Raw genomic sequence first — 54,919 nt, 5'->3', positions numbered from 1 at the left:
GCATGCGCTGGGTCAAGTTGGGCTCTACGGCTGCATGAACCACGCCACCCGCGCTACGAGTGGCAGGCTCATTTCAGCCACTGATTGAATCCATGAGGAAAACTGACAACCAGCTGGACATCAGCAATAGCAAGCTGGTCACGCAGGCGAGCTTGGTTGCGCTGGGCGTCGGATAATACCTTGGTGTGTTGTAGGTCCTGGGTTGTGAGCTGCTTTTGCTGGGCATGCGCTTGTGCTGTTCGGAGCGAGCCTGGGGGCATCGGCATTACTGATCGCGGCCAGGTCATCACTGTACAGCCCCTCGTGTTCGGCCAGCTTTTCGCACATGCGCAAGTCCAGCACCTGCCATGCGCCGGCGGCGCTTATCACCATCGCCAGCAGGATCGCGCCCAGTATCTGACTGGGCATCATCACGACACAGCCCTGAAGAAGTTGTTGTGGTGACCTAGGCGTAGCGCCTGGTTTGCCGCAGTGCCACGTCCTTGATCGATCCGGACGTTCCGCTCTAATAGAGCCACACCAGCGCGCAGTTAGCCTCCCGCTCCGACTGCTCGCCCAGATGGCCCTCTCACCATACCCTTGTGTACTGCAAGTCGGCCCGGCTGAAACATAAGCAGGCACAGACAAAGGACACTGGACGCAGATTGAGGAGCGGTATTTGACGCGAGTGCTGAAGGAAACCGGGAAGGATGGGCAGACGATCGCATGCCATGCGAGTGAGGGCATGACCAAAAACTACCAGCGAGATCACGAGGAAATCATCTGGTCCGAGGCGATGCCGGACGTGAATATTAGCGAAATCACCGGATAGTTTGCGCGGGTTTTGCGCAGGCACAAAAAAGCCGATCTAGCTGATCGGCTCAAGTGTCTGATTTTACTCAGGAATAATGGTCGGGACGGAGTGATTCGAACACTCGACCCCTAGCACCCCATCTCCTTTTTCATACTTCTTGAAAGCTTCCAAAATTTTACTCTGGATTTTTCCAAGCTAGTATTTACTTGAGCTCCAGCGGTGTTCCGCTCTACAAGAGTCCAGTAACGTCCATCAAGAGCCGACGTTTTTGTGGGGGTAAAAGTAGGGGGAACCCATTTTATGGCAAAAATCACCATCAAAGAACTCGAGTCGCTGACCGCCAACGATGCAGGCCGAATCCTCCGGGAAGATGGCAATCTCGCGGGTCGAATTTCCCTGCGTAAGGACGGCGTGTCGGTCAGCTTTTTCTATCGCTATCGGTGGGGCGATCAGAACAAAGAATACGCCTGCGGGTCCTGGCCACGCAAATCCCTGACGGACATCCGCAAAGCGCGCAACCAGGCTAGGGCGCTCATCGATGAGCAGATCAATCCCAACGAGCAGAAGAAAACCGCCAAGGCACAGGCATACGCCGCAGCTAACGTAGAGGCCGAACATGCAATAACGACGACGGTGCAAACGCTGACCGTCCAGGACCTGGCCAGCGCCTGGCTGTTGGATGGCGTCGCGCGCAAAGACGGCAATGCCGAGTTGCAGCGCCGTTTTAACAAGGACCTATTCCCGGCACTTGGCAGCACCGCGGTGAACAATGTTTCCGAACACGATGTTCGGGCGCTGATCCGAACCGTGGTCAACCGCGGCGCTCACCGTCAAGCTATCAGCTTCTTCGCCGACCTCACCCAGATGTTCAGCTGGGCCAGAAAGCGCCAGCCCTGGCGGGCCTTATTGGTCGAGGGCGACCCGACTGAACTGGTCGACATCTCCCCCCTGATCCCTGCTGACTACGAAGCGGAAAGAAGCCGGATCCTTTCCCCGGCGGAGCTGTTGGAACTGCACACCCGCTTCCAGCAAATGACTGCCGATTACGACGCCCTCCCCGCGGGCCAAAAATACGACGGCATTCGACCGCTAAAGAAGGAAACACAGCTTGCGCTCTGGATCAGCCTGGGCACGCTGTGCCGGATTGGCGAGTTGCTGCAGGCCGAATGGAAAAATGTCGATCTGGAGCGGCAAACATGGTTCCTCCCCAGTGAAAACGTCAAAGGCTTCCGGGGTAAGAAACAGGATCACCACGTCTTCCTCTCGCCCTTCGCCTTGCATTTCTTTCAGGAACTCAAAACCCTGACTGGAGACTCGCAATGGTGCTTTCCGAACAAGCTGGATGATGGGCATGTGGACGTAAAAGTGGTGAGCAAACAGGTCGGCGATCGCCAAGCCCGGTTCAAAAACCGCAAGGCCCTCTCCAGACGATGCCATGACGATACACTGGTCCTTGCCGACGGCCAAAACGGCGACTGGACGCCGCATGACCTGCGCCGTACGGGCGCGACCATGATGCAGGCCTTAGGCGTTAGCCTGGATGTCATCGATCGCTGCCAAAATCATGTACTGGCCGGTTCACGAGTGAGACGCCATTACTTGCACCACGACTATGCCGACGAGAAGAAAAACGCCTGGAACCTCTTAAGCGATCGACTCAGTGCCGTTCTGTCTTCAACTTACGAGGATCCGACAAACGAGAAGATTTTGTCTTTTCCAGTGTACGCGCTGCCATAGAAACGAGCAGTCTCATAGGCAGCACACCCAGCGTTTCTAGGGAAATCCTGAAGAAGACTTCCAAATCTGGTGAAATACGCTGATCCCGTTGCCCGAGTTTCCCGATGAAGCAGATGACCTTCGCCGACGCCGAATACGCTGGCAAGCGCAAGCAGCCCAACAAGGAGTTGTTCCTGATCGAAATGGATCAGGTGGTGCCTTGGCAGGGTTTGACCTCCCTGATCGAACCGCACTACCCGAAGGGCGAAGGTGGCCGTCCGGCGTATCCATTGATGGCGATGCTGCACGTGCAACTGATGCAGAACTGGTTCGGTTACAGCGACCCGGCGATGGAAGAGGCGCTTTACGAGACGACGATCTTGCGCCAGTTTTCCGGCCTGAGCCTGGAGCGGATCCCGGACGAAACCACCATTCTCAACTTCCGCCGCCTGCTGGAAAAGCGCGAGTTAGCCACTGGCATTCTGGGCGTGATCAATGGCTATCTGGGCGACCGTGACTTGTCGCTGTGACAAGGCACCATCGTCGATGCCACGCTGATTCACGCGCCCAGTTCGACCAAGAACAGAGACGTTAAACGCGACCCGCAAATGCACCAGCCGAAGAAGGGCAACCAGTATTACTTCGGTGCCAAAGCACACATTGGTGTCGACGATGACTCTGGACTGGTGCACAGCGTGGCGGTCACGGCAGCCAACGTCGCTGATGTAACCCAAGTCGCCAAACTGTTACACGGTGCTGAGAACGTGGTCTGCGCTGATGCGGGCTATACCGGTGCCGAGAAGCGCGAAGAACATGCGGGACGCCAGGTCATCTGGCAGGTTGCCGCTCGGCGCAGCACCTACAAAAAACATGGTAAACGCAGCGCGCTGTACAAAGCGATACGCAAGATCGAGAGAGCCAAGGCTCAGGTTCGCTCCAAGGTTGAGCATCCATTTCGAATAATCACACGCGAGTTTGGCTATACGAAAGTGCGCTTTCGAGGCCTGGTGAAAAACACGGCTCAGATGGTGACGCTGTTCGCCCTGTCGAACCTGTGGATGGCCCGCCGACATTTGCTGGCAAGTGCAGGCGAGGTGCGTCTGTAATGTGGGAAATTGCTGCTGCGAAGCGCTCGCAGCGGCAAAAATGGAGGAATAGGCGGAAAAGTTGCCCGGATTATGAACGACTGCCGTTTTTGAAAGCGTCTATGGCTCGGGTGTCGAAACATTGTGGCCTACTTTAGACCATCCCTAGGTATTTAACTTCGCGCCCCCGTGTTAAGACCTCAAATTTGCGATGAGCAAAGGTGACAGCATGTACACATTCGGGAGCTTCACCGTCGTGGAAGAGTTCGAAAAAGTATGGCGAACACCCATGGCCAAACTGGCACACGACATTGGTGTTTCCTACGTCGCCGCCATCAAAGTTTGCCGCAAAGCCGCCATCGCTCTCCCTCGCTGTTGCCACGGGTTTAGGTCGAAAAATCACCGAGAACCAAACCCGACCCTACTCATGTTCCAGGTTCTCGACCGTTAGGTGATCGTGGTCTTTGTTGTGAGTGCTGCCGGTGTCAGCAAGGATCTCGGCCTGGCCCTACTCCCAGACCTTGGGTGCCGGAGTCAGACTGATACCGAAGTCTGAAAGATCATACAGTTCAACCATTCCCGATGGCGGGAATGGTTCACCCATGCAGCCCTAAAGGCCTCGTCGTTGCGACAGAAGACCGAATAACCTGTGAACGTCCCAAAACAAGTGGACGAGCGGCAGTATTTATAATACGAACTTTTTTTCAGCTTAGGGCTCAATCCATTTCAAGATATCCAAAACGGAGTAAGAAAATGGCAAGACAGACAGCAGAAGACGGGGAAATTTCTCAGATTGAGGACATTGGTTACGACCAGCTTCAGAAGCTTTTGAGCGTAGCAAACGATTTACTCTCCGATGGACAGTCATTTGTAGGGGATAAGGCTGACGCTGCACGCAAGAAGCTTGAACATATTCTAAATAAATCTAATAGCATCGTACTGGAAGATGCTGAGTAAGCCGCTGAGGAAGGTAAAGAAGCCCTAACTACAGCCGCAGACTACGCACGAGATAAACCTTGGCACACTGCAGCAATCATCGGTGGCCTGGGCATTGCAGTTTGGCTTTTTTTTCGAAAATAAAGTGATCCTATTAAATGCTGACGACCTCAGTGCCAAACTATGAATCTAACAGGCCTACATGAGCAAGGAAATAACACATGAACATATTTGAAGCGCTGAGAGAGAGCCATGATCGGCAACGGGAGATGGCAGACGCTGTAATTCAAACCAGTGGTAATTCACTAGATCGTGTTACTCGGTTCAAAGCGCTTAAGGATGAGCTATACGCTCATTCGGTAGCAGAAGAAAGGCACTTCTATATTCCACTAATGAGTGACGATAATGGTGTGGATCTGAGCCGACATGCCATCGCTGAGCATCACGAAATGGATGAGCTCATTGGGAAGCTGGAGAAATCTGACTTTTCCAGTCCAGGATGGCTTCCGTTAGCTAAATCGCTCAAGGAAACAGTACTGCATCATCTGAAAGAAGAAGAACAAAAGTTTTTTCAAATGGCGGGGAAGCTTTTATCCGAGAAAGATAAGACATCGCTAGCCAAGAAATATAAGGCGGAATACGAAAAACTTTTAGCAGATGCTAGTTAACGATTTTCAATTGGCGAATTGACGCATTGTGCCGCACTGACCTGCGGCACACATTGAGATACCAATTCTTCCCAAGCACTGGCCATGCCGTGAAGGCGCATATCTTTGAGCGCAGTCATCAGGTCACGCATTGCGATTCTCCTCATCGGTCGTACGGAGCCGGTCGTAGTGCGCCGTATTGGCAACAGGCGCAACCTTGAGTTGCAGGCTGATTTCTACACCGGGAGGTGGTGCGCTGGAGTTCAGACAGGCAAGGACATTGAGGATGTGATCGGCGCTCAGACATCCCGATTCAAGTACCAACTCCACCGCCATTAGCACAGGTTCGAGACCCGCAATCGACACAACAGCCAGTACCTGCATCATGATTCGATCACCGATGGTGTGACGCCTAAGTCCTCGCTTGAAAGCCGTAACGGTTCTGGAAGATCAGCAAATGGGGCGCCATTGCGCAGTGCACCAGGCTTGTTCGATGAGTAGGATGTAGCACTGCTTGTCAAAACTGACCTGATCTCGATCAAAGAGGTGCTCATGGCTGGCGATCACCGTTTCGTCGGCAATGACCACGATCCGCGAAGGGTACAAACGACTGCCGACCCACTGACCAACAGGCTCGCAAGGCACCGTATAACGATTGCGCGTCACGCTGATCAGGCAGGTGTAGAGACACGGACAGTGCGTTCCACGTAGCCATCAAAGGCTGTCGGCATCGGCATCATTTCAGCCTGCTCCAACTCCAGGACTTCTGCCACCGTCAAACCGTTGTACTGCGGATGTACAAGTTCGGCCCAGAGCGTACGACAGCGTTGGCCGATCCAGACGTTCAGCTCCTCGAAGGTATGGAACACGCAGTTTTGAGCATCGAGCCAGATTCGTCTCCGGCTGTCCTGCAGGTTCTTTTCGACGATGCCTTTCTCCCAGCCAGAGGCCACGTTGCAGAGTCCGAGTCAAACAGATAGTGCGCGCACATCATGGAAAATCGGGCGTTGAAAGGGCTGAGTTTGTTGAAGGTTGCGCATCGTTGGTACACCGGCTGAGTGGCTTCGGGCGCTCTGAACCGTTTTCGGATGGTATTCCTAGAAAGTCCAGTACGCTTGGTTATCTGATGCAGCGAGAGCTTGTCGCGGAAGTACATTCGCCGGATCTTCCCCAACATTTCCATACGGATCACCCTGTGTTCTCCTGCTAAAAAGGTGAGCAGAAGCAGTTGAACACCTGGGTCAATTTTCGGTCAGCGGCAACAACCTAAGAGGGACAGGGTGGCGATTCACTATGACTCCGTATGAGTTCATCGAAAAGAACGTACACGACGAGTTGCGCAAGCGGAGATTCAAGGATGGCGTGTGCTTCTCCGAATCGCGTGATGCCGGGACCTACTACTGTCAGCGCAGCATATCTAGAAAAAGCGTGGTGCTGGATGTAATAGACTGTTCGCAGAAGCACGCCGAAGAGCTATCGCTAAATCTCCCCAACTCCGCCGCCCGGGCACGGCCCGGAAGGGACTCCCCGTAAAACAGATTTAGCTCGGCGAGCCAATGACCGGCTTACCCATCTAAACATCCCCGCCTAAGCTTAAATCAGTCGACTTGTCAGGTGATGATCGATGGTGGGCACAAATCCAGAACGCTTTTGATGCACAAGCCATGTTCTGGCCAGCTCTTCATCAAAGCGCCAATCGCGAGCTTTCATCAGCATGAGCGCCCTGGTGGTGATTCGATAGCGACCGCATTTTCTACAGGATCTTTCTTCATAACAATCACCGACATCAGCTGCGATCGCCGGCTCGCCGCAGATAAAGCAAGTCATGAAATTCTCCTGATGAATGATCATCGAACTGTAGCTGACTTCTTGAAAACACTCCAACGCCCAGGCATGGCCTGGCAAGGACTCCCCGTGAAACGGATTTACCTCAACGGCCCCATGACTTGCTCACCTTACTAAACTTCCCCGCTTGAGCGTGCATCAGTCGACTTGACAGGTGATAATCGATGGTGGGCACAAATCCAGAACACTTTTGACGCACAAACCATGTTATGACCGACTCTTCATCAAAGCGCCAATCGCGAGCTTCCATCAGCATGAGTGCCGTGATGGTGATTCGATAGCGACTGCATTTTCTACAGGATCTTTCTTCGTAACAATCACCAACAGTTGCAATTGCTGGCTGGCCGCAGATAGAGCAAGACATGAAATTCTCCTGATGGATTATAATCGAACCGTAGCTGATTCCTTGAAAACACCCAAACCCAGGCATGACACGGCAGGACTCCCCGTAAAACGGATTAACTTGAGCGCCCCCATAGAGTCCTACAGCATCATGAGGCGCATGGTCGGCGTCGCGGCGATTACTATCACCCAAGAATTCTTAGAACAAGTCCGTTGAAGTGCTGAAATACACCCGTCCCCTGATCCGAGCTACCCATGAGCCAGATGAGCTTTCCCAATTTCGAATACGCCTGTAAACGCAAGCAGACACGCCGCGAACGCTCCCTCTCCGAGATGCATCAGGTCGTGCCCTGGGCAGATCTGCTGGCTCTGATCGAACCGTACTACCCCTAGGCCGGCGCTGGCAGAAGGCCCCATCCTCTCGAAACCATGCTGCGCACTCATCGGCTACAGAACTGGTTCTCCCTGAGTGATCCGGCCATGGAAGAAGCGCTCTACGGAATCTGGCCCATGCGCCAGTTCGCGAGTTTGACTCTGAGTGTGCCAATTCCTGAAGACGCCACGATCCTGAACTTCCGGCACTTGCTGGAGAAACATAAGCTCACGCCTACAATCCTCGCTCTCATCAATGAATATTTGCAGGAAAAGGCCTGTGGCTTTAAGGTTAGTATCCGCGGAAACTTACGAATAAGCCTAAAACTCGTTCAAATCAGAGGCGGCCGGTTCAAACGCGGTCCTGATACTCATACAGTAGCGAGAATGAAGATTCGCTTAAACGGAAACAACGTTCGCCCATCTCCCTCAGGCGGGTAATACTCATGAACCAGCTTCAGGAAGTGATCTAGGAAACACTGCCGCTCGAACTCATCCAGCGCCAAGAGCACCGGCCGTAGCGCCGAAACCTTGACCCAATCGAAAATCGGCGACTGACCTTCCACCACCTGTAGGTGTTCGGTCTCCCAGATATCCAAATCCTTGGTCAATGGTGCCAGCAGACGGTAATAACGATCCAGCGATAACACCGGGCGCTCAGCCATGAACCGACGTAACTCGGCTGTACCCAATGGGCCGCCATCGAGTCCTGCGTGATCAAGGGTTTCTAGCATCAATTGATACCACAGCGAGTCACGCCAATTAGGCATGTGTGCTGCCAGACAACCTCCAGGGTTGAGTTGTCGCAGCAGGCGTGGCAGCAACACGTCGTGACCACTGATGAAATGCAGTACTGCAGCAGCAAACAGTAGGTCAGCAGGTTGCCCGGCCTGCCAACTCTGTAAGTCGCTTTTATGCCAAAGGGCCTTGATCGGCAGATAGCTGGCCTCACCAAGCATCTCTGCCGAGCTATCGACTCCCGTCAGATCGGCGTGCGGCCAGCGCTTGGCCAGGAGGTGAGTGGCAATGCCAGTACCGCATCCCAAGTCATAGATTCGCTTTGGGTTTTCCAAGCAAATATGGTCCAGTAACTCAACCACCGGACGCTCCCGTAATCGAGCAAATTTCAGATAGGCCTGAGGGTCCCATTGAGTATTACTAGGCCTTGCCGTGGACGGCTGAGGCTTAATGTCCATACGTGATTCCTTTCGATCAGAGTTGTCTTCCGATGACATTCAAAGTTCTAAGGAGCAGTGCAACGCCACGGCGGGTGTCCGTTTCGCGGAGGAGCGACAGCAACCCATAGAGGTTGGGAGGCGCCGCCTCTGCGGCAGTCTCGGCCGTGGCCATGCGTAGCGCATTTCCAAAACCCCAGGTGACGGCGGTGGTGCTCTCGAACAACCTAGCGAGTTTTTCCACAGTGGCGAGGTCAAGCAGGTCTATGGTGTCGGATATCAGTGACAGCAGGTCAACCAGGTTGTCCAGACGTCCACCATCCAGAAGCGGTTTCAGCTTGTCCAGTAATGCCTCTATCCCAGCATTCTGGCCTAGCGAGTCGGTATTACCATCTGCGCTCTTTGCGAGTGACTCATTGAAGACATCCATGTGAATTTACTCCTCCCTGTGCGTGGTCAAAGCATTCCTCGAGCCACGGCCCAGTAAAGGCCGCGGTTGAATCCATTGCGCAGAAGGCCGCCCAGTTTACTTGGCGGGGTCGGCATCACGTCGTGGGCATAGTCGTACCAAAGTGGCATCCCAGCATTTAGGCCCATCTGCGCCACAGCTTGGACTCGCCCGTCGTACACTGCGTTAGGGCTACCCAAACGGATTTCAGCAGCAATATTGTTGGCGATCACCGGCGCCTGGTTGTGGCAAGCCCCACCTGCCTTACTGACTGGTAGATCGACCGTATCACCGATCACATAAACGCCTTCAAGCCCATAAACCTGTAGCGTCTCATGATGAGTTGGCAGCCAGCCTTCATTGTTCTGAGCCTGTGAAACGCCCGACTCAAGCACCACGTCAACTGCACGAATCGGAGGGGTCGCCATCAGAATGTCGAACGGCTGTGCATCTCCCTCTTCCGAGTAAGCTATTCGTTGTTCCGGGTCGACTCTGCTCAGTGTGAAACCCCGTTGAAAGCGAATATTCTTCTGTTCGAAGATTCCCGGCAAAATCTCGCCGGTGGGTCGTTGTAGGAATAAGCAATTGCGCAACAACTGGGCGGTGGTGGGATAGGTGTAAATGATTTCTACCTTGTCCCGGACGCCGCGACGACGAAGGAAGTCATCAAGCATCAACGTGGTTTCGATGGGAGCGATGCCGCACTGATGCGGTACATTGGGGGTCTGGGGAAAAGAAACCGTGACAAAAATTCGACCCTTTTCAATGGTGCTTAGACGGTGAGCCAGTTGTCGCGCTGGTTCGTATTGGTAGAAGTGGTCACCGGCCTCCTTGAGGCCTTCGATACGTTCCGGAGCAGGAACGCAACCGGTGGCGATCACCAGAAAATCATAGCCATGACGCTTGCCACTAAGTGTTCTCAGCTCTTGTCTGGCGAAGTCAAAACGAATTACCTCGTCGACTTGAAAATCTATTTCCGGACGTAACAATGAGCGCTCTGGACGTTTGAGCTCTTCCTGAAAAAACAGATTGAATGCAACGTACATGAAGGCGGGTTTGTAGAAGTGGTCCTCAGAGTTAGAGAGCAGGACTATCTCCAGTTCCCCTCGCAGAATCTCAGGATAGAGCTTGGTGACCAGTTGATTTGCAAACATCGTGCCACCCAATCCGCCACCAACGATGATTATTCGTTTTTTTCGCATCGTCCACCCTCCATAGTTTCTGAATATACTGGTGGTTGTACGATAGCTCAAATTCAAATTTCGGAAGGAATAAAAGGCGATAAGTCCCCCTAATCGCCAAGAAAATATTTTGGAGGGCGAATTTTTCTAGCCAGTTGTTGATCGCGAGCGTTGGATGCTTGCCTTAGGATCCGTACTGAATCACACGATTATGTAAGACACGAGAAAACGACTCTGTTTACAGCATTAGACTATCTTCAATATCGTTTGATTAGCAATCTTAAACGTCTCACCAACGGCACCAGGAAAGACTTGAATTTCTCGAGAAAATAATCGAGAAAAGCCTACGCACTTTCAGTCGCGCCTGATCACCGACGACTACGCAACCCACAAGTACGTGAAAGTTAAAGCTCGGCTGGAAAAAAAACGTTCCCATACGCATTCCCACCATCCAGCTCATAGATGAAGATGGTCGAAAGTTTTTGCGACACTGTGAATCGCCCCGGATTCTCTAGACACCTTGCAAGCTCAGAATACTTCTCGTACAGAACTTAAGGCCAGTCACACACTCAATGGCCATCTGAAATCGGAATCGGTGCCAACACTAGTAGGCACCCTCCCTGGCCAGAGCTATACGATATTAAACGGGTTTTACCGCCGGTCCGCGCTGGGCATCTCCGATGCTCCGCAGACCTTCGAAGCCTCCCCCAAGCGGTGGTAAGCACGATTGAAATAAACCAGTCCCTCGCCCACGCCGCTTTGGCGAATAGTTTGGACCTCACAGTAAAAAATACTGTGGGAGCCCACTTCATGGACCTGTACGATCCGGCAGTCGAAATTGACCAGCGCTTGCAGCATTACCGGCGCACCACTTTCAAGCGTGGTCCAGTCTGTGACGGTAAAGCGCTCATCCATGCTCAATGCGCGGTCGGAAAAGGCACCGGATAAATGCTGATGATCGCCGCATAGCGTGTTCACGCACACTGTGCCGTTACGCTTGAAATGCTCGTTGGAATGAGAGGAACGGTTCATGCATACCAACAGGGTAGGCGGTGAATCGGTCACGCTGCAGACCGCCGAGGCAGTAAAACCGAACCGGCCTGCCACGCCATCGGTGGTAATGACCGACACGGCACCGCCTAACATGGCCATTGCATTACGAAAACTGCCTACGTCTACCATGATTGTTCCCCTTAGATATCTAGCACAAGTTTCTTGGATTTGGCTCGTGAACAACACACTAGAATTTGGTCATTGCTGGCTTTTTCATCGTCCGTGAGGTACACGTCCCGATGGTCCGGCTCGCCTTCTAGCACATCGCACAGGCACGTACCGCACACACCTAGCTCGCACGAAATCTCTATCTTGATACCGACCTGCGCCAGTGCGGCGAAAATACTCTGCCCTTCTGCCACCTGCACGGTCTTGCCGCTGCGGGCCGCTACCACTTCGAAGCAGCCCCCCGAGCTGTCCACTTCCACCTGGAAATATTCCTTGTGGATGTGCGCCTCGCTGTAGCCTTGGTCGCGGGCGCCGTGAATTACCCAATCCATGAAACCCGCGGGACCGCAGGTATACATGTGCACACCGACCATGCCCTTGCCCAACACCTTGGGCAGGTCGAGCTTCTGATCGGCCCCCTCATCATCGAAGTGGGTGAACACGTGCGCGGCGAACGGTGCACTCGCCAGTTCCGCCAGGAACGCACTGCGTCTACGCTCACGCCCGCAGTAATGCAGCTCGAAGGTTTTGCCGGCGGCGTGTAGCGCATAGGCCATGGCGATCATCGGCGTGACGCCAATTCCGCCACCCAGCAGCACCGAATGCCGGGCCTCGGTCGCCAGCGGGAATAGATTGCGCGGCACGCTAATCTGCAACTCGCGCCCTTCGAGCAGAGTGTCGTGCACGCCGACCGATCCGCCACGCGAGGCCGGGTCCCGAAGCACGCCCAGGCGGTACAGGCTGGAGTCGGCAGGATTGCTGCACAGCGAGTACTGGCGCACCAGCCCAGGCCCGATATGAATATCCACGTGCGCACCGGCGTCGAACACCGGCAACGGCGCGCCGTCGCGACGTGTCAGGTCCAAGACAACAACGCCGTCCCCTTGCATCTCGCGCTTGCGCACGACTACGTCCAACAGTTCTTCAGTCATAGCCGTTATTCCATGTAATGGGCAAAGGCCGCCGTGACGGTCGCTATCAGTCAGCGCATGAACAGGCCGCCATTCACATCCCACGTCGCCCCGGTAGTGAAATAGGCGTCGGGCCGGGCCAACTGCACAATTAGGTCACCGAGAAAATCTGCATCTCCCAGGCGCTGCACCGGGATATTGGCGAGCAGTCCCGGCAGGCGTTCGACCGGTATGGCTGCGCGCACCGCCGCCGACTCGATAGGGCCAGGGGCAATGGCATTGACCGTCACCCCGCGGGCGGCAAACTCCTTGGCGAAGATCTTGGTCAGCGTCACGATGCCGCCCTTGCTCGCGGCATAGTGTGCGCCGGTCGCAGTACCGCCGTTCTGGCCGGCCAGGGACGCCATGTTGATGATCCGCCCATAGCCGGTTTCGGCCATGTACGCGCCCAGCACCTGGCAGCCGAGGAACACGCTGCGCAGGTTCAGACCCACCACGGCGTCGAATTCCTCGGGGCTGATCTGCATCAGCGGTGTGGTCTTGGTGACGGCAGCGTTATTGACCACCACGTGCAGCGCGCCGAAGCGCACCAGCACCTGGTCCAGGCCCGCTTCGAAATCGGCTTTGCTCCCGGCGTCCAGTTGCAGCGCAAACGTGCGCTCGCCGCCCGGGTCCAACTGGTGGGCGCACGCCTGTGCGGCTTCAAGGTTGAGGTCGGTGATCGCCACCGAGTACCCGGCCCGCAGGAGGCTGGCGCAGAAATGCTGCCCCAGCCCCTGCCCCGCGCCCGTCACCAATGCGATATGGCTCATTTCGGCGCGCCTCAAAGGATGTAGCCGATACCGGCAAGGGCATCGTCACTGTTGATCAGGCTGACCACTTTGCGCTGGATCTTGAAACCACCCTCGCTGCGGATCAGTTGGTAGGTAAGGTCGGCGCTGTAGAACTTCAGGTTTTCCTTGCGGAACTCACGGATGTTCTGCGCGCAGCGCACAGTCACCTGCACGCCGTCATCGGCCAACACCCGGAACCGCGACTGCATGCGCACCGTTCGCGGTTGCGGGCTGGTGGAGATCGATTCGCCGCCGGTCAGGCGCTGCACCCGCAGTTCACGCATATGATGGTCGTCGTAGGCGTAGTTGAGGGTGTTCTCGAAGTCGGTTTCCTTGGGGTCGATGGGAATGATGTAGGTGCCCTTCTCGGTCCACATCTTCAACCAGCCGTCGTATTCTCCGTGGTCGAGCATGTCGCCTTCCTGCCAGATGAAAGCGGTCACTTCTTGCAGTAATTGCAGGTTCATAAGGTTCTCCACGGATCAGGCCGACATCATCTTGTTCCACTGCTGATAGGCGGCGCGCATACCGGTTTCGGCACTCACGTCGGATACCAGCCCGTCTGCGCTGGCCTGCTCGCCGGGCAAGCCGCGGTTGAGCATGATCCATAGATCTTCACCAGCGTTGGCGCCCTTCTGTACCCGCTCCCAGGCCTCGGAATCGTCCGGCGTGCCGAAGCCCATCGGCCCCTGGAAGTGCTCATGCAGGCGCAGTCGATAGCGGTTGGCCACGGCCGGCCCGCCGTCCATGGTGATCACCGAGTGGTGGATTTCGGTCTCGGTCACCGAGATCGGCTGCAGCACCCGGAAAAACGCCATCGAGCATGCAACGTTGGGGAACAGGTTGAGGTTGAAGCCGGTGCCGCCGACCGCACGCACGATCCGGCGCACCTGCTGCTCCTCGATGCCCTCGTCACGCAGCTCGGCGGCCAGCCCTTCGAAGCGCTCGGGAATCGGCTTTTCCAGGTCGGCTTCGAGGTCGATCAAGTCGGGAATCATCACCATCACGCTGTGGCCGTTGCCCAGGTCCTCGACGTAGCCAGGTCCTTTGACGAAGTCGAACAGCGCCAGGGTCTGCTCATCCACCGACGACAGAAAACTCTTGTGCACCAACGGGAAGTGGTAAGCGTCGGTGGTGTTTTCCAGCTGGATCTTCCAGTTGCCGGGGAAGCGGAAACGGTGCTCGCCCGGCACCTTGATGCCATAACCGGCGCCCTGCTTCATGAACAGGTCCATCCATTTTTTCGCCGCACCGAGGTAGTCTTCCAGCGGCTCAATGTCGTCCTTGAAGGTGGCGAAGATCATGCCGGCGTAGCTTTCGGTACGCAGGCTGACCAGCGGCAGCTCGGCCTTGTCGATGCAGTCGCCGTAGCTTTCCGGGTGTGGGATGCCACGCAGTGAGCCGTCGAGCGCGTAGCCCCAGCCGTGGTAAGGGCAGACGAAGCTGTTGGTCTTGCCTTTTTTGTGTTCGCACACGGTGGCGCCACGGTGGCGACAACGGTTGAGCAGCACGTGCACGTCTTTCTTGCGGTCACGCACCACGATCACCGGCTGCTTGCCTATATAGGTGGTCTTGTAGCTGCCGTTGTCGGGGATCTCGCTTTCGTGGGCGACCCAGATCCAGGTGCTATAGAAAATCTTCTCCAGCTCGGCGTCGAACAGTTGCGCATCGGTATACATCGAGGTGTGGACGCGATCGGCCTGCACCCGTTCAGCGGGGTCGACGGCGAGGTTTACAGCGGGAATCAGCTTGCTCATGGAAGTATCCTCGTCGGCATCAAGTACGCTGAATGATCAGCTCGCGCCCAACCCGGGCTTCAACCTTGGTGTAGCGCCACAGCTTGTAAGGGCCATCGCCCACCGGGGTGCTACGAAACAGGTTGCACGCGGCATGCACGGTCTCGATATCCGGCACGTCGGCCAACAGGTAGGTGGTCCAGGGGAAGCCATCGGACGGCCCGACCATGCTCTGGTCGTCATCCATATTGCCCAGCACCTTGACCCCGGCCAGGTCGTGGATACCGTTCCACATTGCACTGAACGCTGCCCACACCTGCAATTGTTCATCGCGCGGGGCATCGAAAAAATTCTGGTTGATGCCCATGCAGAACAGCACGCGCAAGGTCTTTTTATCGCTCATTTCATTTCCTCGACGGTTAGAGGTAGCCAGGCAAAGGCTGTTTGCCGAAGAACATGGCTCCGGCATTTTGATAGGTGATGTCGCCCATGAAAGCGTGCTGGGTCACCACCTGGGCGTCGTTGACGCAGCGTGCCAGCGGGCTGTCGTTGTACACACCGCTCATGCCCGAGAGCATCTGCGCGGTGCGCGCCACATCGGCAGCGACGCGGGTGGCATGGGTCGACGACAGGCGCAGCAGGTTGGTTGCGGCCACCGGCACCGCATCGCCGGCCAGTACGTAGTTCCAGGCGCGGTCGATGGACTCGTAGAAAAACGCCCGCGCGGCTCGCAGCTCGGCTTCTGCCCGGGCAATATCGACCTGGGCCAGGGGCCGGTCGGCAATCGCCGGGGCGCCGGTGACCGAGACGCGCCCGCTGGCCATGTCCGAAAGGGCATCCAGTGCCGCGCGGGCGACGCCAAGGCCGACGACCGACAGCACTTGGGTGGCGAACGACAGCGACGGGTAGCGAAAGAACGGCTCGTCCAGGCTCGGCAGGCCGCCGCGCACGAAGGTCCACTCCTCGCAGACCCGCACGTTTTCCACCACCAAGTCATGGCTGCCGGTGCCGAGCAGGCCGACGGTATCCCAGGTTTCGTCGATGCGGATCTCACTGCGCGGCATCACTGCAATGCGTGGCAGGCCGAAGGTGTCGCCGTTCTTCGGGGCGATACCGACGCCGACAATGTCGGCGCCCAGGGAGCCGCTGGAGTATTTCCAACGACCATTGACCACAAAGCCGCCTTCGACCACTTCCGCCGGTTGCGGCGGAAAGATGCCACCGGCGAATACCCGGTCAGGACCATCGGCATACACCTTGGCGATGCTGTCCAGCGGCAGTGCGGCAAGGTAAACCGGGCTCATGCCGAAGCTGGCAACCCAGCCGGCAGAACCATCGGCCTGGGCAATACGCTCGATCAACTGGCAGAACTCGGCCGGCGAACACTCCAGGCCACCGAAGCGCTTGGGCACCAGCGCCCGGTAAACGCCGTGCTGTTTGAAGGACTCGATCACATCCCGCGAGATGTGACGCTGGCGGTCGAATTCACCGGCCCTGGCACGCTCACGCACATCGACAAGCAAGGCGTCGAAGGTCGGGCCGCTGGCAAGCGAGCTCACTGTATCGACCGCTGGTTTTTTTAGCGAATGCATACATTTACTCCGTTGTCAGGAACGGTATTGGGCTGAGCAGGAAGGCAGTGTCGAGCTGGGACGGGAGACGGAACGGGGGCGATGGATCGGCATAGTGGTTACCTTTGTTTTTGTGGGTGCCGTTGGGGTGACTCTGAGCTCGATTACGTGAATTGTCAATTGATTTGTCGCGATTAAAAACAACACTAATCACGTAATAATTCAGTGACAAATCCAGAATAAAAATATTTAAGTAGCTGTTTTAATTGGTTTAAATGCGTTTAGATATATCTTTATGCTTTGAGGATCACTCAAAAAATTATTGTGCGATTATCGGAAAATATGATGTTTTTTTCGTAACGCTTTCAGCGCAATGGTGAGAACGGCGCCGGCAGGTAAACCGTGGAATGCATCTGCTTGAGCTGCGGCGCCGAATCTTCAGGTGGCCAGGCGCCGTCGACCACGGCGCGAGTACGTACTTCAAGGCGCTGCTCCAGCGAGCTGTAGGGCCAGATATGCAGATAACGCGGAATCTGCCCGCTGGTGGCATAGAACGCGGCGTATACCCGGGAATAATCCGTCCTGGTGCGACGCTCTATGGACTTGCACCAACCGCGCAACGTCGGTGCCAACCCGCTGGGTACCAGGTTGTATTCGCGCAATTCGTAGAACGGGCCGTGAGCCCCGGGAGGCAACGGCTCTACGAAGGCGAAGGCGCTGTAATCGTCCACCTGCTGGTCAAGCAGAAATTCGCCAATCGCAAACCCATCGGCCGCCAGTAGATACCGTTCGCGAGCGCCGCCATCGTCGAACCCGCGCAGGACCGCGATGCGATTCTGCTGGCCGATTTCCGACACCCAACAGCCCATCAAATGCACGCCCTCGCCCGCCTCGCGCAAGCTCCGCTCCAGACGCGGCAAGGCTTGAGGCACGGTGCGAACACGTAGGGTAAAGGTCAACAATTCGAACAGTTTCAAGGCAATCTCCAGGGGCTACGCGCACGGCGCGACCGCCCTTGTCGGGCAATCGCGGGAGCGTGCAAAACGGATGGGGGAAGTGAGCGCTATTGGCGAGGCACCGGTAACTCGGCGTCGCTGTTCCATGCCTCAACCGGGCGGCTGAACAGGTTTTCAGTCTGGAAGTGCGCCATGCGCCACTGCCCGTCTTCCTCGGCAAAGCGCACGTTCAGGCGCGCGGCGTTAAGGTGGGAGGCGCCGCTGGCGAAGGTGGACGTCTGCAACATCACCCAACTGCCGAGCACGGTATCGTCCTGCACCTCGATCAGCTCGCTGGTGAGGAAGTGCACGTTGAGGGCAAAGTGCGCCGGGGTTCTCATGTAACCGGCGAACATCGCGGTAATCGCTTCGCGTCCACGATAGCCACCGAAGCTGTGGGCGTACTTCGCGCCTTTGCCCTCCCACACGGCATCAAGGGTGAACAGACCGGCCAGTTCGAGGAGTGGCGTGCGTGCATCGAGCGCATCACACAGCACCATATAGCGGTTCATGCAGGCACGGGCGCTGGCTTCGATTTCAAAACGGCGCAGGCGTCGCTCCAGGTCCGCTCGCGGGATGGTTGCGTTCATTTCAGACCTCTAGCCCGGCATACAGACGCTCGAGCAGGCGGCCGGCAATGGCCAGCAGTTGCTCATCGGCACCCTTGGCCCCCACCAGTTGCAGGCCCACTGGAAGTCCTTCGGCGCTGGCCAGCGGAATGCTCAGCGCCGGGTGTCCCGACAGATTGAACGGGCGCACGAAGGCGGTCATTCCGAGCACTGCCTGGGTGTCAGTGGCCTCGGCCAGGGTCAAGGGGAAGTCAGGCATGGTCGGCAGTACCAGCACATCGACATGCTGCAAGGCGGCGTCGACTTCGGCCGTGAACTGCCTGCGCACCCGCTCGGCTTCGGCCAACGCGGCCGCCGTGGTATTGCCGGCGGCGGCCAGGCGCGCGGCAATGTCGGCGCCCACCTTGCCGGTTCCCAGCAAGTGACCGCAGGCATCGAACGTTTCGCGGTTGATTACCACCATGCCAGCGTCATAGGCCGCTTTGAGGCTGGGCAGCGTGAGACGTTCACCGGGTAGACGGATCACCGCGATGGCGGCATCGATCACTCGCTGTACGGCGGCGCCAGCCTGCACCGTCACGACCCCCAAGCGCGGCGAGTCCGGCGCCGACACCGGCTTGAAGCTGGCGTCGATCGCCTGCATGGCCGTGACCAGCATCGGCAGGCTCGCGGCAAACGGACCGACGCAGTCGAGGCTGCTGTGCGCCGGCATTACGCCACGGCGGCTGACCCGCCCGAACGTCGGCTTGAAGCCGAACACCCCACAGCAACACGCCGGGATGCGCACAGAGCCACCGGTGTCGGTTCCCAGGGAAAAATCTGCCAGCCCGGCCGCCACGGCAGTTGCCGAGCCACTGGAGGAACCGCCCGGAATACGCCCGGGGAAACGCGGGTTGGGCGCAGTGCCGGTCCAGTGATTGATGCCCGTGGTGCCAAACGCCAGTTCATGCAGGCTGGTCTTCCCCACCAGGCGACAGCCCTTCTCCAGCAGCGCCTGCACCACATCGGCGTGGACCGTGGCAGGTGCGGCATCCTCAAGGGCCTGGCTCGATGCACGGGTAGGCAGGCCAGCCAGATCAATTGTGTCCTTGACCATCACGGTCGGCCCATCGCCGCCAAGGAAAAGCTGTTCAATCACCAGGGTCATGTCGGGTTACCTTCACTGTGAAATGCGGAATGGGGGCGCCCGATGCGCCCTTTCCTTTTTTTCACACTCACCGAATATTACGTGAATTGTCAACTAAATTCCCCAGCACAAACAGACTGATGTCCGGGCAAAAGCCGTGCCGAATTCACGAGAAAAGTCTATGATTGGCCGCCGCCCTCGACATGAGCAGACCATGAGCGCACCCAAAAAACACGCAGGCCGCTACGACCCCGGCAGTGAAGACTTTCACAAAGAGGATTTCCCGTTCTACTGGCTGGCCATGGTGCATGGTCGCTACAGCCAGTACATGGAAAAGGCACTGAAGAAAATCGGCCTGGATATCCCGCGCTGGCGGGTGTTGTTCATTCTCAAGGAGAACGGCCAATCGAGCATTTCCGAAATTTCCACCCACGCCATCGCCAAGCTCTCGACCATCACCAAGACGGTGTATCGCATGAAGGAAGACGGCCTGGTGGACACCGCGCCCTGCGAGGACGACGGCCGCGTGACGCAGGTGCGCATCACCGAACAAGGGCGCGAGGCGATTGAACGTATCCAGGTCGCCACGGGTGACCTGTTCAAGCGCAGTTTCACCGGTATGACCGAAGCGCAGATCCAGCGCCTGAACCGCATGCTCCAAACGGTGTTCGACAACCTCGGCGAACCCTAGGTCAGCGGCGGCCCAACCTGTCAGGCATAACCAATTTCCTGGCAGACTCGAACAAGCAGCCACGCTTGCATCGGTTTTTAATGCAAAGGTCTTTCGAGCGCCCCCGGGCGCGACGAATCCTTCATTGGAGCACCACCATGCACATTGCCCTGCTGCCCTCAGTCGTTGCCTTCCTGGGTCGCGACCATTCCAACTTCATCGATGGCGTCGCGCACACCAGCGCCTCCACCCAGCGCATCGGCGTGGTCGATCCCGGAACCGGCGAGACCGTCGCGCAGCTGCGTGACGCCCAGGCCGAGGATGTGAACCTGGCCGTCGACAGCGCCATTGCTGCCTTCAAGGGCGCCTGGGCGCAAGTCACCCCCTACCAGCGCGGCGTGCTGCTCAACCGTCTGGCAGATCTGATAGAAGCCAACGGCGAAGAACTGGCGCAATTGGAAACCCTGAGTTCCGGCAAATCGATCAACCTGTCGCGGCATATCGAAGTGGGCCAGAGCGCGGTGTTCCTGCGCTACTTCGCCGGCTGGGCGACCAAGATCGGCGGCCAGACAATGACCCCGTCGTTCCCTTCCATGGCGGGTGAGCAGTACAGCGCCTACACCCTGCGCGAGCCCGTGGGCGTGGTAGCGGCCATCGTGCCGTGGAACTTCTCGCTGATGATAGGCGTGTGGAAACTGGGCGCCGCGCTGACCACCGGCTGCACGGTGGTGCTCAAACCCAGCGAATACACACCGCTGTCCCTGTTGCACCTGGCGGAACTGGCGATCGAGGCGGGAATTGCGCCGGGCGTGATCAACGTGGTCAACGGGCGCGGCCAGGTGGGCCAGCAGTTGATCGAACACCAGGCCGTGCGCAAGGTGTCGTTCACCGGTTCGGTGCCCACCGGCATCGCGGTGGGCAAGGCCGCCATGACCGCCGACCTGACCCGCGTCACCCTGGAGCTGGGCGGCAAGAATGCCGCCGCGCTGCTGGCCGATGCCAATGTCGATGACGCCGTAGCGCGCTTCGTGCAATCGGCCTATGTGCACCAGGGCCAGGTGTGCGCGGCCCCCGAGCGTTTGTTCGTGCACCGTTCCATCGTCGAGCAGGTGACGCAGAAGATGGCGGCAATGTTGTCGCAGATGGTCATAGGCTCGCCTCTGGATGAACATGCTCAGTTCGGCCCGCTGTCGAACAAGCCGCACTTCGACAAGATCCTCGGCTTTTTCGACCGTGCCCTGCAGAGCAACCAGGTGGTATGCGGTGCGCGTGCCGTGGACCGTGCCGGTTACTACGTGGAACCAACGCTGATCATCGCCAACGGCAAGGATGATCCGCTGCTGCATGAGGAAACCTTCGGCCCAGTGTTATGCGTGCTGGCATTCGACGATGAAGAAGAACTGGTCACCTTGATGAACGACAGCCCGTTCGGCCTCACAGCCAGTATCTGGACCAACGACTTGTCCAGGGCCTTGCGCCTGATCCCGCGAATCGAGGCGGGTACGGTGTGGGTCAACATGCACACATTTGTCGACCCGAGCGTGCCGTTTGGCGGGATGAAGGCGTCTGGCATGGGGCGTGAATTCGGCAGTGCGTTTATCGACGACTACACCGAGCTGAAATCCGTGATCATCCGCTATTGACCACATCGGATCTGTGGCGAGGGAGCCTGCTCCCACGCCGTAACCAGGCTCAGTGCCCGCGGCGCCGATAGCTGCTGGGTGTCAGCCCCGTCTGCTTCTTGAACGTCTTGGAAAAATGCGCCGAATCGGCAAAGCCCCAATAGCTGCCGATATCGGTGATCGAGCGCTGTGCGCAAACGGGATCGCGAAGGTCCTGCGCGGCCTTCAACAGCCGCTCACGCAGAATATAGCGGCAGACACTGTCGCCACTCGCCTCAAACAACCTGTAGAGCTGACGGCTGGAGTTGCCCAGCTCTTCGGCCAGCGACGCCGGCGACAGCCAGGGTGAATCAAGCCGCTGCTGGATGACGGATTGCACTTCATGCAGCTGCCACCCAGGCGAATGGTCGCTCGCACGGTACTCCAACACCGAGGCCAGCAAGGCAACCAGCGCCCTTGGCAGACCATCACCATCCTGCGGGCAAGACCATTGGGCCAGCTCACCCGCAGCGACCTGTCGTACCAGCGTGCCAAGCAGTTGGCCACACACCCCCGTGGTCGACAGCTTGCCGAAGCGGCTACGGTCCAGCCCCTTGAGCAACTCACACGGCAACGGGATCGACACATGGGCGAACAACCCCTTGGGGGTCATTTTCACCGCACCGGAAAAGTCCAGCAAAGCCAGGTCACCTGCGTGCAGTTCAAGCACCTTGTCGCCCAGCTCAATGACCATCGAGCCCTGCTGTTGCAACACAAGAAAACACCGGGCCGATGAGCTGCGCCCGCTTGAGCGAGCGGCCTTGGCAATCACACTGGCATTGCTGCGAATGTGGGCGACCGCCGTGGTGCCCACCAGCGTCTGTTGCATTTCCCCGATGAAAAGGCTCTGGCAATGGTCATAGCGCGTGTCGAAACGACCGCAGGTCGCGCGCACACATTCGTTCCAGATCGACAACGCTTGACCACGCATGGGTGTTCCCCCTCTTCACTCGCTCACAACCCGGACATCACGGCGGTACCCGAAGCCCGCATGCGTTGGAACGCCCACTGGGCTCTCAACACGGCCGCGCCATAGATGACCAGCACCGCCACCGAACAGGCGCCCGAGAACACCAACACCGCCGAGTAGCCGAATGCCTCGATCAGCAACCCACCGATGGCTGGCCCGAACGCCGCCCCCAGGGACAGGCACAGCGCGCCCAGCGCGACAAGCTTGCCCGACAGGTCGAACTCAGCCATGACGCCGAAGGTATAAGCCAGCACGAAGCCGATCGAAAAGAGAAAGCAAATAACGCCTACGACGTAGGTCGTCAGGGAAGAAAACTGCGCCAGTGCCACCAGACCCAGTAACTCGGCGAGGATAATCACGGCCACCGGCATGAAGCGTCCCACCCTCAAGCCGATCGCCGAGGCGATGAAGCCGCCGCCGGCATTGATCAGAAAACCCAGCGCCAGCACCATGCCGATGGTGTCGGAGGCCAAGCCGGTCTTTTTGCCCATAAGCTCCAGGAACGCCCACACCGACATGATGCCGGTCAGGAAAACCAGGCTGGCCACCAGGCTCAACCATACGATGGTGCGACTCTCGGCGCTGGCAATCCGCACGGCGGTACCGGACGCTTCCAGGTGTCGCTCGCTACGGCGCGGCACCCAAGGCAGCGGAAGGATACCCATCACCACCATGGCGATGGTGATGGTGATGGTGATGGTGATGGTGATGGTGATGGTGATCAGCATGCCTTCAAAGCCCCACACCGGCGCCACCGCCACGGGTAGCACGATGAGCAGGAAGGCGCCCGGCACGGTCTCGATACCTAGCTTGAAACCAAACGCTCGTTCAGGCTGCGAACTGTCACCGAAGATCGTCATCGCCAGGGCGTACAAGGCCCCGGTACCGGCGCCCGCCAGAGCCATGATCGCCAGCAGCGCTTCATAGGAAGGATCGCGCAGCACAAACACGAGCGCGCCCACCACCAGCGCCGACGACAGTGCCGATATGACTCGCCAACTGAGCCGGTGAATCCACAGCAGGGACGCCAGCCCGAATGCGCCAAACCCCAGGTTCATGGCCATGGCCAGGTTGCCCAGTTGGTGCTCGCCGAGCCCGAAACGCTCGGCAAACGCGCCAAACAGCACAGGTAGCACGTTCAATAACAAGGCACCTGCACCCGAAACCAAGCCTGCACACACATAGACGGAGGTTGTATCGATCGGATTTATTTTTGTAGTTTTCATTTGAATATCCTGGCTTTTTAACTGCGGCTCACGTTTGCTTAACGACGGCCGTCACGGCAACCGCCCGGGCAGGTGTGCGAAGGGTCACGCAATAAGCGACCAACGAGCCCATCCCGCAACACCCAACCACCCAACACATCGGCCAGGCGCTGCCATCAGCCAAATGGCTGACCCACAGGCTGGCCAACGCCCCTGTGGCGAATTGCACCGAAACCCCCAGCGCCACGCTCGCACCGGCCTGGCGCGGAAACAGCATCATCAGGCTGGCCATGCAATTGGCGCCGATCAAACCGGTCACGCCCATGTACAGCACCATGCAACACACGATGCTCGTCAGCCCGCCCCATTCGGTATACCCGACCAGCATCAGCGCCAACCCTGCCCCGCTCACCAGCACCGCCCCCACGCCGAGCATGCGTTGCGGCCCAAAACGGCCCACCCAACGCGCGTTGATAAAGGTCACCAGGATGATGCCGAGGATGTTCAGGGCGAACAATGCGCTGAACACCCGTGGCGAGACACCGAAATACACGACGTACACAAAAGGCGAAGCAGTGATGAAGGCGAACATGCCGCCAAACCCCAGGGACATGCACAGGATCAGCGCCATCGCCCTGGGTTGCCGGGCGATGGTCAGGTAGGCCGCGAAGGCCGCCCCAACGGACGCCCCGCGATCCTGCGCCGGCAGATTTTCCTTCAGGGTCAGGGCCACCAGCAGCAGGCACAGGCTGGACAGGATGAACAAGGTGGCAAAGATCGTGCGCCAACCCTGGATCAACACCAGCCAAGTGCCGATCATCGGCGCGACCAGTGTCGCCATCATCGTCAGAACGTGCATCCACGACAGCACTTTGGCTGCCTCCGCCAGGCCTACCCTGTCCCGGGCGACGGCGCGCGCCAGCACCAGCGCACCCGCGCCGCCGAGCGCCTGGAAAAAGCGCCAGGCAATCAGTTGCTCGACGCTACCGGCAAACAGGCAACCCAGGGTCGCAGCCGCGTACAGCACCAGGCTGCCGAGCAGCAACGGGCGACGGCCGTAGCGGTCGGACAACGGACCGTAGCACAACATGCCCAGGCACAGCCCGGCGAGAAACGCGCTGATGGTGTGTTGCACCTGCGCGGTGCTGGTCGACAGGTCCTCGGCGATTTGCGGGAAGCTGGGCAGGTAAGTATCAATCGAAAATGGCCCGAAGGCCGTCAGGGATGAGAGCAGCACAATCAAGCGCGCCCGCGGTTTCATCGGCCGGGGATCGCGAGGCTGTCAAGAAATGCGGTGACCAGCCGGTTGAACGTCTCACCCTGGTCGTCATGCACATAGTGGCTGGCGTCCGCGACTTCGGCCGTGCGCACGTGCGCATTGCTGTCGCGCATGGCTTGCAGCGTCGCCGCCGGCAGAAAGTCCGAGCGCATACCGCGAATGAACAACGTCGGACAATCCAGGGCGCGTACCGCCGGCCACAGATCGGTAGGCTCAATGCTCAGGCGTGCCTCGGCGATGCCTTGTTGATCGTGGCGCCAGGTGATCGTACCCGCGCTGTCCTTCATCGAGTGCGCCAGCCGCGACGCCAGGCCCTGCGCCGACAAGCCAGGACGCGACGCCTGCCAGAACGCACGGGCGGCGTCCCAGTTGTCGAAACGCAACGGGGTCTGGTTCATCTCGCGGCGAATGCGCGCCGCACCGTCGCCCTGGCTGGAGGAACCTGGCCCGATGTCTTCGATGATCAGGCCAATCAAGCGCCCCGGGTGCTGCCGTGCGTATTCCAATGCGTTGGCGCCCCCCCAGCGAGTGACCCAGCAACACGAACCGCTGCAAGCCGACATAGGCGACAAAGTCCTGCAAGTCTTCCACATAGGACTGCGTGTGATAACTGGCGGCCGGTGCCCAGTCACTCAGCCCGCGTCCGCGCTGGTCCAGGGCATAGATGCAATAGCCATCGCCCAGCGCTTCTACCAGCGACTCCCAGGTCTGGGCATAAGCACGCAAACCATGCAGCAGTACCAAGGGCACGCCGCCCGGCTTGCCCCAGCGTAGAAAATGCAGACGCAAGCCTGCGCGATTGGTGAAAAAAATGCTGTCTGGGGACATTGCCTGGCTCCGCCGCTCAGTAAAGGAGAAACACCGTTTTTCTGGGACTGTCGCGGTGCATGCGACCTAGAAACGATCAAACCGATAAGGGCTCGGGTCGATGATCGGGGTATGCCCACTGACCATATCGGCGGCCAAGTGGCCGGCCGCCGGCGAGGTACCGAAGCCATGCCCGGAGAAACCGGTGGCCACGGTCAGGCCCGGGATTTGGGCGACCGGCCCGATCACCGGGTTCGAATCCGGCGTCACATCGATCGTGCCCGCCCAGGCCTGGGCAATCCTGGCTTGTTCGAACACCGGCCAGGCCGCCTTGAGGTTGTTCATCGCGTCGTTATTGAGCCGCGGGTTGGCCGCCGGGGCCTGTACGCGCAGGCGTTCGAAGGGGCTGACACTGTCGGCCGACCAACGTCGCGAAAGCGCCAGGTCATTGAAGAAATACTTGCCCAGTGACACGTTCAATACGCTGCGCTGCGCGCGAAATTGCGGCATATATTGCTTGGCCAGCAACAGGTGATCGAGGGTCAGGAAAGCATCCAGTTTGCCGCGCTGGGTAATGATGAAGCCGCCGTCCTTGTGCTTGCGAAACGAAAAGTCCGGCGCGCCCACGGCAATCTCGGTGGGGCCCAGCATCGGATGGGTGCGCAACACCGAACAGGTCAAGGCCAGGGTCGGCAACGACACCCCGAGGTTGCCCAGGAATCGCCGCGACCACATGCCGCCAGCCAGTAACACCTGGTCGCAGCGGATCTCGCCTTTTTCAGTGACCACCCCGCTGACCTTGCCGGCGGACATCTGCAGCGTGCGCACCGCACACTGCTCGATGATCACCACGCCGAGGGCCATGGCGGCCTTGGCGATCGCGCTGCTGGCCAGGGTCGGTTCGGCGCGCGCGTCGGATGGTGTGTAGATGCCGCCGGCCCACTCACCCGCGCCGCCCGGCACTTTCTGTGCGATTTCGCGGTTGCTCAGCAACCGCGAATCCAGTGACAGGTGCTCGACCGATTTGAGCCAACTTTCATGCATCGCCATTTGCGCCTCGTTGCCGGCGACGAACATGATGCCTTCCTGGCGATAACCCACATCCGCACCGATGCGCTCGGGCATTTGCGCCCATAAGCGGTCAGCGGCCAGGGCCAGCGGAATATCGTGAGCGTGGCGACTGGTCTTGCGTACCCAGCCCAGGTTGCGTGAAGACTGCTCGCCGGCGATACGGCCTTTTTCCAGGACCACCACCGGGATATTGCGTTCGGCCAGTGTCAGTGCGGCAGTCAAGCCGATGATGCCGCCGCCGATGATGACGACGGCGGTCGTGGAGGGAAATTCGGTGGACGTATTCACGGGCGCAATAGTCGGGGCCATGATCAAGACTCGCAAAACTATAGAGGTCGACCGCGCGAGGGCGCGGCCGCAGGACGGGTTATTGCGACAGGCGAATCACTTCGACCTGGGCCTTGGAGGCGTTGCGATACGCCGTCACTTCCAGCTCCACCTTGTAAACCGTCGAACCCAACGGCGGGCAGGTGACGGTACTGGCCGGGTCGACACCACGGAATTTTTCGCCGATCAGGCCCATCACCGCCGGCACGTCCTTGGGGTCCTGGATAAATACCCGCGAGCACACCACATCGGCCAGGCTTGCATCGACGGCGGCCAGCGCGGTTTCAATGTTGGCGAACACCTGGTGCGTCTGCTCGAGGATGTCCTCCGGGATCAGTTTGGTCTGCGGGTTGCGCCCGGCGGTATTGGACACATAGATCCAGTTGTCCACCACTACCAGGCGCGAATAGCTGGCCTGGTCTTCAAAGGGTGAGCCGGTCTTGAGCTTGATGATTTTGGTCATGTCGTAAGTCTCTTCAGTGGGTTAAAGGATGGCTTAGCGCAGGACGGGGGTTTCCCACAGGTTGAGCTTCACGCCGATGCCTTTTTCCACGGCATTGCGATACACCACGGTGCCCCAGGCCACGTCTTCCACAGGCATGCCGCCCACCGACATGATGATGATCTCTTCATCGTTGCGACGGCCCTGGGCATCACCGGCGACGATCTTGCCGATGTCTTCGAGTTCTTCGGGCTGCATCGTGCCTTCGGCGATCATGTCCATGAACCGCACGCCGATCACCGGCACGCAGTGGTGCGCAGGCTTGGGCAATTCTTCGAACCAGGCTTCGTAGAGGCCGGTGTTGTCCAGCACCTTGCGCACGTCGGCGCGTTCCATCCCCTCGTCCAACGAGCAGGATGCCGGCATGGCCATGAAGCAACCCGGCTTGACCCACTCGCGCTTCACAATTGGGTAGTTTGAGGGGTCGCCTGTCTCACCGGAGCTACAATAAGTAACAAGGTCGGAACCACGGACCACCTCTTCGAGGCTGTCGACCACGGTGATCGTGGTCACCTGTGGGTAGGTGTCCTTCACCCAGCCAATAAAATCATTCAGGCTTTTCTCGCCACGGCCCTTGATCTTCAAGGTATCGATCTGCGGGCAAACGGCGATGAATGCGGCGAGCGTGGTCTTGCCCATCACGCCGGGGCCGAGCAGGCCGACCACCTTCGAGTCCTTGCGTGCCAAGTGGCGCGCGCCCACGCCGGGAATCGCGCCGGTGCGGTAGGCCGACAGCAGGTTGGCAGACATATGCGCCAACGGTGCGCCGGTGTCGGGATCGTTGAGGGTGAACATCAGGATCGAACGTGGCAGGCCTTTTTCGCGGTTGGCAATATTGGAGCCATACCATTTGACGCCTGCGGTGCAGAAGCTGCCGCCCAGGTAGGCCGGCATCGCCATCATGCGGCGGTCAGCGGTGGGCTTGGGCATGTTCGGGAAAGGCGAATCCTTCGGAAACACCACCATCGCGCCGTGAGAATCGTTGTTTGGCCCCGCCATGCGGTAGTCGCCGCTATAGAGCAGGCCGAACATCTCTTCCATGGTATTCACACAGGCAAGCATGTCGGTTACGCCTGCGCGGATCATGTCCTGCTCGGACAGATAGATGAAGTCAATTTTTGTGGTAGTGGACATTATTATTCTCGACTGAAGATGAAGTCGCTGCGGTAGGCACTGCTCCCACGCTATCGAGGTCGAGTATCAGTGAGTGTTTCATGGCGGTATTGTAAATTTCGGACATCAAGGTTCGTCCCCGCCCGCAGAGTTGGCGCGATAAATGCGTGAATATTCCCGCATATACCACGTCAAGGTCCGGCCATGCCCAACCTGTGTTCACCGCCGCTGCGGCAAACCGCTTACGAACAACCCTGGTTCGTACTCAACTCTTCACGGTATTCGGTAATGCCTTCCGAGCACCCGGCGACTTCGCATTTCTACGCCTTCGATGTCGCTCACTCGGCTGATCTGCTGGCGGTGCCGGACGGCTGCGTGGATATCGTTTTCGACTGTGACGCCACGCGCCCAAGTGTGAGGATTTGTGGTACCCCGCTGGAGGCGCAGCAGGTCGAACTGCTGCAGGGTCACCATTACTTCGGCGTGCGCTTTGCGCCGGGGGTTATCCCAGGTTTCATCAACGTCGCGGTCGAGCACCCCGCCATCGATCAATTGCATTTCTTCGAACAGAACGCCGAAATCCGGCTGGTTCACACCGAACTGTTTCTGCACAGCCAGGGACGTCAGGCCCACCTTGCGGCCCACGATGCGGCGCCCCTGCTCTACCCAATAGCGAGTGTTGATGGCCTGCGCCTCATACGCGCCTGTCGCGTCATCGGGAGCGAGGCCGTCGCGCAGCGGTGCGATAGGGCCCTGTTCATAGGCGGCACGCAGACGCTGAGCCAAAGAGGAATGGTCAGTCATCGCTCTGCTCCAGGAAACCATGTACCAGTGTGTTGAACTCACTGGCTTTTTCCAACTGCGCCCAATGGCCGCATTGCGGAAATACGTGCAGACTCGCGTTAGGCAACAAACGCATCAGCAACAAACTGGTGCCCCACGGGATGACACGGTCCTCCTTGCCATAAATCAGCAGCGTGGAGTTCTGCAATGGCGAGCCAACCAGGCGCTCCCACAGATTGAGCATCGGATGCCCCTTCCACTCGCGCGGTTTGAGAAGATCCGGATGGGTAGCCGCCTGATAACGCGCTTCGATCAGTTCAGGCGTCACCATCGACTGGTCGTACACCATGATGCGATGCGTACCGCTGCTTCGAGCTTCTCGCGGGTCGGACCTTCGCCTTGATAAAAGGCGCCCAGGATCTTGATGCCTTCGGTCATCATCGGCGTAAACATTGTCGGCGAACCGCCAGGCCCCATGAGCACCAACTTTGCGACCAGATCGGGGCGTTTCATCGCCATGGTCATGGAGATCGTGCCGCCCATGGAATTGCCGATAAAGTCGGCCCGTTTCACGCCTAGCTTGTCGAGCGCTTGGGCAAAAACTTCCGTATAGAAGTCCGTGTCCTGGTAGGCGCTGAGGGGCTTGTCCGATTCGCCATAGTGCGGCGCGTCGAAGGCGATGACCCGGTAAGTGGCAGCGAAGGCTGGCAGGTTGGTCCGGTAGTTGCTCCACGCCGACGCCCCCGGCCCTCCCCCGTGCAGCATCACCAGCACGCGGTCGCCTACCTCGGTGTCGTGGTAATGAATATTGAGGCCATTAACTTCAATGAAACGTGAAGTGGTTTCAGCTGTATGAACAGTCATGGTGGTCATCCTTCGTTACTTGGGCGCTTGAAACTGGGCTGGCATGTGGAATTCGTGTCCCCAGCTACTGTTGGTGGGGTAATGGGTCACGTGCCAGGTTTCGTCGTCGATCTGGATGCCACCCCAACCGATTTCCACTGACCAGCCAGACGGCGTCAGGACGTAGAACGAGAACATGTTGTCGTTAACGTGCCGTCCAAGATCGATAAGGATGTGGGCGCCGGCTGCACGCGCGCGGCTCTATAGGCGAAACCCACTTCGTCGAGCGAGTTCATTTCCAGAAGAATGTGATGCAGGCGTGGGCCATGGGTTGGCGGCATGTCGACGATGGCGAGGGAGTGATGACGTTCGTTCACCCGCATGAACATCGCTTCGCAGTTGACACCTGGAATGATCAATGAGTCGGTGCGCTTGAAGCCCAGCACCTTTTCATAGAATTCGATTTGGGCCGAGTACTGTGTGGTCGAGAGCACCAGATGTCCCAGACCTTGTTCCTGAGTCAGGAATGGTCGTGCACCGACCGGCGACACGAATGGCTGATTGGCAAGTATCGTAGGTCCGTAATGGGCTTCTATCAGCACGCCATCGACATCACGGAAGCGAATCATTTCCCGAACGGCTAACGCTCGCGCTACCTCGTTGGGTACTTCCTCGAAGGGAATCCGAGCAACACGCAGAGCGTTCCGCACGTTGTGTAGGTCTTCGCTGCCGCGACACTCCCAACCCACATAAGCGACATCGTCATGATCGCCAGGATGAATGATGACTCGACGCTGGTGGAGGTCAGCGCGCAACACCAATGTGCCGTCCTCCAACTCCTGACCGATCTGCAAACCCAGCACCTCGGGCGCAAACTTCTTCCACGCTCCGATATCGCGTGCAGTAAATCCTATGTAGCCAAGGGTATCGATGCCCGACATGGTGGCTCCTCTGCGCATTGTTATTCTTGTGCTGCGAGCCGTCTGGCTTGACGGCGTCTGGAGAGAAGTCTGCTGTATAGGTCGGCACCGGTCATTACCCGATATACCGTTGTTCTTGATCATCCGTACGCGCGACGTATCACAAAGAACGAGGCCGTCGTATTTTAAGCAGAAGGATCTGCGCGTTGGTCGTTTCTGCCCCACGAAATTGCGACTGGCGGCATGAACCCATAATCAAAATGACGGTCCCCCTTGTGGATCTAATGTCGCGATTAGCCGAAAAATCAATGGCAAATCCCTGCGATGTGATCCTGTCCTGTCTGCCTGGGAGAAAACCTTTAAAAAATAAGGGCACCACTTTTGAATTTGGATAGATGGAATGAGCTCATCAAGCAGAAGGTCCCAATGAATACTACCGGCAGTTCTCCCAGCAGGCAGTCAAAAAAATAGGGATGTGCGAGAGGCCCTTTCCATTGGAAATGGAGGTCCGTTCGCACATGTCTTCAAATAACTTTAACCCCCAGGCTAAAATCTCCTATCGGCCCATCGACGCAGCATTGCGTTGGTGCAACCTCATTCGTTACGAAGCGCAGATCGTGCAAGCGGCTTGGTCTTGCCCGCAAAAGCTCAGGAATCTGTTTCCTCAATGGCCGTGCCTACAGGCCAATACTGACAAAATCTATGATGCCGTTCACAATGGAGAGTTGCCGTATGGTTCCTTCGGCATTTCGGTCCCCCTGGGTACCCCTGTGGAGCCCACTCTGCTGACTGTTAGACACTCCGATTTACGTCTTTGGATGCAAATCTACTATCCCGATCAGCGGCCCGATTTCCTGTTCAACTCGCGCGATGACGCTCAGGATAAAATCAGCCTGGGTGTTTATTTTGCCCTCCAGGCCGAACGGGATGCCCTCCTGCGAGAGCGCGATGCTCTGCAACGGCAGCTACAAGCTGTCGAAACTGACCTTAAGGCGCTGGGCCTTGAGCAGGAAAGTCTTAAAATATTGGTAAAAACGCAAGGACAGCTCAGCGATCGTAGTGAACATACTTACCTGCAGATCATCGGTGCCTTGGTCAACACTGTCTTAGACGTGTCGCCCGCAGGTAAACCTCTTTCCGTATTCAAGAGCCAAGCCGCAATCGTCGATGCTTTGACCGCGCGCCACAGTGATATTCCCGGTCTCAGCAAACGAACGTTGGATAAAAAGTTCGCTGCAGCCAAACGCGCTCTCAAAAAAACCACCTGAGCCAAGTCATTGCAATGCAGCGCAATCGATTGCAGTGCAATGACTCGCTCGCTTTTCTGCTATTCACTTCAGGTCACTTCCCACCACGCGCCAATTAGCGTCAGGAGTGACCAGCATGTCCAGCCACCCCTTCCCCATCGCGGAAATGCCTCAACCACAGATCGAACGTCATATCATGCGGCGTGACGAGGTGGAGCGAAAAACTGGCTTCAAACGCGCGCACATCTACAACCTGATGAAAGAAGGTAAATTCCCTCAAGCCAAACGCATCGGACTGCGTGCGGTCGGTTGGGACTCGCTGGAGATTGAACAGTGGGTCGCTGAACGCTTAGGCCAGCAGGCCTGATTTCATGCGTGTGGTCACGGTGCTTTCCACCAAAGGTGGGGTCGGCAAAACCACAGTAGCGGCCAATCTTGGCGGTCTGCTGGCGGATGCTGGTCTACGCGTCCTACTGCTCGATCTGGATAGCCAACCCACCCTCTCCAGCTATTACGCCTTGAGCCAGAAAGCTGTTGCTGGCGCGTACGAACTCATTGCACTCAACTTAACAACGCCTGCGCAGATTGTTTCCAGGACCGTGGTTGTGGGACTCGACCTGATCATCTCCAACGACGCTCAAGGCCAGTTGAGTACATTACTGCTGCACGCCCCCGACGGGCGATTGCGGTTACATAACATGCTCGATAGTTTCCGCCCCAGTTACGACCTGCTTTTGATCGACACCCAAGGCGCACGCAGCGTTCTACTGGAGATGGCCATTCTGGCCTCCGATCTAGCGCTCTCTCCTATCACGCCGGAAATGCTCGCCGCCCGCGAACTGCGCCGCGGCACCTTGAGACTGTTGAGTGAACTCGAACCGTTCCGCCACCTGGGCATTCCACCGCCACCGTTGCGACTGCTGCTGAACCAGGTAAATAGCATCCGGGTAGACACACGAATGATCATCCGTGGCCTGCGCGAGACCTTCGCTGGGGCTACCAACATCTCGGTGCTAGACACCGTCGTTCCAGACCGAGTGGCGTATCTCAATGCCGCTTCACTCGGCCTACCGGTCCACCGAATCGAGACACGCCGGCCACGGGAACGACGCTCGCCATCAGCGCTGGAAACCATGCAAGCGCTGGCCATTGAGTTGTTTCCGGAATGGCGCGAAGCGATCTCTACGGTGACCAGATGCGCGGAGGTTCAGTGAGACAAATCACCAAGCCCGCATTTCTCACCCAGTCATTAGGTTTGTTCGACCTTGAGGCCAACAGCGTTTGGCAAGGAGTCTTGTGATGTTGGATCAGCCTCACATCATCGTTCAGCCATCCATTCGAATACACCACCCACCTTGCGAGGAGTACTGCACCGTGGTCTTTCGCCTGCAGGGTGGCCGCTCGGCCATGGGCTGGTTCCTCGCAGAACTTTCCCAACATTTCGAAAATTCGGGGACTGCCGAGATCGTCAAGTTCGAGACCGGTGACCATTTGCGCAACCGGCGTTAACCGAGGTTGTTCCGATGAAGAAGCTCAGTCAGGAGCAGATCACCGACAAGCTGCACCAGGACCACTTCCCTCGCGGTCCAGAACTGGAGCGGCTGTCCGATCCACTCATCGACACGCCGATGCTGGTCACTCTGGAGCAGTTGCGGCCCTACGAACACAACCCGCGCTTCATTCGTAATCCGTTGTATGACGATATCAAGGCCTCCATCCGTGAACGTGGGCTGGATCAACCACCGCCGATTACCCGCCGCCCCGGAGAAACCTCTTTCATCATCCGCAACGGCGGTAATACGCGCTTGGCGATTCTCGGCGAGCTGTGGCAGGAAACCCGCGACGAGCGTTTCTTCCGCATTCATTGCCTGTTCCGACCTTGGACCAATGAAATCACCGCCCTCCTCGGCCATCTGGCCGAAAGCGATCTGCACGGCCAACTCACCTTCATCGAACGTGCGTTGGCGGTGGCCAAACTCAAAGCCATGCTTGAAGCAGAGGGAGCAGTACTCTCGCAACGTGAGTTGGCACGACGTCTTGCCGCTGGAGGCTATCCCATTTCGCAGTCGCACATCAGCCGGATGCTCGACACCCTTGAACACCTACTGCCCGCCATTCCGCAAACCCTGTACGCCGGACTAGGTAAGCCCCAAATCGAACGCCTGATCGCTCTGCGTAGCCAGGCAGAGCGAACCTGGAACCGTTATCCAACCGCCACCGTTGCGTTCACCGAGTTTTGGTTCGACACCCTGGGCTACTTCGATACCGAACCCGAGGCCTTCGATCTTGAGCAAATCCAGGATGAACTGCTCGAACGCATGAGCCGCTTACTCGGACAGTCCTACCGTATGTTGGCCCTGGAGCTGAGCGATACCCAACGGGTCATCCCAACGCCTGGCGTTGTCGTCACCACGCCCTCGGAGAACAGCCATCTGCCGAGCGTTGATGAAGCCACGGCAGGACCGCCCTCCTCCGAGTCCCATCCCAAATCAACTGAGACCAGAACCCAGACCGAAACAGCGCGAGAGGAGCTGCTCACACCGCCCGAAACGAATGTCATATCAACGGTCAGCCCTCCGTCACGCGTTCAACAGATTCGCGAGCAGATCGATCGCGAAACCGCCACCGAAACAGCACCGAGCGTCGAGGGCTGCACGACCAACGACCTCTGGACCATTGCACCAGCACTGGATTGCCCCGAACAACTGCGTTTAGCCATCGCCGGACTGGCACGGGAAATGGCGGCCTATGCCGGACATCCCGAGAGCATCATCGATCAGCAGCTTGGCTTGGGCTTTGTCCTCAACATCGAGCGAGTTGATCTTGCAGCGCCTCGCGCAACCGGCGTTCACCTACTGCTCATGGCCCTGCTGCGCGCTCAAGATGAAGTGAACTGGGAGGATCGCAAGCAACTGCCCTCCGCCCTGTTCGGCCAGCTGTTGCTGGGGGTTTACCAACTTCCGCTCACAGATCGTCCTGCCATGGATGTGGGACTGGAGCGACTACCCGACAGTCTGCTCATCAAGCTGTATCGGCTAATTCGTTTGGCCCGTCGCCTGATCGACTTAACGCTTACCCCTGAAGATGACTCACCGAAGGAGCTGCCATGAACCTGTCCTTCAATGTGCTCAACCAGGCCATGCTGACTCAGGTACTGCATGAGCTGCGCCTGGGTAATCTACAACGCTGCAAAGCACTCGGACTGGGTGAGGACGACATCTACCTGTTGCAATCCTTACCGCCCACCACGCTGTCGCGCCTGGCCCATGCCACAGTGTCTTGGGTCGAAGTCAAGATCGACTCGCCGGTGCTGCATCGGTTGATCGAGCAAGCCGAACGCGACGAGCAGAACGAGCGCTTGATCAACCGCGCGCTCAAGCTCGGTGCCAGCAGCACCATCATGTACCAGTGCTTCGGCTTGGCGCATTCGGAAACCGCCCTGCGCCGCCGTCTGCTCAAGATAGAAACCCGCAAGGGCCGCCCTCAGCATTTGAGCGAAGCGCAGGAACATGCCCTCTGGCAGCGATGGTGCCAGCTACGCGCTCAAGACGGTACCGAGGATCAGCTCGACGCCATGATGATGCTGGCCGAAGAGCAACAGATCAGCTTGACCATCGTTTGGCAGCAGATTGACCAGTACAGCAATGGAACATGAACACTGCCCCTTCCAGTCGCTGGCAGCGTGTCCTGCAGCAATGCACCCAGCAGCTGAGTGAACGCTGGCCCGCACGCCCTACCACTGAACATCCCTCCAACCAGGCTCTACAAGCGGGCTTTCTGTTCAGTGGCCAATCACACGAAGTCGTGCCGCGTCGGCTGCTGTTGGATCATCGACTGACGCCATTGGAACGTAATGCCTGGCAAGTGTTTCGACTCATGCTGCAAGGTCAGGGCGTGGTCACACAGCGCTATGAAGATTTGCAGCCTTACCTGTCGAGCGTGCCCTACGGTGCGTCAGCCTCCCGTGAAACCATCGCTCGCGTCTTGACCATGCTCAGACTAACCCGCTGGCTCAGCTTGGTGAGTCGTGGCCGCGATCAGCTCAGCGGGCGCCTGCAAGGTTCTCTGTACGTCCTGCACGATGAGCCGTTAACCCCCGTCGAAGCCATGGAACTGGATCAGGATTACCTCGAACTCGTCGGACATGCCCTCGGTCATGCGACCAAGGCTGTACGCATTGTCGCTCAGCATGTTCTGGAAGAAGTTCGCCAGGACAATCGTATCGATTTAGGTCAGCTACCCACACGGCTCGATAGTTTGGGCGAACACTGGATGCAGCAAGGATTAGATCAGGCAATCGACGCCAGCATGCACGATTCCGAACTGGGGGAAGATCACCTCGTTCGGAATCGTGTGGGACCTCGTTCGGATTCCGAACCAGGCCTGAACGCCAATGTTTCCGGCGCAGTTCGGAATCCGAACGCCGCCTGTACTGTATTAAAAGAAAGTACTTGTACTGTACCGCGCGCGACCCCGGCGGTGGATAACCTGCACTGGCCCGATCCGCTGCACCTGAGTCCAAGCGAGCGTCAGGCCGTCGCCGTGGCGCTGAACAAGCTCAAACCCGCGGATCGTCAGGCGGTGCTCAACGAAGCGGGTGCACGCTGTACGGCAGGAGGTATCCGCAAGCCAGCGGCGTATCTGATGGGTCTGATCCAGCGCGCACTGAACGGGGATTTTCGTCCTTGGGCAGGTCAGACAGCGCCCTCATACGTTGCAGAAACGCCCTTCACAGCACCGTCACGTCCGTCCCGAAAACAGGGCGAACCTGCCTCCGCCCTCGCCCAAGCGTGTCTGAATGAGCTACGCCAACTGCGCGGTAAACGCCCTGGACGTCAGTAGATTTGATGCCAGTGGCATCAAATCTACTGAGGTCTACTGTGGGATCGCAAAGGGCCGAATCTGCGCAATCTGACTAATACAGCCATACCACTCCTGAAATGATGCCACTGACATCACTCACGAACGTCTCCGAAATTAACCCTCTCAAACCGAATAGACCGCATTCAGCTTTTTGGCTGCCCTTGACTTTCATCTGTCGCACCCTCCCGTCCAAGCTTATGCGAGGACAACACCGTGGCCGACCACTATCAACTCAATCTGGGTTCATTGCGCAGCAGCATCACCCTGACCCTGCACACTCACCACGCCGCCCGTATATGGCAAGGTCGAAGCGCACGCGAAGGCGTCCACTCGATCATGGGCATGGCCGGCTACATCAGTGTCACCAACCTGATCAAACAAACCGCGGCCCAGGACGATCCCTATGCCGACTGGGCCATGGTGCAACTCGAAGAAAAACTGATGCAGGCCAAGGCTGGGATGCTGGAACTGACCCAACAGCTGGATCGGATCAGGCAGGACCTACCGACACAGATCGACATGGGCGACAACCTCAACATCCACCCCGTCACCTTGCCGTTATACATCGGCAGCCAGCTGGGTTTTTTGGCGGTCTACTTGCTGACCGACTACGACACCCTGGTGCGTCGTACCCTATTGGCCCATCACACAGCCCTGATTGGCCGCGTCGACATGGAAGCCTGGATCGACGACGGCGCCCATCTGCTTCGCAGCCTGTTCGGTCAGGCACAGCGCTATCGTCATGCCGGCGTCACGCGTGATGACATGGTGGCGAACAACGCCCGTGCCCTGGCGGCCATCGAGAGGCTGGGTTTTCCCCCGATGGACATTCTTGAGGGTCATCGCCGCTCCCAGTTCGCGCCGCCAATCATTCGTCGTGGTGCTGTGGCAGTGGATGACGCTGACGCGTTGGCAGAGGACGCGGGAGGGGCATCTGCGACAGTGGATGAGCCAGAGGACGAAGTATGAATCCGATGATCCCGGCGCAACCAATGCTCTTTGTAGCGTTGACACCGGATGCCTATCGACAACTCGAACACGCTGCCTCCCTAAAAGGCCTTTTAAAACCTTTTAAGGGTAAGGGGGAGTTGGAGCACCTGGCGCAGGTGGCGAGGGAAATCGAGGCGCAGTTATTTGACCTGATGGAGGCTGTGGTGCAGCAGGCCAGACAGCCTCCGTACTCATTGCTGGATATCCGATTGGTTCTGCAGAACACCAGCGCGGGCAGCTCCTTTTTGCGTTGGCGCACCCGTGACTTCGCCCGTATGGGGGTCGCGGTCTGGGAACACCAGGTCTGCAACAACGCCCTGCCGCAGGTCGTACGCGAGGGATTGCACCGCTTCGAATGCGATCGCATTGCATTGAACCTGCAGATGAGCGTGGTGCATTCGCTCTACCGCCAGACCACAACCTGTGCGATCAAAATGGCCAGCGCCGAACAACTGCTGCGCCAGTTCACACCAGCAGTGGAGATATCATGATGAGTACTTTTTTCGTCGGCGAAGGCAACATCGGCAGTGCGCCAGAGTTCCAAGAATTCGCCTCAGGCAATGACGAGCCACGGCGTTTACTGCGGCTGAATGTGTACTTTGACAACCCCGTACCACGCGAGGGCAGCTATGAAGATCGAGGCGGCTATTGGGCGCCGGTTGAGCTCTGGCACCGCGAGGCTGAACACTGGAGCACGCTGTACCAGAAAGGCATGCGCGTGCTCGTCGAAGGTCGTACGGTGCGCGATGAATGGGAGGACAGTGAAGACAACGCGCGGGTCACCTTCAAGATCGAAGCCCGTCGAGTCGGCATCCTGCCTCACCGGGTGCACAGCGTAGTCATGCGGGACCGCTCCAGTGAGCCGGCGGCATCAGCGACACACGTCGGGCAAAATACAGAGCAAGCACGTTCACCTGCGTCCAACCCCAGAAAGCGCAGAGGTCAGCCACCGGCGGACTGACATCCTTCAGGCATAAAAATTGCGCCTTTGCGCGAAGTTGCTGAGCCGTTTTTACTCTCTGCTCGTGAATATGCACTGTCGTCAGGATACGACGGGGTACAACCTCGCCCATTCCTGGCTGCTTTGACTGACTAATATGAGGATCCTTCGATTCAGGTTTCTCATACTCCTCACCTGCTGTTTCCTACAACGCTGCTCCGAACACAATTCGGAGCAGTTCTATGCGCCTCTTCCTCTGCGAGAAACCTTCCCAGGGTCGTGATATCGCCAAGGTTCTCGGAGCCACTCGGCGTGGTGATGGTTGCCTGATCGGGACAGAGACAACCGTCACCTGGTGTATCGGCCACCTACTGGAAACGGCCCCACCTGAAGCTTATGGTGATCAGTACAAATCCTGGTCGTTGGATCATCTACCGATCATTCCTGCGCAGTGGAGGGTTGAGGTCAAACCCAAGACTGCTACGCAATTCAAAGTCATCAAGCGCCTGCTCAGTGAAGCCACCACCGTCGTCATCGCCACCGACGCCGATCGCGAAGGTGAAATGATTGCCCGGGAGCTATTGGATCTCTGCGAGTATCGAGGCCCCGTGCAGCGCCTCTGGCTGTCCGCCCTCAACGAGGCCTCTATTCGCAAAGCACTGTCCGCGCTGAGGTCTGGTCAGGAGACCTTATCGCTCTATCACTCAGCCCTAGCCCGCAGCCGCGCCGACTGGCTGATCGGCATGAACCTCAGTCGTTTGTTTACCCTTCTTGGTCGGCGGGCGGGCTACGACGGCGTATTGTCGGTTGGACGCGTCCAGACACCCACTTTACGTCTGGTAGTCGATCGGGATCGTGCGATTGCCAGCTTCGTCTCGGTGCCCTACTGGGAAGTGGAGGTGCACCTGTCCTCCATGGGGCAACCATTCATCGCGTCGTGGTTACCACCCAGCTCAGGACAAGATGAAGCCGGTCGTTGCCTGCAGCAGACGCTTGCCAGTCAAACGGTCCAAGCGATCTCTTGCAGTAAGACCGCCACGGTACTCTCATTGCAGATTGAGCATTTCCGCGAAGCGCCGCCCCTGCCCTTCGACCTGAGCACCCTGCAGGAAATCTGCTCGCGCAAGCTGGGACTCGGCGTGCAGGAAACCCTGAACATCGCCCAAGCCCTGTATGAAACCCACAAAGCCACCACCTACCCGCGCAGCGATTGCCGCTATTTGCCAGCAAGTATGTTCGACGAGGTACCCGCGGTATTCGATGCCCTGCTCAAAACGGATCCCGCACTGCGGCACGCACTCGGAAGCCTCGATCGATCATTGCGCTCACGGGCATGGAACGATGCCAAGGTCACCGCGCACCACGGCATCATCCCCACCACCGAGTCGGCCAACCTTGCGCAGATGTCTGAACAAGAGCGCCAAGTCTACGAACTGATCCGTAGCCACTACCTCGCGCAATTTCTCCCGCACCATGAGTTTGATCGGACCCAGGTCGAACTGGAGTGTGGCGCAGAGCGATTGACCGCTGTTGGCAAACAGATCCTGGTTCAGGGCTGGAAAGGCTTGCTCTACGAAAACACCGAGGAGGATGAGCCCAATCACAAGTCCCAGGTCTTACCCGTCTTGCAACAGGGTACGCAGTGCGCAGTGGACGACGTCGAACTCAAGTCCATGCGCACCGCCGCCCCCAAACCTCTCACTGAGGGCGATCTGGTCAAGGCGATGAAAAATGTGGCCAAGCTGGTCAACGATCCACGCCTGAAACAGAAACTTCGGGACACCACCGGTATCGGTACCGAAGCCACGCGAGCCAGCATCATCAAGGGGTTGATTGATCGCGGTTATTTGTTGAAGAAAAAACGCGCCTTAATGGCCTCGGCGGCGGCCCACACCCTGATCGAAGCGGCACCAACAGCGGTTGCAGATCCGGGCATGACCGCAGTCTGGGAACAGGCTCTGGACGAAATCGAATCGGGACGTCTGACCCTGGATGCATTCGTCGCCAAGCAGGCAAACTGGATTACGCAATTGGTCGAACACTATGGATCGCTCACCTTGTCGATACCGATCAAAGCCGGGCCGACCTGCCCCATGTGCAATGCATCAATGATCAAGCGAAAGGGGAAATCAGGGCCGTTCTGGTCATGCTCCCGCTACCCAGACTGCAAGGGCACTGCCCCGATCAAAAAAGATACGCCTCGCCCATAACGCGCCATTGGAGGTCAACATAAGCATTGGGGTCAATGTAGTGGTCAGTGCATCATCAACGGCGACTGATCCCTCTCTAAGTCGATTAAGGGTTGTCCGATTTCACGGGCCAGGGCTATGCCTGTCGAAATCCATATCTGCCCCAGTTCGTTGAACGCTTTCAGGTGATCAGGATTTTCGTTGAGCCAATGAACAAGGTTGTCGAAGTGTTCGGGGTTATCCGGGCAATCATGGATCTTGATGAACAGCTCCAGTGTTCGATCCCAGATCTGATCCATGACGTTCTCGCTCTTCTCTTCCATGCTCAACCGTTCCTCAGCTTGGCCCTTTCAGACCGCTCATTCTCACTGACCCCTCGGACTCTGATTCCTGGAGGAATAGAAGCCACGTCGCATTACACAGCGATTTCAGCCAATATAACAACCTTATAAGTCGATACTCAACCGCCAAGGATGTTCATGTCAACGGGTCTTTGCTCAACCATTCGGGTTGAACTGGAGAACTCATCACTTGGCACATAAACATCCAACCCAAGCCCAAATCGGGCGCATGATCGCGAAGCACCGCAGCGAGCGTAATCTGACTCAGGAAGAGGTGGCTGAACGCTTGGGGATCGGCAGCGAAGCTGTATCGCGTTTAGAGCGAGGTGTGGTGGAGCTTTCCGTGGTCAAGCTGATGCAACTGGCGGATATCTTCGACTGCCGGATGGATGAACTGCTGACGGCGTCGAGCAGTCGCCCCAATGACCAGGGCCAGATGATCGCGGGTCTGCTGAACGGTCTGAAAGAAAGCGACCGTGCCTTTATCTTGGCAACCGTCGAACAATTAGCCGCTCATCTCGCCAACAAGTGAGTTCATTCACTCTCATCCGATACCGGGGTCTTTGACGCGGCGCACTTTGCCTTGACGTCGTCCCACCCTCTCTGCTGTAGTGCCTCAGGATCATCGCCAACGGCGACCCAAGACCGATTCGCTCCGGGCAGCTCGGTCAGACTCTTAGAGTTCGGAGCCTTCTCCTCTGCGGGATTTCGTTCCCGTTTTGTGCTCGACCTGATCGTGGTGGCGGATGACCAGTGTTGCCTCTATAAGGCAACACTGGTCATCCGCCTCGGCGATCGTATTCAGCCCCGGGGCCCGCCGGGGAAACACTGGGCACCCTTTGTGCGCGGATGCGTGCCAGCATATTCCGACCTAGGCCACGACAAGGGTCGGTTGGTGAATCATGGCGCAGTTAAATCAAGCTTTGCGAGGAGCTTTTCGACTGCGTATGACCGTCAAAGGTGGCTTTTCTATTCCTCGCCTGGTTACCCACCAGGCCAGCTCTTCTTTTTCTCATTCCAGTGACTGCCACCGTATTCCGGCCATAAAAAATCGGGTTGCAGCGTCTTGACGCTTCCCTGTGACAGGCTTATACAAAGGGCGTGGTTCGCTGTCGTTGACAGCCCAGCCCAGGTAGCTTGAACCTTCAAGGCTACGCCACGTTCGTGGTGGTTTACCCAAGTGCGATCAGCGTTCGGAAGCTCGCACGGTTACCGCTTAAGCGGTGATGAATGCCCACTACCCCATGCCTGCGGATCACCACCGCAGACGTTTCTCTGCTGCACCGCTATTCTCCCAGACGCATCGTTCTGATTGTCATCGGCTTGCCGGTGGCGAGTCGTTCATTGCTCACCTTACCCACCCTGACGGGGGCTCACTTCCCCGTCAGGGAATGTGCGCCGCCGTTTTCCCTTGAAACAGGAGAACCACCATGGCCCACGCCAACCAATCCCAAGAAGCGACCACTTACTTCAACCTCCACACCGTCGGTATCGGCTACCTCAACCGTGTCCGTGAAGTACAAGTCCGTCGCGGTCAGCCATTCATGGCCTGCGATATCGCAGCCCTGCACGGTGCCACCGATGCGGTGGAGTACACCCGCTTCGACTGCAAAGTCGCTGGAGGCGAAGCTGAACGCTTGGTACGTCTCTATATGGACGCCGTCAAAGCCGAGAAAAAGGTCTTGCTGTCGTTCCGTATCGGCGACCTGTGGATCGATCCGTTTCTCTACGAGAAAGGCGATAAACAAGGCCAACCGGGCGCCAGTCTGAAAGGTCGTTTGCTGTTCATCGACTGGATCAAGGTCAACGGCACGTTCGAGTACAAAGCGCCCGCCAGGCAGGAAGCAACAGCACCTGCTGAGCAAGCGCCAAACAGTGAGCAATCCCCACCATCGGCTGATGCCGAAGCTGAGGAGACCGAAAACCCAACAGAGGCTCGGGTTGAACCTGAGTCTCCACCCACTCCCTGCACGGTCCGCCGTGATGCCACCCGTACCGTTCAGTCCGCCTGAACAGTCCACGATGTTCCTCATCAAGGCGCTCCCCCAAGCGCCTTGTCTTCAATCCGCACAGGAGAACCAACATGGAATCCTTCTGGCTTTGCGACGACTGCCTGTTCGCTGCGGCTTACGAGGACTACAGCACGTTATCGCTGTATCACTCGCAGGATGAGGTCGAACAACGCATCGCCGCGATACACCGTGGGCTGGTTCGGTTGATGCCCATCAGTGCCGACTTCGATCCCGAAGCTGGCTGGGGGATAATAGCCTTTTCCCTATTGCCTTGCGATGGTTGTGGCTCACACCTACACGGCCAACGCCACCGATTCACTCGGCTGTAAACAGCGCGTCATCGGCTAACGCCCACGACTCCACACCGACCTTGGGGATACCACTCCCCTCGGGCGTGTACCCCTGATTGTTCCCTTCGGAGGTACCGCCATGAGCACCCAACTCACACTGATTGAGACCTCGGATTTCGAGGCTGATCGCATTGTCCAAGAAAACCAGCTGATCGACGAAGCGCTGCATATTCTGGATCGTCGACTGTTCGCCCGCGGCCCTATCCTGACGTCGCCTGACACTGTGGCCTCATACCTCAAACTGCACCTTGCGCAACAAGAGCATGAAGTCTTCGGTGTGATCTTTCTCGATGCCAGGCACCGGGTGCTGGCATTCGAAGTCCTCTTTCACGGCAGCATTGATGGGGCCAGCGTTTACCCCAGACAGGTCGTTAAACGCTCATTGGCGCATAACGCTGCGGCCGCCATTTTTGTTCACAACCACCCCTCAGGGTGCACAGAACCCAGCCAGGCGGATCGCGTTTTGACCGCACGGCTGAAGGAGGCCTTGGCCTTGATCGAAGTGCGCGTACTGGATCACTTCATCGTGGGTGAAGGTCGTCCGCTCTCACTTGCCGAATACGGCTGGCTTTAACCCTCACAGGCGTCTACGGGCGCCTTGTTCATTTCCATTCTGGAGCCCCCTCATGAACCCCACACTCCAAGCCCCAACCCTACCGGCAGCCTCCAACCCATTTGCTCGCGGTTACGACAACCTTCATATCGAACGGCTGCTACTGATCACCTACGAAAACGACTGTCCTCCCTGCTTTCGACCCGTGCACGACTCACAAGCCCATCTGCCCGACAATGAGCTGCAACTGTTCCCCTGCCTGTTCAATGATGATTTCGCCTTGATCATCGAAGGCCAATCCATTCCGGATGAGTTGGATGAATGCTGTCAGTCCACCGGGCTAGTGCGCCAAGTAATCTACGCTGTGATGGGCGAAATGCTCAACGAGCGGCATCACGTCGGTGACCTGCACTCCTTGGAAGAGGCACAAGCCATGGTCCATCGCTTGAGCTTCGAAACGGGAAACTACAGTCGAGCCTGGGAAATCAGTACCGCACACCTTCCCGAAGAAGCGATGCTTTATTTGGAAGAGTGGGTCAGTAACTTCGCTCCGCGGCAAACCGGCCTCTTGTTCGAGCTTTTTACGCTGCCAGATTGCTGCGGTATCGGTTGCAAACTGATCGGCACGCCATGGACGGACGAGAACTTGCTGAACATTGAGGGCAATCGTTATTCGAGCTTGAGACAAGAGCAACTCGACGCAGGCACACCGGAAGCCTTGGTCAACGTACTGTATCTGGCGGCATTGGCGGATGTGCGATTGTTGATCTTCGACCCCGACGCTACCGTCTTGGATGGGCTCGCCATTTTCGATGAATAGCAACGTGTTCAGCGTTAACACGACCCACCTTGAATCAACTTTCTCACTGAATCGCTCCTTCACCTCATGTCAGGTTCTGCACTGAATCTGACATGAGGTTTCTTCCATGGAGCGTTTTTTCACGCCTGTCTGCCTGCTGGGTTTGTTGAGCGCCTGCACCACGCAAATCCCCAACCCATTGCCGACCAATCCAGAGATCGACAGTGGCTCCAATCGGGCCCAGCTCTCGAGGGAGCCAATCGAAGGAAGCCATCCGGCAGAACTCCGCTATGGCCGCTATACGCTGGTCAGCACCGAGCCCACGACGGAACAACGCGATCTTCTCGCTCAAATCATTGAAGTGAACATCCCGTCCAGCCTAAACCCCTCGGTGCAGGATGCGTTGCAGTACGTATTGCAGCGCTCGGGCTATTCGCTCTGCCCCGTTACTGCGTCGGTGAAGGTGCTGTTTACCCGGCCTCTGCCTGCAGCCCATTACCGGCTTGGTCCAATCCCTTTGCGCCGCGCGCTACAAGTGCTGGCTGGCCCCGCCTGGCAACTCACGACCGATGAAGTCAGCCGTTCGGTCTGCTTCGAACAGCAGAAAACGGATGCCGGTGTCGCGCTGATCACACCCGTCTTGCCCCATCAATCGGAGGCGCGGCCATGAAAGCCTCAACGTTTCAAACCCTCATTATCGGGCTCCTTTGCCTGGCGGTCGCCGGGCTGAGCGGTGGTTTGTATAACCAGTACCAGCGCATGGCAGAACTGCAGAGCACGGACACGCAATACCGACAAACCCTGGACACCCTGCAACATGATTCAAGCGCCCTCAAGGACGCCCAGGAGAAGCTGCAGTACGCGCTGAAAGACCTGAAGCAGATGGTCGATACTGGTGAGCAACAGGCCAATACCCTCGATCCGATGCTGGATCAGTGGGCGCAAGAAATACAGGAGCTGCGCGATGGTCTGGCAGCCCGCGCCACCGTGGCAGACCTGACAGCGCTGCGCGCACGCCTTGAACAGGTCGAGCAGCAGTTCCAGGAGCACAAGACCCAGCCATCACCCCCACCGCCATCGCCTTCCGCGACTAAACCGAAAAAGACCGCTCGTCCCAAGCCCGTCCCGCTCTCGCCACCGTTCTCGGTGTTGGGGGTCGAATCCCGTGGTGGTGAGCGCTTTTTGGCAGTCGCACCTCATGACAGTCGCTCTCTCATAGATGTTCGGCTGCTGCATAGCGGCGAGCAGCTCGGAGCCTGGCACCTGAAAGTTCTAGAGCCGAACTCAGCCATCTTCGCGGTGGCCGCTCAGCCAGACCAGACCGTGCACCTCCCTTGAGAAGCGATCATGAACAGAGCGCTACTGCCCACCGTCGTCTGTCTCGCTTCGCTACTGACCATGGGCGCTGCGATGGGCAACCCCGTCACGACACAGTCACTGACCCAGGACACACAGTCTGCTCCGCTGGGGCGCTCTGACTCTGAACAGGCGGCGAGCTGGGGTCTGACGGAGCAGGAGTGGACGCGCTTCGAACAGATCCAAGCCGGCCCGCGCGGTTTCTGGAGCCCGAACCTCGATCCGTTGACCGCACTCGGGGTCGAGGCCCAGACCGACGAAGAGCGCCAGCGCTATGCCGAATTACAGGTAGCGCTGGAAGCCAAACGCGCTGAGCGCGAGTTGGCCTACCAAAACGCTTACACCGCGGCCTGGGCCAAGCTGTTTCCCAGGCTGCTGCCGATCCAGGGCATGGCGTCCCCGCCCCCTGCCAGCTCATCGGTCATGCCGCGCCAGGCCCTGTTTTTGGAGGACCACTGCCCAGAGTGCACCGCCGAAGCGCAGCGTCTGCAAAGCAGCGACACGGCATTCGATATCTACCTGGTGGGCAGCCAAGGCGAGGATGAACGCGTCCGTAGCTGGGCTCGGCAAGCGGACATCGATCCGGCCAAAGTGCAACGCCGGCAGATCACCCTGAACCATGACCGTGGTCGCTGGTTCAGCCTGGGTGCCCCGGAGCCATTGCCTGCCACATTTCAACAGGTGAATGGACAATGGCAACGCCTCGACTGAGTGGCATTGCGCTCATGCTGACGGTGCTCGCCGTCCAGGCTGACGAACTTCCGCCGCCTGCCTACCAACTGGCGGCGCATGACGCCGACATCCCTTCTACGGTGCTGTTCGCGATTGCCCTGCAGGAGAGCGGTATCCGCGTCCGTGGTCGACTGCTGCCCTGGCCTTGGACCCTGAACATCGCCGGAACCCCCTACCGCTTCGCCACTCGCCAGGCCGCCTGTCACGCCTTGCTTCAGGCGCTCGCCCTGCATGACGCCAAGCGGGTCGATGTCGGTCTTGGACAAACCAACCTGGGTTACCACGGACAACGTTATTCCAGTCCCTGCGAAGCCCTCGACCCCTACCGAAATCTCGCCGTGACCGCCGCGCTGCTGCAGGAGCATCACGCTGCCACCGGTGATTGGGTCTTAGCTGCCGGGCGCTATCACCGTCCGGCAGGAGGCGCGCCGGCAGCACGCTACCGTGCTGGCTTTTCCCAGAGACTCGAACAGTTGCTGATTTCCTTTGAACAGGGCACACCACCATGAAGCGAATCCCCATTGTCTGTTATTGCATCCTGCTCTTGGCACCTTTCGCCCAGCCGGAACTGACCGTTGCCGAGGATCAGCCTAGCGACTTCACCCGACTCCATTTTCAAGTTTCCAGGCCACCCATAAACAACAAGACCCAGCCTGATCGGGCCATGCATGCGGACCTGTCCACGTTTGCCGATGAAGCCTGGATACTGCCCATCCGCAGCTCCCACTTGAACCCCGGCCAGATCACGTCTCGCGCCCTGAACATGCCGGGCTTGCGGCCATTTTTTCTGGTCGGTGACGATCCCCAGTCGCTGACTTGGCTGCGTCAACGCGCTGCTGAACTGCACGAAATGGGCGCGGCCGGCCTCGCCGTCGAAGTGGCCAACAGTGAAGATTTGGCCCGGATTCGAGCAGCCGCTCCGGACATCACCATCCTGCCGGTCAATGGCAACGACATCGCCACCCGCCTGCAGATTGAGCACTACCCCGTCTTGATCACCGCCACCTCATTGGAACAGTGAGTCAGGTCATGGCCGAGCATGCGATGGAGTCCAAGCTCCGGCCAGCGGTGGAGCTGTATACCGTAGCGATCTGCATCGCCGCCGCGGTGTTGTGCGTGTACTCGCCCTGGGCTGTGGCCCTGTCACCCGAGATGGGTCTGGTTGCAGCCCTGGCCTATGCCCTGTTCGGCCTTATCCGCCTGCGACAAGCCTGGGAGGTGCTGCGCTATCGGCGCAATATCCGCCGGCTACCCCGCTACGAGCTGACCAGTCGGCAGATTCCGGTCAGCCGCAAGCGTCTGTTCATGGGCCGCGGCTTTCGCTGGACCCGTCTGCACACCCAGCGCTTGGTCGAGGCCCAGGATCCGGCTGTCGCCCACTATGTCGACCAACCGACCAGCTACCGCCTGGCCCGTGGACTCGAACGGCGCCTGGAGCATGCACCGTTTCCACTCTCGATACTGGCCCGTGTCACGGCCTGGGACAGTGCCTTCAATCCGCTGCGGCCTTTGCCCCCGGTAGGTGGCTCGCCACTATTGCATGGGGTCGAGCCCGATGAAACGGAAGTCAGTCTGCCGCTGGGCGAACGGGTCGGACACACCCTGGTGCTCGGCACTACCCGTGTCGGCAAGACCCGGCTCGCCGAGGTGTACATCACCCAGGACATTCATCGCATCGAACACGAAGTGGTGATCGTCTTCGATCCGAAAGGCGATGCCGACTTGCTCAAGCGTATGTACGTCGAAGCCAAGCGGGCCGGTCGGGAGAAGGAGTTTTATGTGTTCCATCTAGGCTGGCCGGAGATCTCCGCCCGCTACAACGCCGTGGGACGTTTCGGACGCATTTCGGAAGTGGCGTCGCGCATCGCGGGGCAGCTCAGTGGTGAAGGCAACTCTGCGGCCTTCCGTGAGTTCGCCTGGCGTTTCGTCAACATCATCGCCCGGGCACTGATCGAGCTGGGCCGACGTCCGGACTACCTGCAGATCCAGCGACATGTGGTCAACATCGACGCACTGTTCATCGAATACGCCCAGCAGTTTTTCGCCAAGACCGACCCGAAAGCGTGGGAAGTGATCGTCCAGCTTGAAGGCAAGCTCACCGAGAAGAACATTCCCCGACATATGGTGGGACGCGAAAAGCGTGTAGTGGCCATCGAACAGTACCTGGCAGCAAAACGGGTATTTGATCCGGTGCTGGATGGATTACGCTCTGCTGTGCGTTACGACCGTACCTATTTCGACAAGATTGTCGCCTCACTGCTACCGCTGCTAGAGAAACTCACCACCGGCAAGACCGCCCAACTGCTGGCCCCCAACTACACCGATTTAGATGACCCGCGGCCAATCTTCGACTGGATGCAGATCATCCGTAAGCGCGGCATCGTTTACGTCGGCCTGGATGCGCTGACCGATGCCGAGGTGGCCGCCGCCGTGGGCAACTCCATGTTCGCCGACTTGGTCTCGGTCGCCGGCCACATCTACAAACACGGCATCGACCACGGCCTCCCCCCATCGAGCAGCAGCGCCGACAAGCTTCCCATCAACCTGCACGCCGATGAGTTCAACGAGTTGATGGGGGATGAGTTCATCCCGCTGATCAACAAGGGCGGCGGTGCCGGTATCCAGGTAACCGCCTACACCCAGACCCTCAGCGATATCGAAGCGCGAATTGGCAACCGCGCCAAGGCCGGCCAGGTCATCGGCAACTTCAACACCCTGCAGATGCTGCGGGTGCGCGAAACCGCCACCGCTGAACTGCTCACCCAGCAGCTGCCCAAGATTAACGTGCTGACCAAGACCCTGGTGTCGGGGGCGACTGACACCTCCGATCCTGAGGCCAACACGGACTTCACTTCGTCCTCGCAGGATCGTGTTAGCAGCACCAGTGTGCCGCTGATCGAGCCTGCTCACATCGTCAGTTTGCCCAAGGGGCAAATGTTCTCCTTCCAGGCGGGTGGGCAGCTCTGGAAAGTCCGCATGCCTTTGCCTAAGCCCTCCAACGACGATGCCATGCCCAAGGACCTGCAGGAACTCACCCAGCGAATGCGGGCCACCTATAACGAGCAGGCAGGCCAATGGTGGACTGCCAGCGGGGGCGGCCCAACAACCAACTTCGATTTGGATCAGGTGGGGTAGCCCTACCCCACCTGATTTCTATTCAGCAAAAACACACTCAATAGACGTCGTAACGACATCAGTCCTGTGGCACACAATGGAGTGAACGATGGCGACTTCCACACAGAACACGCCGCCACAATCTATCCAGCATCCGGGAATAATCGTCTCGGCCATCAGCCTGGTCCTGCGCATCATCGGCTTGCTGGTTGCCTCACTACTGTTCTCGATCCTGATCGAGTTCGCCGGCCTGCTGCTGTTCTGGGGTGATCAGGGCTGGCGGCATAGCCAGGCCATGCTGACCAGTGAACTGGGCTGGCTCAGTGAGCACTTCAAAGCTTCACTCATCCTCCAACAACCCGGGCAAACGATCGTTCAGTTGCTGGATTTCCTCAATCAGTGGTTGTTGGTCAAGACAGGCTTTGTGGATTTTGCCCAGCAGGCGCGGGTGTCGAGCCAAGGCAACGGTTTCTGGGGCTGGACCAATCAATTCTACGTGAGCATTGAGGATTTCGTGCTTGCGGCGGTGTATGTGACCTTTACCTTCATGGTACGCCTGACCATTCTGATCCTGGCCACCCCCTTATTTCTGCTGGCCATGTTCACTGGTTTCGTCGATGGACTGATGCGCCGCGACCTGCGCAAATTTGGAGCTGGGCGAGAAAGCAGTTTTGTTTATCACCGCGCTAAACGAGCAGTGATACCTCTGCTGATCGTGCCATGGGTCATTTACCTGTCCTTGCCCTTTTCGCTCAATCCCATGGCCATTTTTTTGCCTAGCGCGATGATGCTCGGAGTAACGACAGCTATCACCGCGGCGACGTTTAAAAAATACATCTGATAGAACGTATTGCTGGCGTGTTAAACCATTCCGGTTAATTTAGCCAACACCGCGACGATGTAACCGCCAATGATAGACAAACCAACAATACCCCACGGCCGTTGCCACCAATCACCGCTAGGGGACGGCGGCATAGATTGCTGATAAAAATTGATCTGTCCAATCTGATTCGCGTTGACTTGGGTCGCAGTTCCATTTTGCATCGAATTGCGCCACTGAGCTTCCCCAAGACGTTCGAGTTGAACCTGAACACGCCTCTTGAGTTGGCTAGCGGAAAGGAGAAATTGCTTTCCAACAATCATCACACCCAGTAAGCCGAAAAACAGCAAATTTCCATAGCTGAACGGGTTTTCCTGGCTGAGGGTTGGTGCGTACTTCCATACAAAACCGATGTAGGGTGATGTGGCCTGGTAAACGTCGGCTATTATATTTTGCACAACCCCTCCCAAATGCCCAAAAATCGTTGTGCCTGCAAGCTTCTCTGCTTGTTGGTGTAGAAAAATCAATGACGAAACCAAATAGATTAGCGCACCGCAGACGGTCAAGGTGATCCCCACGCCCTGTCGAATACGGTACCGCCGAATTGCTTGTTGGATGTTCACTCTCTGCACTCACTCTTCGTAAACTGATATCGCCCGCGCCTTATTTGCGCCCCGCTAACATTGTTGCTAACGGCATCAAACGTTAACGGCTGCCCATCGTTTTTCATGAGAAATCGAAACCGTACTTGCAGCGCAATCGCGTCATTTCACCGCGTTTGATAGCCCTCAATGTAGTGTCCTAATTCGTTACGCGACCAGACGTGGTACTGAAAAAATGACGCAGCGTATTTCATGTTTCTTACTGCTGAGCCTGGACGTTAGTTGAATGCTGGCCCCATAACCAAATGGGCTATCCACATGCCAACTATATTTTGCCGAATCTGCTCTCTGTTCGTATTGATCACGTTCAATAGCGGCAGCTACGCCGCATCTGCTCATGAACAGGATCAGTTCAGTCTGATTTTGCAACAACTCGACACTATCGAACGCCTTGTGACACGAGCTAAGACAGCCAGCACGGCTGAATCAGTCGAGCGCTATCGCTTCGACTACCCACGACTGACCCAGGACATTCAGCGCATCCGTCACGGAGTACAGGGCTACCTGTCCCCTTCCCGCGCTCAACCCAGAGACCCCACTGAATTGGTTGGCGATTACCGCCTTGACACTCCGTCCGCGGAGCCGTCGCCATGAGCATGACTGACGCTCAGAACTCAGCGTTCCAAAACGCCTCCGGTTTCTCACCGCAGAGCAGTTCGACGCTCTGGATGTCCGTGGTTCTGGTCCTGACTTTGCTGTGGTGCGCCTGGGTGATGTGGACGGCTTACCGGGGTTGGGCCGCCGGCAGTGTGCGCTTCGGCGCGTTTGGCGGTAGTGCTGCACGCGTATTGCTCGCGTTGTTGGTTCTGATGTTCTTCACCCTGTCCTAATACCGGAGATCACTGTCATGCTTAAGTGCCTTGTCCCCCTGAAAAACAACCTGCGTGATCGTGCGAGCCAGCGCTTGATCGGTCTGCTCCTGGTACTCGGTCCAAGCCTGGCTTTTGCCGAACTTCCGACCATGGAAGCTCCTTCACGTGGTGAAGGTTCCGGGTTGATCGAAACGATCAAAAACTACGCCTACGACGGCGGCATCCTGCTCGGTCTGCTGATCGCCCTGCTCGCTTTTCTCGGGGTGGCATGGCACTCCCTGACCGTCTATGCCGACGTACAAAACCAGCGTAAGACCTGGAAGGACTTGGGTGCTGTAGTCGGCATCGGAGCCCTGTTAGTGGTGATCATCATCTGGTTTCTGACCAAGGCTGCCGCGATTCTGTGAGGTCGACATGAACGACACTATCGAACGCCTTGCCGACGACACCTTGGTCTTTCTGCCGGAGCGACTCAATCGTGATCCTGTCGTGTTGCGTGGTTTGACCAATGATGAGATGTGGGTAGCGCTCGGTACCGGCGCAATCATTGGCCTGATGCTGGGCGTCCCTCTGGCGATCGCCACCGCCTCGATTGCCGTGGCGCCGACCGGCATGATCGCAGGCATGGCGCTGGTGTTATTTGCCGGTGGCACGCTACTGCGTCGGGCCAAACGGGCCCGGCCCGAGACCTGGTTGTACCGCAAGCTCGAATGGATACTCGCTAGCCGTTGGCGCCTGGGTCGCGGCAGTTTGATCCTCCACTCCGGTGCCTGGACGGTTCGCCGTTCGCGCCGGCTACGTCCTGCCCTGTCCCGGTGGCAGTCATGAGCCGGTTTCGGAACAAGATCGATGCCCAACAGGCCCATATCTTCAGCCTGCGTCTGGCGGTAGTGATCCTCGCCTTGGTCTGTGCCGGACTCTGGTATGGCTGGCGCTCGGCACCGACCGATCTGACCGTGCATGTACCCCCGGATCTGCGCTCGGGCAGCACTCGTAAGTGGTGGGATGTCCCCCCAGAGAATGTCTATGCTTTTGCCCTCTACATCTTTGGCCAACTCAACCGCTGGCCCTCGGATGGCGAGCAGGATTATCGCCGCGCCATCTATGGCTTGCAGTCCTATCTGACACCCGCCTGCAAGGCCTTCCTCGACGGTGATTATGAGTACCGTAAGGCCGCCGGCGAACTGCGCCAGCGGGTGCGTGGTGTCTACGAAATTCTGGGCAGAGGCTACAGCGAGGATCCGGAACTAAGGGTCAAGCAACTCGACCGCGACAGCTGGCTGGTCAAGCTCGACCTCAACGCCGATGAGTATTACGCCGCCGAACCGGTGAAACGGGTGGTGGTGCGTTATCCACTACGCGTGGTGCGTTTTGATCTGGACCCCGAACGCAATAAGTGGGGCCTGGCACTGGATTGTTATCAGGGCACTCCGCAAAAAATCTCCCTGCCTGGAGGTGAGCCATGAAGCGGATTTCTACCCTGGGG

At 58.0% G+C, this 54,919-nt stretch carries 62 protein-coding genes and 6 pseudogenes (1 of these 68 cut by a window edge); 39 read left to right on the top strand and 29 right to left on the bottom strand.

Annotation, left to right across the window (positions count from 1 at the left end; all coding sequences use genetic code 11):
• Positions 1–658 precede the first annotated feature (658 nt).
• The 5 genes and pseudogenes from AC07S6_RS09225 to AC07S6_RS09205 all read left to right on the top strand — a co-directional run bounded on the left by AC07S6_RS09225 (position 659) and on the right by AC07S6_RS09205 (position 5,198).
• Positions 659–811: a hypothetical protein gene (locus AC07S6_RS09225; RefSeq protein WP_230633866.1), complete on the top strand. Its 153-nt coding sequence runs from the start codon at positions 659–661 to the stop codon at positions 809–811.
• A gap of 282 nt (positions 812–1,093) precedes the next feature.
• Complete coding sequence (locus AC07S6_RS09220) at positions 1,094–2,530, top strand: tyrosine-type recombinase/integrase (protein WP_495112162.1); 1,437 nt, start codon at positions 1,094–1,096, stop codon at positions 2,528–2,530.
• A 104-nt stretch (positions 2,531–2,634) separates the two neighbouring features.
• Positions 2,635–3,615: pseudogene (locus AC07S6_RS09215) on the top strand (IS5 family transposase).
• Positions 3,616–4,347: 732 nt separating this feature from the next.
• Complete coding sequence (locus AC07S6_RS09210) at positions 4,348–4,551, top strand: hypothetical protein (RefSeq protein WP_495112161.1); 204 nt, start codon at positions 4,348–4,350, stop codon at positions 4,549–4,551.
• Between the two features lie 200 nt (positions 4,552–4,751).
• Positions 4,752–5,198 (top strand): hemerythrin domain-containing protein, encoded by a 447-nt coding sequence (locus AC07S6_RS09205; RefSeq protein ID WP_495112160.1) that lies wholly within the window; start codon positions 4,752–4,754, stop codon positions 5,196–5,198.
• On the opposite strand, the gene AC07S6_RS09200 is transcribed toward AC07S6_RS09205, so the two are convergent.
• From AC07S6_RS09200 to AC07S6_RS09190, 3 genes and pseudogenes are all read right to left on the bottom strand, one after another.
• Positions 5,195–5,329, bottom strand: coding sequence for a hypothetical protein (locus AC07S6_RS09200; RefSeq protein ID WP_495112216.1), 135 nt, complete (start codon positions 5,327–5,329; stop codon positions 5,195–5,197). The genes AC07S6_RS09205 and AC07S6_RS09200 overlap by 4 nt on opposite strands.
• Positions 5,322–6,351, bottom strand: a pseudogene (locus AC07S6_RS09195) (Mu transposase domain-containing protein). Before AC07S6_RS09195 ends, AC07S6_RS09200 begins: the two are co-directional and overlap by 8 nt.
• 419 nt (positions 6,352–6,770) lie before the next feature.
• Positions 6,771–7,004: a hypothetical protein gene (locus tag AC07S6_RS09190; protein WP_495112159.1), complete on the bottom strand. Its 234-nt coding sequence runs from the start codon at positions 7,002–7,004 to the stop codon at positions 6,771–6,773.
• 615 nt (positions 7,005–7,619) lie between these two features.
• On the opposite strand from AC07S6_RS09190, the pseudogene AC07S6_RS09185 reads away from it, so the two are divergent.
• A pseudogene (locus AC07S6_RS09185) lies at positions 7,620–8,016 on the top strand (transposase); the annotation flags it as partial.
• Positions 8,017–8,107: 91 nt separating this feature from the next.
• On the opposite strand, the gene AC07S6_RS09180 reads toward AC07S6_RS09185, so the two are convergent.
• From AC07S6_RS09180 to AC07S6_RS09170, 3 genes are read right to left on the bottom strand one after another with little or no spacing between them, the layout of a single operon-like run.
• Positions 8,108–8,932, bottom strand: a complete 825-nt coding sequence (locus AC07S6_RS09180; RefSeq protein WP_495112158.1) for a methyltransferase domain-containing protein — start codon at positions 8,930–8,932, stop codon at positions 8,108–8,110.
• 16 nt (positions 8,933–8,948) lie between these two features.
• On the bottom strand, positions 8,949–9,341 hold the full coding sequence (locus tag AC07S6_RS09175; RefSeq protein WP_495112157.1) for a hypothetical protein: 393 nt from the start codon (positions 9,339–9,341) through the stop codon (positions 8,949–8,951).
• Positions 9,342–9,367: 26 nt separating this feature from the next.
• On the bottom strand, positions 9,368–10,561 hold the full coding sequence (locus AC07S6_RS09170) for an NAD(P)/FAD-dependent oxidoreductase (protein ID WP_495112156.1): 1,194 nt from the start codon (positions 10,559–10,561) through the stop codon (positions 9,368–9,370).
• Between the two features lie 168 nt (positions 10,562–10,729).
• Here AC07S6_RS09170 and AC07S6_RS09165 point away from each other — a divergent pair.
• A pseudogene (locus tag AC07S6_RS09165) lies at positions 10,730–10,982 on the top strand (IS630 family transposase); the annotation flags it as partial.
• Between the two features lie 209 nt (positions 10,983–11,191).
• Here the strand turns inward: AC07S6_RS09165 and AC07S6_RS09160 are convergent.
• The 10 genes from AC07S6_RS09160 to AC07S6_RS09115 form a co-directional block, all read right to left on the bottom strand.
• On the bottom strand, positions 11,192–11,722 hold the full coding sequence (locus AC07S6_RS09160) for a flavin reductase (RefSeq protein ID WP_495112155.1): 531 nt from the start codon (positions 11,720–11,722) through the stop codon (positions 11,192–11,194).
• An 11-nt stretch (positions 11,723–11,733) separates the two neighbouring features.
• Positions 11,734–12,693, bottom strand: a complete 960-nt coding sequence (locus AC07S6_RS09155) for a PDR/VanB family oxidoreductase (protein WP_495112154.1) — start codon at positions 12,691–12,693, stop codon at positions 11,734–11,736.
• A gap of 50 nt (positions 12,694–12,743) precedes the next feature.
• Complete coding sequence (locus AC07S6_RS09150) at positions 12,744–13,484, bottom strand: SDR family NAD(P)-dependent oxidoreductase (RefSeq protein ID WP_281111720.1); 741 nt, start codon at positions 13,482–13,484, stop codon at positions 12,744–12,746.
• 11 nt (positions 13,485–13,495) lie between these two features.
• Complete coding sequence (locus tag AC07S6_RS09145) at positions 13,496–13,972, bottom strand: aromatic-ring-hydroxylating dioxygenase subunit beta (protein WP_281111721.1); 477 nt, start codon at positions 13,970–13,972, stop codon at positions 13,496–13,498.
• 15 nt (positions 13,973–13,987) lie between these two features.
• Positions 13,988–15,262, bottom strand: a complete 1,275-nt coding sequence (locus AC07S6_RS09140) for an aromatic ring-hydroxylating oxygenase subunit alpha (RefSeq protein WP_495112153.1) — start codon at positions 15,260–15,262, stop codon at positions 13,988–13,990.
• A gap of 19 nt (positions 15,263–15,281) precedes the next feature.
• Positions 15,282–15,644, bottom strand: coding sequence for a hypothetical protein (locus AC07S6_RS09135; protein ID WP_017528258.1), 363 nt, complete (start codon positions 15,642–15,644; stop codon positions 15,282–15,284).
• Between the two features lie 16 nt (positions 15,645–15,660).
• Complete coding sequence (gene iacA, locus AC07S6_RS09130) at positions 15,661–16,833, bottom strand: indole-3-acetate monooxygenase (protein ID WP_495112152.1); 1,173 nt, start codon at positions 16,831–16,833, stop codon at positions 15,661–15,663.
• A 344-nt stretch (positions 16,834–17,177) separates the two neighbouring features.
• Positions 17,178–17,789, bottom strand: coding sequence for an NIPSNAP family protein (locus tag AC07S6_RS09125; RefSeq protein WP_184742173.1), 612 nt, complete (start codon positions 17,787–17,789; stop codon positions 17,178–17,180).
• A gap of 86 nt (positions 17,790–17,875) precedes the next feature.
• Positions 17,876–18,397: a nuclear transport factor 2 family protein gene (locus tag AC07S6_RS09120; protein ID WP_495112151.1), complete on the bottom strand. Its 522-nt coding sequence runs from the start codon at positions 18,395–18,397 to the stop codon at positions 17,876–17,878.
• A 1-nt stretch (position 18,398) separates the two neighbouring features.
• A complete protein-coding gene (locus tag AC07S6_RS09115) occupies positions 18,399–19,523 on the bottom strand; it encodes an amidase (RefSeq protein WP_495112150.1) in 1,125 nt (374 codons plus the stop codon).
• Between the two features lie 193 nt (positions 19,524–19,716).
• On the opposite strand from AC07S6_RS09115, the gene AC07S6_RS09110 reads away from it, so the two are divergent.
• Positions 19,717–20,193: a MarR family winged helix-turn-helix transcriptional regulator gene (locus tag AC07S6_RS09110; RefSeq protein WP_495112149.1), complete on the top strand. Its 477-nt coding sequence runs from the start codon at positions 19,717–19,719 to the stop codon at positions 20,191–20,193.
• A 137-nt stretch (positions 20,194–20,330) separates the two neighbouring features.
• Positions 20,331–21,815: an aldehyde dehydrogenase family protein gene (locus tag AC07S6_RS09105; protein ID WP_495112148.1), complete on the top strand. Its 1,485-nt coding sequence runs from the start codon at positions 20,331–20,333 to the stop codon at positions 21,813–21,815.
• Between the two features lie 49 nt (positions 21,816–21,864).
• Here the strand turns inward: AC07S6_RS09105 and feaR are convergent, their stop codons facing one another.
• The 7 genes and pseudogenes from feaR to AC07S6_RS09070 form a co-directional block, all read right to left on the bottom strand.
• On the bottom strand, positions 21,865–22,764 hold the full coding sequence (gene feaR / locus AC07S6_RS09100) for a transcriptional regulator FeaR (RefSeq protein ID WP_495112147.1): 900 nt from the start codon (positions 22,762–22,764) through the stop codon (positions 21,865–21,867).
• A gap of 23 nt (positions 22,765–22,787) precedes the next feature.
• Complete coding sequence (locus AC07S6_RS09095; RefSeq protein WP_495112214.1) at positions 22,788–23,939, bottom strand: MFS transporter; 1,152 nt, start codon at positions 23,937–23,939, stop codon at positions 22,788–22,790.
• A 118-nt stretch (positions 23,940–24,057) separates the two neighbouring features.
• Positions 24,058–25,269, bottom strand: a complete 1,212-nt coding sequence (locus AC07S6_RS09090; protein ID WP_495112146.1) for a Bcr/CflA family multidrug efflux MFS transporter — start codon at positions 25,267–25,269, stop codon at positions 24,058–24,060.
• Positions 25,266–26,115: pseudogene (locus AC07S6_RS09085) on the bottom strand (alpha/beta fold hydrolase). The gene AC07S6_RS09090 and the pseudogene AC07S6_RS09085 overlap by 4 nt, the downstream one beginning before the upstream one ends.
• A 66-nt stretch (positions 26,116–26,181) precedes the next feature.
• A complete protein-coding gene (locus AC07S6_RS09080) occupies positions 26,182–27,474 on the bottom strand; it encodes an NAD(P)/FAD-dependent oxidoreductase (RefSeq protein ID WP_495112145.1) in 1,293 nt (430 codons plus the stop codon).
• 58 nt (positions 27,475–27,532) lie between these two features.
• On the bottom strand, positions 27,533–27,955 hold the full coding sequence (locus AC07S6_RS09075; RefSeq protein ID WP_017846980.1) for a RidA family protein: 423 nt from the start codon (positions 27,953–27,955) through the stop codon (positions 27,533–27,535).
• 33 nt (positions 27,956–27,988) lie between these two features.
• Positions 27,989–29,128, bottom strand: a complete 1,140-nt coding sequence (locus AC07S6_RS09070) for an ornithine cyclodeaminase family protein (RefSeq protein ID WP_099491972.1) — start codon at positions 29,126–29,128, stop codon at positions 27,989–27,991.
• Positions 29,129–29,270: 142 nt separating this feature from the next.
• Between AC07S6_RS09070 and AC07S6_RS09065 the strand changes: the two are divergent.
• Positions 29,271–29,674, top strand: a pseudogene (locus tag AC07S6_RS09065) (DUF6597 domain-containing transcriptional factor); the annotation flags it as partial.
• Between the two features lie 229 nt (positions 29,675–29,903).
• On the opposite strand, the gene AC07S6_RS09060 reads toward AC07S6_RS09065, so the two are convergent.
• From AC07S6_RS09060 to AC07S6_RS09045, 4 genes are read right to left on the bottom strand one after another with little or no spacing between them, the layout of a single operon-like run.
• On the bottom strand, positions 29,904–30,221 hold the full coding sequence (locus AC07S6_RS09060; protein ID WP_495112144.1) for an alpha/beta fold hydrolase: 318 nt from the start codon (positions 30,219–30,221) through the stop codon (positions 29,904–29,906).
• Positions 30,215–30,754, bottom strand: a complete 540-nt coding sequence (locus AC07S6_RS09055; RefSeq protein WP_495112143.1) for an alpha/beta fold hydrolase — start codon at positions 30,752–30,754, stop codon at positions 30,215–30,217. The genes AC07S6_RS09060 and AC07S6_RS09055 overlap by 7 nt, the downstream gene beginning before the upstream one ends.
• A gap of 15 nt (positions 30,755–30,769) precedes the next feature.
• A complete protein-coding gene (locus tag AC07S6_RS09050; RefSeq protein ID WP_495112142.1) occupies positions 30,770–30,931 on the bottom strand; it encodes a hypothetical protein in 162 nt (53 codons plus the stop codon).
• Positions 30,910–31,674, bottom strand: coding sequence for a VOC family protein (locus AC07S6_RS09045; protein ID WP_495112141.1), 765 nt, complete (start codon positions 31,672–31,674; stop codon positions 30,910–30,912). Before AC07S6_RS09045 ends, AC07S6_RS09050 begins: the two co-directional genes overlap by 22 nt.
• Positions 31,675–32,171: 497 nt before the next feature.
• Between AC07S6_RS09045 and AC07S6_RS09040 the strand changes: the two genes are divergently transcribed.
• From AC07S6_RS09040 to AC07S6_RS08990, 11 genes are all read left to right on the top strand, one after another.
• Complete coding sequence (locus AC07S6_RS09040; protein ID WP_495112140.1) at positions 32,172–32,921, top strand: hypothetical protein; 750 nt, start codon at positions 32,172–32,174, stop codon at positions 32,919–32,921.
• A gap of 115 nt (positions 32,922–33,036) precedes the next feature.
• Entirely contained in the window at positions 33,037–33,267 is a 231-nt protein-coding gene (locus AC07S6_RS09035; RefSeq protein ID WP_495112139.1) for an AlpA family transcriptional regulator, read from the top strand.
• A gap of 4 nt (positions 33,268–33,271) precedes the next feature.
• Positions 33,272–34,114 (top strand): ParA family protein, encoded by an 843-nt coding sequence (locus tag AC07S6_RS09030; RefSeq protein ID WP_495112138.1) that lies wholly within the window; start codon positions 33,272–33,274, stop codon positions 34,112–34,114.
• 85 nt (positions 34,115–34,199) lie between these two features.
• Complete coding sequence (locus tag AC07S6_RS09025; RefSeq protein ID WP_495112137.1) at positions 34,200–34,409, top strand: hypothetical protein; 210 nt, start codon at positions 34,200–34,202, stop codon at positions 34,407–34,409.
• Positions 34,410–34,423: 14 nt separating this feature from the next.
• A complete protein-coding gene (locus AC07S6_RS09020; RefSeq protein WP_495112136.1) occupies positions 34,424–36,010 on the top strand; it encodes a ParB family protein in 1,587 nt (528 codons plus the stop codon).
• Complete coding sequence (locus AC07S6_RS09015) at positions 36,007–36,555, top strand: DUF2857 domain-containing protein (RefSeq protein ID WP_007900990.1); 549 nt, start codon at positions 36,007–36,009, stop codon at positions 36,553–36,555. Before AC07S6_RS09020 ends, AC07S6_RS09015 begins: the two co-directional genes overlap by 4 nt.
• Positions 36,552–37,742, top strand: a complete 1,191-nt coding sequence (locus tag AC07S6_RS09010; RefSeq protein WP_495112135.1) for an STY4528 family pathogenicity island replication protein — start codon at positions 36,552–36,554, stop codon at positions 37,740–37,742. Before AC07S6_RS09015 ends, AC07S6_RS09010 begins: the two co-directional genes overlap by 4 nt.
• Before the next feature lie 234 nt (positions 37,743–37,976).
• On the top strand, positions 37,977–38,732 hold the full coding sequence (locus AC07S6_RS09005) for a PFL_4669 family integrating conjugative element protein (RefSeq protein ID WP_495112134.1): 756 nt from the start codon (positions 37,977–37,979) through the stop codon (positions 38,730–38,732).
• Positions 38,729–39,244 carry a DUF3158 family protein gene (locus tag AC07S6_RS09000; RefSeq protein ID WP_495112133.1) on the top strand — a complete coding sequence of 172 codons (516 nt, stop codon included), beginning with the start codon at positions 38,729–38,731 and terminating at the stop codon, positions 39,242–39,244. The genes AC07S6_RS09005 and AC07S6_RS09000 overlap by 4 nt, the downstream gene beginning before the upstream one ends.
• On the top strand, positions 39,244–39,714 hold the full coding sequence (locus AC07S6_RS08995) for a single-stranded DNA-binding protein (protein WP_495112132.1): 471 nt from the start codon (positions 39,244–39,246) through the stop codon (positions 39,712–39,714). Before AC07S6_RS09000 ends, AC07S6_RS08995 begins: the two co-directional genes overlap by 1 nt.
• A gap of 221 nt (positions 39,715–39,935) precedes the next feature.
• The gene (locus AC07S6_RS08990; protein WP_495112131.1) at positions 39,936–41,903 is read left to right on the top strand and encodes a DNA topoisomerase III; all 1,968 of its coding nucleotides are present in this window, start codon (positions 39,936–39,938) and stop codon (positions 41,901–41,903) included.
• A gap of 44 nt (positions 41,904–41,947) precedes the next feature.
• Here the strand turns inward: AC07S6_RS08990 and AC07S6_RS08985 are convergent, their stop codons facing one another.
• Positions 41,948–42,205, bottom strand: a complete 258-nt coding sequence (locus tag AC07S6_RS08985) for a hypothetical protein (protein ID WP_495112130.1) — start codon at positions 42,203–42,205, stop codon at positions 41,948–41,950.
• Positions 42,206–42,413: 208 nt separating this feature from the next.
• Here AC07S6_RS08985 and AC07S6_RS08980 point away from each other — a divergent pair, with 208 nt between their 5' ends.
• The 12 genes from AC07S6_RS08980 (at position 42,414) to AC07S6_RS08925 (ending at position 51,980) form a co-directional block, all read left to right on the top strand.
• Positions 42,414–42,755 (top strand): helix-turn-helix domain-containing protein, encoded by a 342-nt coding sequence (locus AC07S6_RS08980; RefSeq protein WP_495112129.1) that lies wholly within the window; start codon positions 42,414–42,416, stop codon positions 42,753–42,755.
• A gap of 898 nt (positions 42,756–43,653) precedes the next feature.
• On the top strand, positions 43,654–44,235 hold the full coding sequence (locus AC07S6_RS08975; RefSeq protein ID WP_495112128.1) for an STY4534 family ICE replication protein: 582 nt from the start codon (positions 43,654–43,656) through the stop codon (positions 44,233–44,235).
• A 71-nt stretch (positions 44,236–44,306) separates the two neighbouring features.
• Positions 44,307–44,564: a hypothetical protein gene (locus AC07S6_RS08970; RefSeq protein WP_495112127.1), complete on the top strand. Its 258-nt coding sequence runs from the start codon at positions 44,307–44,309 to the stop codon at positions 44,562–44,564.
• A 100-nt stretch (positions 44,565–44,664) separates the two neighbouring features.
• Positions 44,665–45,159, top strand: coding sequence for a RadC family protein (radC, locus tag AC07S6_RS08965; RefSeq protein ID WP_495112126.1), 495 nt, complete (start codon positions 44,665–44,667; stop codon positions 45,157–45,159).
• 52 nt (positions 45,160–45,211) lie between these two features.
• Positions 45,212–45,958 carry a DUF5983 family protein gene (locus AC07S6_RS08960; protein ID WP_495112125.1) on the top strand — a complete coding sequence of 249 codons (747 nt, stop codon included), beginning with the start codon at positions 45,212–45,214 and terminating at the stop codon, positions 45,956–45,958.
• Between the two features lie 106 nt (positions 45,959–46,064).
• Complete coding sequence (gene pilL2, locus AC07S6_RS08955; RefSeq protein WP_123532869.1) at positions 46,065–46,607, top strand: PFGI-1 class ICE element type IV pilus protein PilL2; 543 nt, start codon at positions 46,065–46,067, stop codon at positions 46,605–46,607.
• On the top strand, positions 46,604–47,275 hold the full coding sequence (locus AC07S6_RS08950) for a chemotaxis protein (protein ID WP_495112124.1): 672 nt from the start codon (positions 46,604–46,606) through the stop codon (positions 47,273–47,275). The genes pilL2 and AC07S6_RS08950 overlap by 4 nt, the downstream gene beginning before the upstream one ends.
• Positions 47,276–47,284: 9 nt before the next feature.
• Complete coding sequence (locus AC07S6_RS08945) at positions 47,285–48,004, top strand: TIGR03759 family integrating conjugative element protein (RefSeq protein ID WP_495112123.1); 720 nt, start codon at positions 47,285–47,287, stop codon at positions 48,002–48,004.
• Positions 47,986–48,534 (top strand): lysozyme family protein, encoded by a 549-nt coding sequence (locus tag AC07S6_RS08940; protein WP_495112122.1) that lies wholly within the window; start codon positions 47,986–47,988, stop codon positions 48,532–48,534. Before AC07S6_RS08945 ends, AC07S6_RS08940 begins: the two co-directional genes overlap by 19 nt.
• Positions 48,531–49,046 carry an integrating conjugative element protein gene (locus AC07S6_RS08935; RefSeq protein ID WP_495112121.1) on the top strand — a complete coding sequence of 172 codons (516 nt, stop codon included), beginning with the start codon at positions 48,531–48,533 and terminating at the stop codon, positions 49,044–49,046. The genes AC07S6_RS08940 and AC07S6_RS08935 overlap by 4 nt, the downstream gene beginning before the upstream one ends.
• An 8-nt stretch (positions 49,047–49,054) precedes the next feature.
• Positions 49,055–51,160, top strand: coding sequence for a type IV conjugative transfer system coupling protein TraD (traD, locus tag AC07S6_RS08930; protein ID WP_495112120.1), 2,106 nt, complete (start codon positions 49,055–49,057; stop codon positions 51,158–51,160).
• Between the two features lie 88 nt (positions 51,161–51,248).
• A complete protein-coding gene (locus AC07S6_RS08925; protein WP_495112119.1) occupies positions 51,249–51,980 on the top strand; it encodes a TIGR03747 family integrating conjugative element membrane protein in 732 nt (243 codons plus the stop codon).
• A 20-nt stretch (positions 51,981–52,000) separates the two neighbouring features.
• Here AC07S6_RS08925 and AC07S6_RS08920 read toward each other — a convergent pair whose 3' ends face one another.
• A complete protein-coding gene (locus AC07S6_RS08920) occupies positions 52,001–52,582 on the bottom strand; it encodes a hypothetical protein (protein ID WP_495112118.1) in 582 nt (193 codons plus the stop codon).
• Between the two features lie 297 nt (positions 52,583–52,879).
• Between AC07S6_RS08920 and AC07S6_RS08915 the strand changes: the two genes are divergently transcribed.
• The 6 genes in view from AC07S6_RS08915 to AC07S6_RS08890 are tightly spaced (at most 17 nt apart) and all read left to right on the top strand, a layout consistent with a single transcriptional unit that may run on beyond the window.
• On the top strand, positions 52,880–53,215 hold the full coding sequence (locus AC07S6_RS08915) for an integrative conjugative element protein, RAQPRD family (RefSeq protein WP_123532885.1): 336 nt from the start codon (positions 52,880–52,882) through the stop codon (positions 53,213–53,215).
• Positions 53,212–53,451, top strand: coding sequence for a TIGR03758 family integrating conjugative element protein (locus tag AC07S6_RS08910; protein WP_123532888.1), 240 nt, complete (start codon positions 53,212–53,214; stop codon positions 53,449–53,451). The genes AC07S6_RS08915 and AC07S6_RS08910 overlap by 4 nt, the downstream gene beginning before the upstream one ends.
• Before the next feature lie 17 nt (positions 53,452–53,468).
• Positions 53,469–53,840 (top strand): TIGR03745 family integrating conjugative element membrane protein, encoded by a 372-nt coding sequence (locus AC07S6_RS08905; RefSeq protein WP_003174125.1) that lies wholly within the window; start codon positions 53,469–53,471, stop codon positions 53,838–53,840.
• A 7-nt stretch (positions 53,841–53,847) separates the two neighbouring features.
• On the top strand, positions 53,848–54,261 hold the full coding sequence (locus tag AC07S6_RS08900; RefSeq protein WP_123532890.1) for a TIGR03750 family conjugal transfer protein: 414 nt from the start codon (positions 53,848–53,850) through the stop codon (positions 54,259–54,261).
• Complete coding sequence (locus AC07S6_RS08895) at positions 54,258–54,899, top strand: PFL_4703 family integrating conjugative element protein (RefSeq protein WP_495112117.1); 642 nt, start codon at positions 54,258–54,260, stop codon at positions 54,897–54,899. Before AC07S6_RS08900 ends, AC07S6_RS08895 begins: the two co-directional genes overlap by 4 nt.
• A protein-coding gene (locus tag AC07S6_RS08890) for a TIGR03749 family integrating conjugative element protein (RefSeq protein WP_495112116.1) crosses the window boundary here: on the top strand, positions 54,896–54,919 show its 5' portion. It continues 789 nt past the right edge of the window; 24 of the gene's 813 nt are visible here — the first part of the coding sequence; its start codon is at positions 54,896–54,898; its stop codon lies beyond the right edge, outside the window. Before AC07S6_RS08895 ends, AC07S6_RS08890 begins: the two co-directional genes overlap by 4 nt.

The sequence above is a fragment of the Pseudomonas sp. GW821-FHT07B01 genome (genome assembly GCF_059419065.1).
The sequence above is the reverse complement of the archived record's forward strand: the minus strand, read 5'-3'. Positions and strand labels throughout refer to the sequence as shown.

Bases quoted from the DNA above. Each gene is read 5' to 3' on its own strand.
- AC07S6_RS09180 (WP_495112158.1), bottom strand. From the start codon at position 8,932: ATGGACATTAAGCCTCAGCCGTCCACGGCAAGGCCTAGTAATACTCAA.
- AC07S6_RS09150 (WP_281111720.1), bottom strand. From the start codon at position 13,484: ATGAGCCATATCGCATTGGTGACGGGCGCGGGGCAGGGGCTGGGGCAG.
- AC07S6_RS09080 (WP_495112145.1), bottom strand. From the start codon at position 27,474: ATGGCCCCGACTATTGCGCCCGTGAATACGTCCACCGAATTTCCCTCC.
- AC07S6_RS09190 (WP_495112159.1), bottom strand. From the start codon at position 7,004: ATGACTTGCTTTATCTGCGGCGAGCCGGCGATCGCAGCTGATGTCGGT.
- AC07S6_RS08900 (WP_123532890.1), top strand. From the start codon at position 53,848: ATGAACGACACTATCGAACGCCTTGCCGACGACACCTTGGTCTTTCTG.
- AC07S6_RS09050 (WP_495112142.1), bottom strand. From the start codon at position 30,931: ATGTTCTCGTTCTACGTCCTGACGCCGTCTGGCTGGTCAGTGGAAATC.
- AC07S6_RS08945 (WP_495112123.1), top strand. From the start codon at position 47,285: ATGAACAGAGCGCTACTGCCCACCGTCGTCTGTCTCGCTTCGCTACTG.
- AC07S6_RS09010 (WP_495112135.1), top strand. From the start codon at position 36,552: ATGAACACTGCCCCTTCCAGTCGCTGGCAGCGTGTCCTGCAGCAATGC.
- AC07S6_RS09030 (WP_495112138.1), top strand. From the start codon at position 33,272: ATGCGTGTGGTCACGGTGCTTTCCACCAAAGGTGGGGTCGGCAAAACC.
- AC07S6_RS09075 (WP_017846980.1), bottom strand. From the start codon at position 27,955: ATGACCAAAATCATCAAGCTCAAGACCGGCTCACCCTTTGAAGACCAG.
- AC07S6_RS09055 (WP_495112143.1), bottom strand. From the start codon at position 30,754: ATGACTGTTCATACAGCTGAAACCACTTCACGTTTCATTGAAGTTAAT.
- AC07S6_RS09110 (WP_495112149.1), top strand. From the start codon at position 19,717: ATGAGCGCACCCAAAAAACACGCAGGCCGCTACGACCCCGGCAGTGAA.
- AC07S6_RS08935 (WP_495112121.1), top strand. From the start codon at position 48,531: ATGAAGCGAATCCCCATTGTCTGTTATTGCATCCTGCTCTTGGCACCT.
- AC07S6_RS08995 (WP_495112132.1), top strand. From the start codon at position 39,244: ATGAGTACTTTTTTCGTCGGCGAAGGCAACATCGGCAGTGCGCCAGAG.
- AC07S6_RS09115 (WP_495112150.1), bottom strand. From the start codon at position 19,523: ATGACCCTGGTGATTGAACAGCTTTTCCTTGGCGGCGATGGGCCGACC.
- AC07S6_RS08970 (WP_495112127.1), top strand. From the start codon at position 44,307: ATGGAATCCTTCTGGCTTTGCGACGACTGCCTGTTCGCTGCGGCTTAC.
- AC07S6_RS08950 (WP_495112124.1), top strand. From the start codon at position 46,604: ATGAAAGCCTCAACGTTTCAAACCCTCATTATCGGGCTCCTTTGCCTG.
- AC07S6_RS08915 (WP_123532885.1), top strand. From the start codon at position 52,880: ATGCCAACTATATTTTGCCGAATCTGCTCTCTGTTCGTATTGATCACG.
- radC (WP_495112126.1), top strand. From the start codon at position 44,665: ATGAGCACCCAACTCACACTGATTGAGACCTCGGATTTCGAGGCTGAT.
- AC07S6_RS08960 (WP_495112125.1), top strand. From the start codon at position 45,212: ATGAACCCCACACTCCAAGCCCCAACCCTACCGGCAGCCTCCAACCCA.
- AC07S6_RS09140 (WP_495112153.1), bottom strand. From the start codon at position 15,262: ATGAGCAAGCTGATTCCCGCTGTAAACCTCGCCGTCGACCCCGCTGAA.
- AC07S6_RS09040 (WP_495112140.1), top strand. From the start codon at position 32,172: ATGTCTTCAAATAACTTTAACCCCCAGGCTAAAATCTCCTATCGGCCC.
- AC07S6_RS08905 (WP_003174125.1), top strand. From the start codon at position 53,469: ATGCTTAAGTGCCTTGTCCCCCTGAAAAACAACCTGCGTGATCGTGCG.
- AC07S6_RS09015 (WP_007900990.1), top strand. From the start codon at position 36,007: ATGAACCTGTCCTTCAATGTGCTCAACCAGGCCATGCTGACTCAGGTA.
- AC07S6_RS09170 (WP_495112156.1), bottom strand. From the start codon at position 10,561: ATGCGAAAAAAACGAATAATCATCGTTGGTGGCGGATTGGGTGGCACG.
- AC07S6_RS09205 (WP_495112160.1), top strand. From the start codon at position 4,752: ATGAACATATTTGAAGCGCTGAGAGAGAGCCATGATCGGCAACGGGAG.
- traD (WP_495112120.1), top strand. From the start codon at position 49,055: ATGGCCGAGCATGCGATGGAGTCCAAGCTCCGGCCAGCGGTGGAGCTG.
- AC07S6_RS08990 (WP_495112131.1), top strand. From the start codon at position 39,936: ATGCGCCTCTTCCTCTGCGAGAAACCTTCCCAGGGTCGTGATATCGCC.
- pilL2 (WP_123532869.1), top strand. From the start codon at position 46,065: ATGGAGCGTTTTTTCACGCCTGTCTGCCTGCTGGGTTTGTTGAGCGCC.
- AC07S6_RS09035 (WP_495112139.1), top strand. From the start codon at position 33,037: ATGTCCAGCCACCCCTTCCCCATCGCGGAAATGCCTCAACCACAGATC.
- AC07S6_RS08925 (WP_495112119.1), top strand. From the start codon at position 51,249: ATGGCGACTTCCACACAGAACACGCCGCCACAATCTATCCAGCATCCG.
- AC07S6_RS09060 (WP_495112144.1), bottom strand. From the start codon at position 30,221: ATGGTGACGCCTGAACTGATCGAAGCGCGTTATCAGGCGGCTACCCAT.
- iacA (WP_495112152.1), bottom strand. From the start codon at position 16,833: ATGCATTCGCTAAAAAAACCAGCGGTCGATACAGTGAGCTCGCTTGCC.
- AC07S6_RS09090 (WP_495112146.1), bottom strand. From the start codon at position 25,269: ATGAAACCGCGGGCGCGCTTGATTGTGCTGCTCTCATCCCTGACGGCC.
- feaR (WP_495112147.1), bottom strand. From the start codon at position 22,764: ATGCGTGGTCAAGCGTTGTCGATCTGGAACGAATGTGTGCGCGCGACC.
- AC07S6_RS09175 (WP_495112157.1), bottom strand. From the start codon at position 9,341: ATGGATGTCTTCAATGAGTCACTCGCAAAGAGCGCAGATGGTAATACC.
- AC07S6_RS09210 (WP_495112161.1), top strand. From the start codon at position 4,348: ATGGCAAGACAGACAGCAGAAGACGGGGAAATTTCTCAGATTGAGGAC.
- AC07S6_RS09025 (WP_495112137.1), top strand. From the start codon at position 34,200: ATGTTGGATCAGCCTCACATCATCGTTCAGCCATCCATTCGAATACAC.
- AC07S6_RS08895 (WP_495112117.1), top strand. From the start codon at position 54,258: ATGAGCCGGTTTCGGAACAAGATCGATGCCCAACAGGCCCATATCTTC.
- AC07S6_RS08985 (WP_495112130.1), bottom strand. From the start codon at position 42,205: ATGGAAGAGAAGAGCGAGAACGTCATGGATCAGATCTGGGATCGAACA.
- AC07S6_RS09200 (WP_495112216.1), bottom strand. From the start codon at position 5,329: ATGCGTGACCTGATGACTGCGCTCAAAGATATGCGCCTTCACGGCATG.
- AC07S6_RS09000 (WP_495112133.1), top strand. From the start codon at position 38,729: ATGAATCCGATGATCCCGGCGCAACCAATGCTCTTTGTAGCGTTGACA.
- AC07S6_RS09105 (WP_495112148.1), top strand. From the start codon at position 20,331: ATGCACATTGCCCTGCTGCCCTCAGTCGTTGCCTTCCTGGGTCGCGAC.
- AC07S6_RS09145 (WP_281111721.1), bottom strand. From the start codon at position 13,972: ATGAACCTGCAATTACTGCAAGAAGTGACCGCTTTCATCTGGCAGGAA.
- AC07S6_RS09160 (WP_495112155.1), bottom strand. From the start codon at position 11,722: ATGGTAGACGTAGGCAGTTTTCGTAATGCAATGGCCATGTTAGGCGGT.
- AC07S6_RS08910 (WP_123532888.1), top strand. From the start codon at position 53,212: ATGAGCATGACTGACGCTCAGAACTCAGCGTTCCAAAACGCCTCCGGT.
- AC07S6_RS09020 (WP_495112136.1), top strand. From the start codon at position 34,424: ATGAAGAAGCTCAGTCAGGAGCAGATCACCGACAAGCTGCACCAGGAC.
- AC07S6_RS09155 (WP_495112154.1), bottom strand. From the start codon at position 12,693: ATGACTGAAGAACTGTTGGACGTAGTCGTGCGCAAGCGCGAGATGCAA.
- AC07S6_RS09045 (WP_495112141.1), bottom strand. From the start codon at position 31,674: ATGTCGGGCATCGATACCCTTGGCTACATAGGATTTACTGCACGCGAT.
- AC07S6_RS08940 (WP_495112122.1), top strand. From the start codon at position 47,986: ATGGCAACGCCTCGACTGAGTGGCATTGCGCTCATGCTGACGGTGCTC.
- AC07S6_RS09120 (WP_495112151.1), bottom strand. From the start codon at position 18,397: ATGAACGCAACCATCCCGCGAGCGGACCTGGAGCGACGCCTGCGCCGT.
- AC07S6_RS08975 (WP_495112128.1), top strand. From the start codon at position 43,654: ATGGCCCACGCCAACCAATCCCAAGAAGCGACCACTTACTTCAACCTC.
- AC07S6_RS09070 (WP_099491972.1), bottom strand. From the start codon at position 29,128: ATGTCCACTACCACAAAAATTGACTTCATCTATCTGTCCGAGCAGGAC.
- AC07S6_RS09135 (WP_017528258.1), bottom strand. From the start codon at position 15,644: ATGAGCGATAAAAAGACCTTGCGCGTGCTGTTCTGCATGGGCATCAAC.
- AC07S6_RS09220 (WP_495112162.1), top strand. From the start codon at position 1,094: ATGGCAAAAATCACCATCAAAGAACTCGAGTCGCTGACCGCCAACGAT.